Origin of the sequence: Frateuria hangzhouensis, assembly GCF_026410505.1 — a bacterium.
GTDB lineage: Bacteria > Pseudomonadota > Gammaproteobacteria > Xanthomonadales > Rhodanobacteraceae > Frateuria_A > Frateuria_A hangzhouensis.
The window spans coordinates 224,198-280,521 of sequence record NZ_JAPMIU010000005.1; the positions used below are offsets into that span (position 1 = coordinate 224,198).

Sequence of the window (56,324 nt, forward strand, 5' to 3'; positions counted from 1 at the left end):
CAGCTACATCCGCGAGACCGCGCGCGCGGGCCTGGCCGAGCGCCTGGCCACCAACCCGCTGGCACCCGGGCACAGCCTGGAGGACTACCAGGCGCGGCTAGAGCGCGAACTCGACGTCATCATCCGCATGGGCTTCCCCGGCTACTTCCTGATCGTGGCCGACTTCATCAATTGGGGTAAGCAGAACGGCATCCCGGTCGGGCCCGGCCGTGGCTCGGGCGCCGGTTCGCTGGTCGCCTGGGTGCTCAAGATCACCGACCTGGACCCCCTGCAGTTCGACCTGCTGTTCGAGCGATTCCTCAACCCCGAACGCGTGTCGATGCCCGACTTCGACATCGACTTCTGCATGGACCGCCGCGACGAGGTGATCGACTACGTCGCGCGCAAGTACGGCCGCGACCATGTCAGCCAGATCATCACCTACGGCTCGATGGCGGCCAAGGCGGTGCTGCGCGATTCCGGCCGCGTGCTCGGCATGGGCTACAACCAGGTCGACCGCATTGCCAAGCTGATCCCGCCGCGGCCGCTGGACCTCACGCTCTCCGACGCACTGGGCCGCTCGGATAAGTCGAAAAAGGAGCCCGACCGCGTCGTCAAGGAATTCTGCGAGCTCTACGAGCAGGACGAGGACGCACGCACGCTGGTGGATCTGGCGCTCAAGCTGGAGAACCTCACCCGCAACGCCGGCAAGCATGCCGGCGGCGTGGTGATCGGTCCCAGGCCGTTGACCGAATTCGCGCCGCTGTACTGCGAGCCCGGCGGCGGTGGCGTGGTGACGCAGTACGACAAGGACGACGTGGAGGCCGTCGGCCTGGTCAAGTTCGACTTCCTGGGCCTGCGCACGCTCACCATCATCGACTGGGCGGTCAAGGCGATCAACGCGCGCCGCGCGCAGACCGGCGAGGAACCACTGGACATCGGCGCCCTGCCGCTGGACGACGCGCCCACCTACGAACTGCTCAAGCGTGCGCAGACGGTGGCGGTGTTCCAGCTCGAATCCTCCGGCATGCAGCGCATGCTCAAGGACGCCAGGCCCGACCGCTTTGGCGACATCGTGGCGCTGGTGGCGTTGTACCGTCCCGGTCCGATGGACCTGATCCCCAGCTTCGTGGCCCGCAAGCACGGCCGCGAAGAGGTCGAATACCCCGACCCGCGCGTCGAGCCTGTCCTGAAAGAGACCTACGGCATCATGGTCTACCAGGAGCAGGTCATGCAGATGGCGCAGATCGTCGGCGGCTACACGCTCGGCGGCGCCGACCTGCTGCGCCGCGCGATGGGCAAGAAGAAAGTCGAGGAGATGGTCAAGCACCGCGCCATCTTCCGCGAGGGTGCGGCGAAGGACGGACTGTCGGGCGAGAAGGCCGACCAGATCTTCGACCTGATGGAGAAATTCGCCGGCTACGGCTTCAACAAGTCGCACGCGGCCGCCTACGCGCTGGTCTCCTACCAGACCGCCTGGCTGAAGACGCACTACCCGGCCGAGTTCATGGCCGCGACGATCTCCTCGGACATGGACAACACCGACAAGGCGGTGACGTTCCTGGACGAGTCGCGCGCGATCGGCCTGACCATCCTGCCGCCGGACGTGAACGCCTCGGATTTCATGTTCGTGGCGGTCGAGCCGAAGGTCATCCGATATGGATTGGGCGCGATCAAGGGCGTCGGCCAGGGCGCCTGCGAATCCATCGTGGAGGAGCGCCAGCGCGGCGGGCCGTACAGGGACCTGGCCGATTTCTGCCGCCGCGTCGACTCGTCCAAACTCAACCGCCGCGTGCTCGAGGCGCTGATCCTCTCGGGCAGCCTGGACGCGCTCGCCCCCACCCGCGCCAGCCTGATGCTGCAACTGCCCGATGCGATCAAGGCGGCCGAACAGCATCTGCGCGACAAGCAATCGGGCCAGAACGACATGTTCGGGGCGATGATGGAAAGCGTCGCGCCGGTGGTGCAGATCGAGCTGCCGACCGCACCGGAATGGCCGCTGGAGCAAAAGCTCCAGGGCGAGCGCGAGACGCTGGGCCACTATCTTTCCGGCCATCCGACCGATCCGTGGCGCGAGGAGCTGGCGCAACTGTCCACCTGCCCGCTGGGCGAGATCGGCGACCGCTACCAGCCACCGCGCCCACGCAAGAGCGACGGCGAGGAGAACCGCTTCCGCCGCGGCCCCGACACGCCCTGGACCGTTGCCGGCATGGTCACCGCCGTGCGCAAGCGCGGCGACAGCGATGCCTTCGTACGGCTGGAGGACGGCACCGGCACCATCGAGGTCAGCTTCTTCGGCGAGCTCTACCAGCAGGTCGCTCCACTGCTTACCCGCGACGAGATGCTCATCGTCGAGGGCGGCCTGCGCATCGACGACTTCTCCGGCGGCGGCTTCCAGCTGCGCGCCCGCGGCGCCATGACCCTCGCCGACGCGTGCCGCCACCATGCGCGGGCGCTGCGGGTGAAGCTCAACGGCATCGCCCCCGGTTTCGAGCAGGAACTCAAGCAGACGCTGGCCGGCTTCCGTGGCGGCCGCGCCACGGTGATCCTGTACGGCTACCACAACCGCACCGCCCAGGCCGACCTGGAGCTGGGAGAGGAATGGCGCGTCAACGCCATCCCCGACCTGCTGCGCGCCCTGCGCGGGCTGCCGTGGGTGGATGCGGCCAAGCTGAGGATCGTCAAGTCCGAAGCCTGATGAGCCCCTCTACCTCCGGGAAGAGGGGTCGGGAGAGGCTCAAGCTCAGGATCGTCAAGTCCGAAGCCTGATATGAGCCCTCTCGCTCCGGGAAAGGGGTTGGGCAGAGGGTTCGGTAACGCCGGATAGCACGCCCGCACCCTCTCCCGCCCTGCGGGCACCCTCTCCCGGAAGGAGAGGAAACAAACCGCCATACGCCACCGTTCCCGCCTTGACACCCACCCCGGCTATACTGGCCCGCTCAGCGTCACGAACGGCCCGCGAATGAACCCCAACTTCCTCGATTTCGAACAGCCGATCGCCGAACTGGAAGCGAAGGTCGAAGAATTGCGCCATGCCAGCCATGGCCAGGCGTTCAATATCGACGAGGAAGTCGCGCGCCTGCGCGAGAAGCTCAAGACCAAGACCGCCGAGATCTTCCGCAACCTCAATTCGTGGCAGATCACCCAGCTTTCGCGCCACCCGGCGCGGCCGTACACGAACGACTACATCGGCGTGATCTGCGAGGAGTTCCAGGAGCTGGCCGGCGACCGCGCCTACGCCGACGACGCCGCCATCGTCGGCGGTCTGGGCCGCATCAACGACCGGCCGGTGATGATCATCGGCCACCAGAAGGGCCGCGACACCAAGACCAAGGTGCGCCGCAACTTCGGCATGCCGCGCCCGGAGGGCTACCGCAAGGCGCTGCGCCTGATGAAGACGGCCGAGCGCTTCGGCCTGCCGCTGCTGACCTTCATCGACACTCCCGGCGCGTACCCCGGCGTGGGCGCCGAGGAGCGCGGCCAGAGCGAGGCGATCGCCCGCAACCTGCTGGAAATGGCCGACCTGAAGACCCCGATCATCTGCACCGTGATCGGCGAAGGCGGCTCCGGCGGCGCGCTGGCCATCGGCGTGGGCGACCGCGTCAACATGCTGCAGTACTCCACCTATTCGGTGATCTCGCCCGAAGGCTGTGCCTCGATCCTGTGGAAGAGCCAGGACAAGGCACGCGACGCCGCCGAGGCACTGGGCATGACCGCCCCGCGCCTGCTCGAACTGGGCCTGGTCGACAAGGTCGTGCGCGAGCCGCTGGGCGGCGCCCACCGCAACCCGCGCTCCATGGCCATCCGCCTGAAGGCGGTGCTGATGAACCAGCTCGACGAACTCGAGGCCATTCCCGAACCGGATCTGCTGGAACAGCGCTACCGGCGCCTGCGCAGCTACGGCGCTTACGCGGAATAAGCCGCATGACCGGCGTGCGCGGCCTCGCCCACGCGAACATCCGCGCGCCGGAGGCGGTGATCCAGCGCCTGCGCCGCTTCTACATCGACGTGGTAGGCCTGCGCGAAGGCCCGCGGCCGGCGTTCCGCTCGCACGGCCACTGGCTCTACGCCGGCGAGACCGACGTGCTGCACCTGACCGTCGCCGCGCCCGGCGACGCCGCGCCAGCTCCGACCGGCCACTTCAACCACCTGGCCTTCGCCTGCACCGATCTCGCCGCCGCCCGCGCACGCATGGACGCGGCCGGGCTGGCTTACGAAATCGACGAAGTGCCCGAACTTGGCCAGGTACAGCTCTTCCTGACCGATCCCTGCGGCCTGGACATCGAACTCAACTTCAGCCGCTGACCTGTCGGAGCGCACCTGTGCGCGAGCGGGGTGCCTGCGGCCGCGCGCAGGGCGCGCTCCTGCAGGGAACCTCGAATAGCTCCCTTCGCGCGACGCTTTTGTAGAAGCGCACTTGCGGGCGATGCCGTTACGCCTGATTGCACCGGCAAAAGCATCGCCCACAAGTGGGCTCTACAGTGGGTGCCGGAAGCTTTCGGGGCTTGTCGAGGTTCCCTCAGAAGAGCCTCGCCCGCCCGCGGTTTACTATCGGGGTCCATTCCCCCAGGGCATCGCCATGGCCGACCATGCCAAACTCGCCGTACTGATCGACGCCGACAACGCCCAGCCCGGGCTGGCCGAGGGTCTGCTCGCCGAAGTGGCCCGCTACGGCACCGCGCACGTCAAGCGCGCCTACGGCGACTGGACCGACAACCACCTGCGCGGCTGGAAGGAGCAATTGCTCGACTTCTCGATCCAGCCGATCCAGCAATTCGGCTACACCAAGGGCAAGAACGCCACCGATTCGGCGATGATCATCGACGCGATGGACCTGCTCTACACCGGGCGCTTCGACGGCTTCTGCATCGTCTCCAGTGACAGCGATTTCACCACGCTGGCCCGGCGCATCCGCGAATCCGGACTGACCGTTTACGGCTTCGGCGAACGCAAGACGCCGAGCCCGTTCGTGGCTGCCTGCGACAAGTTCATCTATACCGACGTGCTGGGCGAGGCGGACAGCGCCGGAGGGAAGTCCACCGAGCCCGCCGAGCGTCCGAGCACGCAGGATCTGCGCCAGGACACCCGGCTCGTCAACCTGCTGCGCAGCGCCATCGAGGATGCCGCCGACGACACCGGCTGGGCCGGCCTGGGGGCGGTCGGCAGCATGGTCAGCAAGCGCGCGCCGGAGTTCGACTCGCGCAACTGGGGCTACGGCAAGCTCAGCGGCCTGGTCGGCGCGATCGGGCTGTTCCAGACCGAGGAGCGCCAGCTCGGCAACGGCAAGCACCTCTACGTGCGCAACAAGAAGAAGCCGGCCAGCCGTGAGTAGCCCGCGCACGCTGCCCGACACGCTGCGCCAGGTCCTCGAAGACCATCCCGACGGCTCCCTTTGCGTGGCCTTCAGCGGCGGCCCGGACTCGTCCGCGCTGCTGCACGCCTTGGCGGCGGTGCACGGAGCGCACGAACGCGGCCTGCGTGCGCTGCACGTGGATCACGGGCTGCATCCGCACAGTGGCGCCTGGGCGGCGCAGGCCCAGGCCTTTTGCGTCTCGCTCGGCGTCGCCTGCGAAGTGCGCCGGGTCGAGGTCGCCCGCGACGGTGGCGAGGGACTCGAGGCGGCCGCGCGGCATGCCCGCTACGCCGTCTTCGCCGAGATCCTCCAGCCGGACGAATGGCTGCTGCTCGGGCACCACCGCGACGACCAGGCCGAAACGGTGCTGCTCAAGCTGCTGCGAGGCGCCGGCCCGCAGGGGCTGGGCGGCATGCGGGCGATCCGACCGCTCGGCCGCGGCCGGCTCTGGCGGCCGCTGCTGGAGCTGCCACGCGAAGTGTTGCGAGCCTACCTGCAACAGTATCGGTTGCGCTGCATCGAGGATCCTTCCAATCGCGACACCACCCTCGCGCGCAACCACCTGCGCCAGGAAGTCCTGCCGCGCCTGCGCCGGCACTGGCCGCATGCGGTCGATTCGATCCTGCACAGCGCGGCGCTCTGCCGCGCCGCGGACGACAGCCTGCGCGTACGCTGGCTGGAGGCGCTCGCGAGCCTGCACGAGCCGCGGACCGGCACCCTCGATGCACACGGCTGGCTCGCCCTCGAACCGGCCCTGCGCGAACCCCTGCTCGATCACTGGCTGCACGCCCGCGGCCTGCCCGCGCCCACCGCCGCGCAGCGCCGGCAGATCGAGCGCCAGTGCGGCGCCCGTGCGGGCCAGCAACCGTGCGTGCGCTGGCCGGGTGCCGAGCTGCACATCTGGAAGGGGCGACTGTGGGCGCATGCACCGCGGCCGCCGGTCGATCCGTGCTGGGAGGCCGCGTGGCACGGCGAGGCACTGGCCTTGCCCGATGGCGGCCAGCTCGTGCTCGATCCGGCCAGGCGCCTGCCCGCGCCGCTGAGCGTGCGCCTGCGCCGCGGTGGCGAACGCATCCGGCCCGCCGGCGATCGTCACACCCGCGAACTGCGCGACCTGTTCCAGCAAATCACCCTGCCGCCCTGGCAACGCGCGACCTGTCCGCTGCTTTATGCGGAAGGGGAACTGGTCGCGGTCGCCGATCTATGGCGGACGGCCCAGGGCGCGGCGCTTTTCGACGCCTTTGGCGCCCACCCGAATTGGAGTCCGGCCCGTTGAGCCCGGCCGGTCTGCACGAACGTCTCGCTCCGCCCGGATCCTCACCCGCCTGTCGACGCCCGCTCCCGGAGGAAGAGGGATTCGGGGCGTGGGCTCGAGGCCAGCGCTTCGACTTCGGCCCGCGGCCCGCGGCCTACGCTCAGCGCGAACGGGGTGATCGGGAGCGGGCGGGTAGCTGCGCTCAACCATTCACCCTGAGCCTGGGTGCGAAAGGCCGGAATCGAAGGGCCGCGCGCCTGCAAAACATTGATTCCGACACCTCGCTGCGCTAGCGTTGCGGCCCATGGCCAAACCCGCTCCCGCCCCCGCGGAAACCCCATCCGTCGCCGACTTCGAACACTCGCTGGACGAGCTCGAACAGTTGGTCGGGCGCATGGAAGGCGGGGAGCTGAGCCTGGACGAATCGCTGGCCTCCTTCGAGCGCGGCATCGGCCTCTACCGACACTGCCAGCAGGCCCTGGACCAGGCCGAACTGCGCGTGCGCCTGCTGCTCGATCCCGATGCGCCCGACAACGCCGAACCCTTCGAATCCCAACCCTGACGCGCCGCCCCAACTCGGCCCCCGGCTGCTCGCGGTAACCGCGCGCGCCGATGCCGCGCTGGCGCGCGTGCTGCCGTCCGAACAGCAGCCGCCGCTGGAGTTGCACCGGGCGATGCGCTACGCCGTGCTTGGTGGCGGCAAGCGCCTGCGCCCGCTGCTGGTCTACGCCGCCGGACACGCGCTCGGTTGCGATGGCGCCGAGCTGGATGCGCCGGCCTGCGCGGTCGAGCTGATCCACGCCTATTCGCTGGTCCACGACGACCTGCCGGCCATGGACGATGACGCGTTGCGCCGTGGCCGCCCGACCTGCCACGTGGTCTACGGCGAAGCGATGGCGATCCTCGCCGGCGATGCACTGCAGGCGCTCGCCTTCGAGATCCTGGCGCACGACCCGCACGCCGGCAACGATCCCGCGCGGGCGTTGCAGATGCTGCGCGTGCTCGGCCGCGCCTGCGGCGCCGAGGGCATGGCCGGCGGGCAGGCGCTGGACCTGGCCGCGGTGGGCCGCAAGCTGACGCTGGACGAGCTGGAACACATGCACGCCTGCAAGACCGGCGCGCTGATCCGCACCGCCGTGCACCTGGGAGCGCTTGCCGCCGGTGCCGACGCCGCCGCGATCGAGGCGCTGGACCGCTATGCCGCCGCGGTCGGCCTGGCCTTCCAGGTGCGCGACGACGTCCTGGACGTGGAAGGCGAATCGGCGGTGATCGGCAAGACCGCCGGCAAGGACGCGGCGGCCGACAAGCCGACCTTCTCCTCGATCATCGGCCTGGAGGCTTCGCGCATGCGGCTGACGGAACTTACCGCCACGGCGCTGGAGGCCATAGCTTCCTTTGGACCGCGCGCCGCGCTGCTGGAAGAGCTGGCGCTATACGCGGCCCACCGCGCGCATTGAAGATCCAATGGTGGGCTGAAGCCCACCCTACACCGGCCTCCCGTACGGTGGGCTTCAGCCCACCACCGGCCCCTGGAAGCAGAAGCGGGCCGAAGCCCGCCTCGCGTTTACTTGATCAACCGCAGTGTGAAGGGGTAGCGGTAACGCTCGCCCTCGTTCGCCTTCACCGCGGCAATGATCGTGAACACCAGCCAGGCGATGCCCACCAGGATGCCGATCGGCACGGTCAACAGCGCACCGAAGCCGAAGGTGACCAGCGTGAGCAGCAATAGCACCACGCCGACGATGGCCAGGGTGATGTTGAAGTTCAGCGCTTCCTTGGCCTGGTCGTCGACGAAGGGCATGGTGTCCTTCTTCAGCAACCAGATCACCAGCGGGCCGATGAAGCAGCCCAGGCCAGCGAAGGCGCCGGTGAGCAGCCCGCCCAACAGCGCCGACAGGTGCGCGAACAACGCCCACTGACGCTCTTCATGGCTGGGCATGCCGGCCGGGTCGAACGACTCGGGCGGCGGCACCGGCTCGCCCGGCGGCGGCGGAGGCGGGACGACGGAATCGGGTGGAACACTCATGCGTGTCTCCTGTGGCCTTCGGTGACGCCGGCGGCGCCCGTGCGGCGATGCTAGCAAAGCCGCCCGCCGATGCCATAGCCGGTTGGGCTACTGGCCGCCCACCGTCATCCGGTCCAGCAGGATCGAGCCGGTCAGGATCTGCGCGCGCCGGTCGACGTCGCTGCCCACCGCCAAGATGCCGGCGAACATGTCGCGCAGGTTGGCGGCAATGGTGATTTCCTCCACCGGATAGGCGATCTGCCCGTTCTCGACCCAGAAGCCGGCCGCGCCGCGCGAATAGTCGCCGGTCAGCGTGCTCACGCCCTGGCCCATCACCTCGGTAACCACCAGGCCGGTGCCCATGCGCTCGAGCAACGCGGCGAAGTCGTCCTGGCCAGGCTCGACCAGCAGGTTGTGGATGCCGCCGGCGTTGCCGGTCGAGGCCAGCCCCAGCTTGCGTGCCGAATAGCTGCCCAGGATGTAGCGGGCCAGCACGCCGTTCTCCACCAGTGCGCTGTCGGCGGTGGCCACGCCCTCGGCGTCGAATGCGCCCGAACCCATGCCTCGCGGCAGCAGCGGGCGTTCGACGATGTTCATCCATTCGGGCATCAAGCGTTTGCCGGCGTGGTCGAGCAGGAAGCTGGCGTGCCGGTACAGGGCACCGCCGCTCACCGCGCTGACCAGGTGGCCGATCAGGCCGCGCGCGAGTTCCGGCACGAACAGGACGGGGCACTGGCGCGTGCCCAGGCTGCGCGAGTTCAGCCGTGCCAGCGTACGCCCGGCCGCTTTGTCGCCCAGCGCTTGCGCGCTCATGAAGTCGCCCGCATCCCGCACGCTGTCGTACCAGTAGTCGCGCTGCATGCCGTCGCCTTCACCGGCGATCAGCGAGAGCGACAGCGCATGCCGCGTGGCGCGCTCGCGTCCGACGAAGCCGTGCGAGTTGGCGTACACCGAAAGTGTCTGGCCGGCCTGCACGGCGGCGCCATCGGAGTTGGTGATGCCCGCATGCGCACGGCCGGCGGCCTCGATCCGCTGGCCGAGCTCGATCGCCTCGGCCGTTTCGACGTGCCACGGATGCCACAGGTCGAGGTCGGGGAACTCGGTGGCCATCCGCGTCGGATCGGCCAGGCCGGCGGCCGGATCGGCCTCGGTGTAGCGCGCGATCGCGCAGGCCTGGTCGATCGTCGCCTGCACCGAGGCAGCGTTGAGGTCGGCGGTGCTGGCGGTGCCCTTGCGCTGGCCGAAGTACACGGTCAGGCCGAAGCCGCGGTCGCGCGTGTGCTCGACCGTCTCCACCTCGCCCAGCCGCACGTTCACGCTGAGCCCGCTGTCGACGCTCGCAGCCACTTCGGCCGCGCTGGCGCCGGCCGCGCGCGCGCGGCGGATTACGTCCTCGGCGAGCTCGGCCAGGCGGTCGAGTTCCTGTTGGCTGGAGTCGGCGGGCAAGACGGCTGCACTCACGGGGCGTTCCTTCAGGCAGGTAGAATGGGCGGCGAACACCGCACGACTTCCGGAGATGGGGTCGCCCCCGTCCAAAAAAAAGGAACGTGCCAAAGGAGCGCGCATGCCACCGGTCGCTGGCGTCTATCGTCATTACAAGGGTCAGCGCTACCAGGTACTGGGCGTGGCCCGCCACAGCGAAACGCTGGAAGAGCTGGTGGTCTACCGGGCGCTCTACGGCGAGCAAGGCCTGTGGGTGCGCCCGGCCGCCATGTTCGAGGAAACCGTCGCCGTCGATGGCCGCCCCGTACCCCGCTTTGCGCTGGAAGATGCCAGCCCCGACCCCTTGGAACGCCCGTGAGCCCCAGCCGCAGCCGCAACCAGACCGAACTCGACGAACAGGATTACGGCCCCAGCCGCACCCAGCAGCGCCGTGAGGCGCTTGCCGTGCTTGCGCTCGCCACCCAGCTGGTCGAACTGCCGCCCAGCCGGCTGGCGAAGCTCGACCTGCCCGAAGAGGTGCGCGATGAAATCGCCAACGTGCGCCGCATCGCCTCGCATATCGCACGCAAGCGCCAGTTGGCGTTCCTGGCCAAGAAGATGCGCCGCCATGAAGACGCGGTCTTCGACAGCGTGCGCGCCGAACTGGGCGAGAACCGCGAGCGCCAGCGGCAGGAAACCGCCGCCATGCATCGCCTGGAGGCGCTGCGCGAACGCCTGCTGGACGACGACGAAGCGGCCGCCACGCTGATCGCCGAACACCCTGCCATCGACCGCCAGCACCTGCGCTCGCTGATCCGCCAGGCGCGCAGCGAGCGGGCGGCGAACAAGCCGCCGCGGGCCTATCGGGAGATCTTCAAGCTGCTGAAGGATTTGCAGCAGGACGAGGGTGGGGACGACGACGCGCAGGGTTGAGTCGCCTGGGCGAACAAGAGCCTCCCCCTCTCCCCGCCCCTCTCCCCCGGCGGGGCCGGAGGAGAGGGAGCGGATTGCGCGAGCTTGCCGCCTTTGCTCCCTCTCCCCCGAGCCTGCTTGGGGGAGAGGGCTGGGGAGAGGGGGAGGCCCTTGCCTTGACCCTGCGCCCTGAAAGGGCGCGATGCCCCCGCTAGGGCATCAAAGCGAACGACGAGGCGAAATCAACAGATCACCGAACAGCAGCCCTGCCACCAGCGAAATCAGCAGCGTGATCAGCAGGACGAAACTGTCCATGCCCAGCGTGGTGTCACGCTCGAACAGGTAGGACACGCTCTGGAACCCCACGCTGCCGGGCACCAGCAGGATGATGCCCGGTTCGCGCACCACCGCGCCCGGCCGGCCCAGGTAGCGTGCGTATACATTGGCCAGGGCGCCCAGCAGCAGGCCCCCGAGGAACGCGCCGACCGGCGGCCCGGGCACCGCTTGTGACAGCAGGCCGCCCCAGCGCGTGGCCAGGTAACCGATGCTCACCGCGCCCGCCACCACGGCCCAATCGCGCCGTGCCGCGCGGAACAGGATGGCGAATCCCAATGCACCGATCAGCAGGGCCGGCCAGTCCGTCCAGCGCGGCAGCGGCGGCAACACATAGTTGACCGCGGTCACGCCGAACGCCGCGCAGACCTGGCTGGCCGCCACCGTGCCGAAGGTCAGCTTGAGCAGCGTGGCGATCGCGCCGCCCATGCGCGCCATGCCAGAGGTCAGGTGCTGGCTGGAAATCTCGCGCACCGCAGTGGTCAGCGACATGCCCGGCACCAGCACGATCAGCGCGGCCAGCACCACCGACCTGACCGCCAGCGGCACCACGAAAGCGCTGACCAGGATCGCGACCGCCGTGGCCACCAGCGCACTGATCGCCTCGCTGGCCACGGCCAGCCGTGGCCGCGTGGACGACAGCACGGTGATCAGGCCGATCACCAGGCCGATCGCGCCGGCCACCACCAGGTCGGCCCACGAGCTGTGCAGGAACAGCGCCGCCACGCAGGCGGCCGACAGCCCGTAGCTGCCGACCAGGCCGGCCTGCGCGCGCCGCGTTTCCGGCAGCCCCAGTGCGCGCAGCAGGCGAAAGCCTTCGCGCAGGCCCAGCTCGCCGGCGATGGCGCGATCGGCGATCGCGTCGGCCTCGCACAACCGCGCCAGGTTCACGTCGCCCGGCGGCAACCGCATCACCTGGGTGACCTGGGCCAGCCCTTCCTCGTCGCGACCGATCTCGGCAAAGGAGATGATGATCGCGGTGGGGCTGGACCAGACGTCGGCGATCACGTCCAGCTGCTGCGCCGCACCGGCAATGGCCATTTCCAGTCGCGGCGCCGACGTGCCCCATTGGTGCAACCGGCGCGCCAGCTCGACCAGAAAGGCAATGCGCGTATCGAACGGCGCCAGTGCTGCGCTGCCGGCGGCGCTCATGCGGCGGGCCGGACCTGCAATGTATTGCCCTCGACGCTGAGCACTTCGACGGTCGCGCCCAACGGCAGGTCCGGGCCATTGACCAGCCATTCGCCGTCACCCACGCGCGCCTTGCCGCGACCATGGACGATCGGCTCGATCAGCACGTAGCGCTGGCCGACCATCTGCGCGCCGCGGCGGTTGAGCCGCTCGCTGGCGGCGTCACCGCGGCGGAGTCTCGGACGCAGCCCGTAGGCGTAGATCACGCAGGACAGGAACGCCAGCACCGCAAAGGCGATCGCCTGCGCCAGCAGCGACATGCCGGGCATCAACCAGACCAGCACGCCGGTGGCGCCAGCCCCGATACCGATCCACAGCAGGAAGTAGCCCGGCAGGGCGACCTCCAGCGCGATCAGCAGCAGGGCCAGCAGCCACCACAGGTGATGGATTGCGAGGGTGGAGAACATGCGGGGCTCCCGTTCAGGCGACGATGGATGGCGGGCAGACGTTACAGGCTGATGACTGTCAGCTTCGAGCAGCGCCTCCCCCTTGGCCGGTTCAGGCCCGGTCTCAGCGCGGCGGCGGCACCGCCCTGCCCGCCCCCTGCTGCGAGAGCGACTCCTTCGCCAGCTCCGCGATGCCGGCCAGCGACCCGATGATGCCGGTCGCCTCCATCGGCAGCAGCAGCATTTTCTGGTTGGGCGAATGGGCGATTTCCTTCAGCGCCTCGACGTACTTGTTGGCGACGAAGTAGTTCAGCGCGTTGAGGTTGCCGCTGGCGATCGCGTCGGAGACCAGCCGGGTCGCCTCCGCCTCGGCCTCGGCCAGGCGGATGCGCGCCTCGGCCTCGCGGAACGCGGCCTCCTTCTTGCCCTCGGCGGCCAGGATCGCACTCTGCTTCTCGCCGTCGGCCTTGAGGATCGCCGCCTGCTTGAAGCCCTCGGCTTCCAGGATGTTGGAGCGCTTCTCGCGCTCGGCCTTCATCTGCTTGGCCATCGCATCGACCAGGTCGCGCGGCGGCGCGATGTCCTTGATCTCGATGCGATTGACCTTGACGCCCCACGGGTGCGTGGCCTCGTCGACCACGCGCAGCAGCTGCGCGTTGATGGTGTCGCGCTTGCTCAGGGATTCGTCCAGGTCCATCGAGCCCAGCACGGTGCGGATGTTGGTCATCACCAGCGCCAGCGAGGCCTGCTCCAGGTTGGCCACCTCGTAGGCGGCCTTGGCCGCGTCCAGCACCTGGTAGAACACCACGCCGTCGACGCGCACCACGGCGTTGTCCTTGGTGATGACGTCCTGAGAAGGCACGTCCAGCACCTGTTCCATCATGTTCATGCGGGCGCCGACCGCCTGGTAGAACGGAATCAGGAAATGCAGCCCGGGGCTGAGCGTGCGCGTGTAGCGGCCGAACGTCTCGACCGTCCATTCGTACCCCTGCGGCACGATCCGTACCAGCTTGGCGATCACGATGATCGCCAGCACGATGATGACGACACCGATCACGATGCTGCCCATGGCTCCCCCTCCTGTGGTTGAAGGACGAGTATAGGCGAGCGGACAGGCCGCCAGCCCCTGTAGGAGCGCCCTTGGGCGCTCCTACAGGGGATCTCGAAAAACTCCCGTCGACATGCGCTGCTTCGGCTCCCCCTGCTTGCAGGGGAGCGGTGCTTTTGGCTTTAAGATCAAAGCCTCACCCCCTCCCAACCTCCCCCTGCAAGCAGGGGGAGGAGCTCCATCGGCGGCCCCGCAGATCTCCGGACAGCAGTGCGCTTTGGCTGAGCAAAAAGAGGGTTGTTCGAGGTTCCCTTATAGGAGCGCGCCCTATGCGCGACCCCATGCGCGATCCAGCCGCGCGGTCACGCACAGGGTGCGCTCCTGCAGGGGATCTCGAAAACTCCCGTTGACAGGCGCCGCTTCGGCTCCCTCCCCTGCTTGCAGGGGAGGGCTGGGGAGGGGTGTTCTTGGCTTTAAGATCAAAGCCTCATCCCCTTCCAACCTCCCCCTGCAAGCAGGGGGAGGAGCTCAACCGGCGGCCCCGCAGATCTCCGGACTGCGGTGCGCTTTGGCTGAGCAAAAGAGGGTTATTCGAGGTCCCTTACAGGGGCCGGGCGGGCAGTAGCAGGCTCACGCGCAGGCCGCCTTCTTCGCGGTTGGCCAGCATGATGCGACCGCCGTGCGCCTCGGTGATCTCGCGCGCCAGCGCCAGCCCCAGCCCGGTACCGGCGCGCTTGGTCGAATAGAACGGCAGCAGCGCCTGCGCCAGCACCGTCTCGCTCATGCCCGGGCCGTGGTCGGCCACCTCGATGCGCCAGTCCTGGCCCACCTGCGCCAGCGACAGGGTCACGCCGTCCTCCGCGCCGCCGGCCTCGTGCGCGTTCTTGATCAGGTTGATCAGCACCTGCTCGATCTGCGCCTTGTCGAACCAGCCCGGCTCGGCTGGTACCTCTCCCACCAACTGGTAGCGGCAGTGCAGCGCCAGGCTGTCGAGGAAGGCCTGCCAGTCGATCGACTGCGGCTGCGGCGTGGGCAGCTTGGCAAAGCTGGCGTAGCCGGCAATGAAGCCGTGGAGGTGGCGCGCGCGCTCGCCGATGGTGGCGAACACGCCAGGCAGCCGCGCCATGTCGCCGCGCCGGGCCAGCTCGGCGCCGGAGTGCGCCAGCGAGGAGATCGGCGCCAGCGAGTTGTTGAGCTCGTGACTGATCACCCGGATCACCCGCTTCCAGGTCGCCACTTCCTGCCGCGACAGCTCGCGCGTCATGCGGCGCAACGAGAACAACCGGTGCGGCCGGCCCTGCAGGCGGAATACCCGCTGCGACAGGTGGAAAGTTTCCTCGGCGCCGTCCATCGGCACGGTGAGCAGGGCGTCCTCGCCGCTTTCCACCGCGTGGCGGAGTGCTTCAGGCACGTTGTCCAGCAGCTCGCCAAAGTCCAGGCCGTTAAGGCTGCGCCCTTCATTGAACAGGTGCCGCGCGGCGATGTTGGCGTAGGCGATGCGTCCCTGGGTGTTGGCCAGCACCAGCGCCACCGGCGTGTGCTGCACCACCGTGTCCAGCAGCAGCTCCCGCTGCACCAGGTGCTGGCGCTGTTCGCGCAGGGTGGCCCCCAGCGCGTTGTGCATGCGTACCAGCTCGCCCAGCTCGTCGCGGCGGTCGACCGCGATGGAAAAGCTGAAGTCGCCATCGCGATAACTGGCCACGGCACCTTCCAGCGCACGCAGCAGGCGGCGGATCGGTGCCATGACCTGTCCGCCCAGCCAGAACGCCAGCGGCAACAGCACCAGCAGGCTGGCCAGCAGGCCGCCGGATACGCCCGGCCAAGCCGGCAAATGGGCGCCCAGCCGCGGGTCATGGCGCAGCCACGACAGCAGCTGCGGCAGCGGCCACCGGGTGATCCCGGCGTAGACCAGCGCGCCGCTCAGGCTGGCCAGCATCAGTAACCCGGTCAGCCGGGCCTGCAGCGATCTCAGTTGCATGCTCGGTTCCGGCGCCGGGCCGACGGCTTCAGTGGCACGCAGGATCCATCGGCGTCTGCGGGCAGCTCACCGCGGGCCGGCCGTTGCTGTCCGCACCCATGGCGCCCACGGCCGCGTTGCCCGAATGCCGCTGCGCGGCATTGCCCGGCAACGGCCGATGATCGCGGCGCTCCTTGAACTTGAAGGGCGATTCGGACTTGCGTTCGGTCAGCGGACTGGCCGCATCGGCGCGATAGCTGGCGGTGGACGCCGGCGCCGGCGCGTTCCAGCTGTCGCTGGCGTGGGAAGCCGGCGGAACCGACTGGGCCTGTGCCGCTGCGGCGGCCAACAGGGAGGCAAGTACGATGGTGGCGATACGCATGGATCCTGCTCCTGGGTCGAACTGGCGTTGATCATCCCGCGCCCTTTCGATAGCGGCAACCGCCGAAACGCACGTTTGCAGGGTGGGCTTGCGCCCCACCAGCCACTGCGGGCCGCGACCCACAAGAGCGGATCGAAGCCCGCCTTGCGCCCTGCGCCGATGATCAGCCGGTGGCCAGCCCGTAGCGTTCCATTCGCCGGTACAGCGCCTGGCGCGACAGGCCCAGTGACTGCGCCGCGCGGCTGACCACGCCATCGGCGCGGTGCAGCGCGGTTTCCACCGCCTCGCGGCTGGGCTCGTCCAGGTTGCGGGCCACCGTGGGCGTATGCTGCGGCAGGTTGAGCAATGGCGGGGTGACCACGCCGTCGGTCGCCAGCAGCGCGGCGCGCTCGATCGCATTCTTCAGTTCACGCACGTTGCCGGGCCAGGGATAGCTGACCAGCGCCTCGCGCGCGACGTCACCCAGCTCGGCGCGACCATCGAGGAAGTGCTCGGCCAGCGGCACGATGTCGTCGGTGCGTTCGGACAGCGGCGGCAGGTTCACCTCGATCACGTTGAGGCGGTAGTACAGGTCTTCGCGGAAGGTGCCCGCGCGCACCATCGCCTTGAGATCGGCGTTGGTGGCCGACAGCACGCGCACCTTGACCTGCCGCGTGCGTCCGGAACCCAGCCGCTCGAACTGCCCGGTCTCCAGCACGCGCAACAGCTTGACCTGCCCGGGCAGCGGCAAATTGCCGATCTCGTCCAGGAACAGCGTGCCGCCATCGGCCAACTCGAAACGACCCTCGCGCGCCTTGTTGGCGCCGGTGTAGGCACCGGCGTCGGCGCCGAACAGCTCGGCCTCGATCAGCTCGCCCGGCAGCGCGCCGCAGTTGACCGCCACGAACGGCCCGTTCCGCACCGGCGAGTTCGCATGCACGATGCAGGCGATGCGCTCCTTGCCCGAGCCGTTGGGCCCGGTGATCAGCACCGGCACGTGCGATCGCGCCACCTGGCAGGCCAGCTCCAGCGTCTGCGCCATTGCGTCGGAGGCGAACACCAGGCTGTCCAGCTCGTAGGTCTGGCGCAGCACGTCGCGCCGCCGCCGGCGTTCGCGGCGGGTGCGGTTGACCTCGCGGGTGGACTCGGACAGCTCCAGCAGGTTCTCCACCGTGGCCAGCAGCTTGGTGTCGTCCCACGGCTTGGCCACGTAGTCGGCTGCGCCGGCCTTGACCAGCTCCACCGCGGTTTCCAGGTGGGTCCAGGCGGTCAGCAGGATCAGCGGCAGGTCGGTATGACGCTGGCGGATCGCGCGGAACAGCGCCACGCCCTCCTCGCCGGAGGTGGTGTCGGCGGTGAAGTTCATGTCCTGGATCACCACGTCGACCAGCTCGCGGTCGAGCATCGCCAGACCCTCTTCGGGCGTCATCGCGATCAGCGGGCGGATGTCGTGCAGCGAGAGCAGCAGCGACAGCGCCTCGCCCACCGCCGGGTTGTCGTCAATGATCAGGACGGTTCGCATCTTTTTCCTGCACATGTGGGCATGGATGCATTTCCACGCCAAAAGGTTGCCACAAACCTGCGTCGCGTCCGCGCCGCAGGCCGTAGCCTACCCGGCCCGCCCCGCTCCTGCTTCCGATCGCCGCCCGTCCGCTCGCCGTGCAGCCCGTCACACCGACCGCGTCGCCACCACCGGCGGCACGCGCGAGGCGCGCAGCGCCGGCGCCAGCACCGAGAGCTGGCCCAGCAGCCACAGCGCCAGCGCGCCGACCGGCAGGTAGGCCAGCGGCAGGCGCGGCAGTTCGTAGCGGCTCATCAGCAGCAGGTTCAGCGCCAACGCCAGCAGCATGCCCAGCAGCACGCCGCCGCCCACGATCAGGAAGTTTTCGGCCTGGAAGTAGCGCAGGATGTCCACCCGCGTGGCGCCGATGGCGCGGCGGATGCCGATCGTTCGCGTGCGCTGCTGTACCCAGAAGTTGGCGAGCCCCGAGATGCCCAGCACTGTGACGAACAGCAGGCCCAGCCCCGCAGCCACCAGCAGCCCGACCATGGTGCGGTCGCGCTGGAAGTAGTGCGCCCGCAGCTGCGCGAACGTCCGCTGGCCCGAGGCGGGAATGAGTCGTCTGGAGTCGAGCCGCTGCAGCGCGGCGGCCGCGGCGGCCAGCACCCGGCCGCGATGCTGCGGTGCGCTGCGCAGCAGGTAGGTCACGCTATCGCCGTCGGGCAGTTGCGGCCACAGCATCACCTCGTGGTCGCTGCCGTCGCCGCGCAGCAGCGGCCGCATGACGTCCCGCACGATGCCGACCACGCGGCTGCCTTGCTTGCCGGCGTAGACCATCCTGCCGAGCGCCTCCTGGCCGGGAAAGAGCCGGCGGGCCGCCGCTTGCGTGAGCATCACCGCCGACACGTCGCCGGTGACATACTCGCCGGCGGTGAAGTCGCGTCCGGCGATCAGCTGCAATCCAAGCGTCCGAACGAAGCCGGGACTGCCGGCGTAGGTGTCGATCGACAGGCACCCGGAGTGGTCCAGCGAGCTCGCGGCGATCGCCCGCTCGAGCGCTTCCTGGCTCGGGCAGGCACCATAGCTGTTGATGTTGCCGCTGAAGGGCAGCGACGGGCCGATCGCCACCGCCGAACGCACGCCCGGAAGTCTGCCCAGTGCATCGAGGTCGGCGAGATGGCGCGCCTGGTGGTTGTCGTCCTTGCCGATGCCTTCGACGCGGATCATCGACAACTCGTCCTCGGTCACGCCGCTGGGCGTGCCCATGCGCTGCAGGCGTTGGACCACCATGAAGGAGGCGTTGGCGACGATAGCCAGGGTGAACGCCACCTGCAGCACCAGCAACGTGGCGGTGAGTTTGTGGTGACGCAGGCTGGAGAAGATGGGGCGCAGTTGCATGGGCATGCTCCTCACAGGGCCTTGAGCTGCAGGGCCGGCGCCACGCGGCTGGCGCGCCAGGCCGGCAGCAACCCGGCCAGCACGCTGCCCAGCACCGCCAGCACCACGGTCAGCGCGAGCATGGAGAGGTCCATCCGGGCCACGGCGGCGTAGGCGTCGGGTCGGTGCCGTACGCTCCACAGCCCGGCCTGGGCGATTGCGATGCCGAGTGCCCCGCCAAGCGTGCCGATCAAGGCCGACTCGATGCCGAACTGCAGGAAGATGTCGCGCCGGCGCGCGCCCAGCGCCCGCCGCACGCTCACCTCGGCACTGCGGCGCAGGAACTTCGCCAGCAGCAGCGCGATGATGTTGGTCAGGCATACAGTCAGGAAGCCCAGCGCCAGCCACAATTGCAGGCGCACGTCGCCCGGCACTAGTTCCTCGTGCTGCAACCAGCCCATCAGCGAATAGAGCCTGGCGTTCTGCGCGGGCCGTTCGAACCGGCCCAGCCGTTGCTGCTGCGCCGAGTAGTCCACCAGGAACTGGCGGTAGGCGCGGACCTGGGCGGCGTCCTTCAGCTCCACCCACACCTGCAGCCAGGTCAGCCCAGGGCTGCGCTTGCCGTTTTCGCCCTCCTTCCAGCTGGCCTGGTTGCCGCTCACGCCCATGTCCAGGTCCACCGCCGTCGACAACGGCAGGAAGAAGCGGTCGGCCTCGCCGAAGCCGCCCTTGCTGGAGGCATCGGCATAGAACATCGGCTGCGGTGCCCAGTCGGCGGTGACGCCGATGACCTGGAATTCGCTGTCGTCGAGCCGCACCATCCGGCCCACCGCGTCGGCCTCGCCGAACAGCTTGTGCGCAAGCTCGTGGCTGAGCACCACCACCCGCGCATGCGCCTCGTCGTCCGCCGGCGACCAGCCATGCCCCTGCTCGAACGACAGTCCGAACAAACCGAAGAAGCCCGCTGTCGTGTAGTGACCCTGCAGGCGGAAGGGCATCTGGTCCGGATCGACCGGCCACACCAGCACGTTGCCGCCCGCCATCGCGGCGCCCCGCCCCGCACGCTCGAGCAGCGCCATGGCGTCGGGCCAGGTGAAGTTGTCGCTGGGATCACCCCAGTCGTTGTGCGCCGGATACGCCTTCGGCAGCGGATCGATGTGTGGGTAGTAAAGCTGCGCGCTCCGCTGCGGCAACGGGTCCTGCGCCATCACGTGCAGCACCGTCAGCATGGTCATGCTGGCACCGATGCCCAGGCCGATCGCCAGCACCATCAGGCCGGTGAGGACGGGGTTGCGCCTGAGGCTGCGCAGCGCCAGGTCGAGGTAGTAGGCGAACATTCCGTGTACTCCCAGGGAATCGAAAGCTGCGGATGAAACATTGGCCTGGTGGCATCCCGCTACCGGCCCTTCCCCCGGACATATGGGGAAGGTACCGACAGATGCCCCTGCGGCGCGCTCACACCGATCGCGTGGCGACCACCGGCGGCACCGCCGCCGCGCGCAGCGCGGGCGCCAGGACGGCCAGCTGGCCCAGCCCCCACAGCGCCAGCGCGCCGACCGGCAGGTAATACAACGGCAGGCGCGGCAGCTCGTAGTGGCTCATCAGCAGCAGGTTCAGGCCGAACGCCAGCACCATGCCCAGCGCGATGCCGAAGCTGACGATCAGGAAGTTCTCGGTCTGGAAATAGCGCAGGATGTCACCGCGCGTCGCGCCCAGCGCACGTCGCACGCCGATCTGCTTTTGCCGCTGCCCGACCCAGAAGCTGGCCAGGCCGACGATGCCCAGAGCGGTGACGCACAGCATGGTGGCGATCACTCCGATCAGCAGATCGATCATGATGCGATCGGCTTTGAAATAGCTCGCGCGCAAATCGACGAGGGTGCGGCTGTTCTCCTGATCCAGCACGACATCGGGAGCGATCTTCGCGACCGCGTTGCGCGCGTCGCGCAGCACCCGGGGCAAGTCCTGCGGCTTGGCCCGCAACAGATAGGTGCCGGCCAGCGAACCTCCCGGCAAGGTGGGCGTGAAGACCGTCCACTCCACTGCCTGCGAACCCCAGTCGCGCGGTCGCGCACGGGCAAAATGATCGACGACGCCGATGATCCGGAAATGCAGTTTGTCGCACCAGAATTCCTTGCCCAGCGGGCTCTCTCCGGGCCATGCGTGCTCGGCCAGCGATCGGCTCACCAGGACCTGGGCGTCCGCGGGAGCGAAGTTGGTTGCGGGACTGTAATCGCCCACCTTGGGCAATCGCCCGGCGACGAGTTCCAGGCCCAAAGCCTGGAACGTGCCCGGCCCGGCCAGCACGAAGTCGACGACACCGATCTTCCTCTTGAAACTGCCCTGGTCATGCGAAATTCCCGCAGCACCGGTCTGCGGCCCGAAGGGAACCTGGCTGATCAGGTTCACTGACTGCACGCCCGGTACCGCCCGCAGGCCGGCCAGCATCCGCGCGTTGAGGTCCTTGCCCTGGTCGGCTTCGAAGCCATGGACCATCACCATGGCCAAGGAACTTTCGTCGACGCCGCTGCGGGTCTGGATCAGCTCCCAGCGCTGGGCAACCAGGAAACAGGCGTTACACAGTACTGCGCAGGCCAGCGCCACCTCCAGCGAGATGAGGAGCGTGGCAAGGCGGTGGCGCCGCAGTGCGGCGAGTATGGGTCGAATCTGCATATACCTCTCCTTACAGCGCCTTGAGCTGCCAGCTGGGAACGACACGGCTCGCACGCAGCGCGGGAATCAGGCCCGCCAGAAGGCTCGCCGCCACCGCCAGGGCGAAGGTGGCCAAAAACATGGTGGTATCCAGGTGCGCCAGATGGGCGTAGTCCACCGGCTGCCGGCGAATGAGCCACAAGCCGGCCAGCGTCAGCAGCCAGCCAAGGATTCCGCCGAGCAAACCGATCAGCCCGGCTTCGACCAGGCATTGCGAAAAGATCGCGCGGCGGCTTGCACCGAGCGCGCGGCGCACGCCTATCTCGCCGCTGCGCCGGAGGAACTTGGCCAGCAACAGGCCCACCGCGTTGAACAGGCATATGACCAGGAACGCCGACGCCAGCCACGCCTGCAGGCGCACGTCGTCCGGAACCATGCCACGGGCAGTCAGCCACGTCATCAGGTCCCGCAGCCGTACGTGTTCCTTGCCGGTCGCGAACCGTCCCTGCGCCTTCTGCTGCTCCGCATAGCCGGCCAGGAAACGCCCGTAGGCCTGCACCTTCGCCGGGCTGTCCAGTTCCACCCAAAGCCACACCCACACGCAATCACTGTTGCGCAGATCGCCCACCTTTTCCGGCACATGCCAGCAGGTGTAGGCCTGGAAATTGCCCTGGTTGATGTCCAGGCTGCTGCCGAAAGGCGCGAAAACATCTTCGGTTCGACTGAAGTTCTGGCTCCACGGGTCATAGAAAAGCGGCGTGGGTCGCCATGGCTTGAGCACTCCGACGATCCGCACATCCGTATCGCGCACCCTCAAGGTGCGGCCGACGCTGTTGTCCCCGCCGAACAATTTGTCGTTGAGGTCGGCGGTGATCACTGCCACGCGCGCATGCCGCGCATCCTCCTGTGCACTCCAGCCAGCGCCGTACTGGAAAGGCACTTCGAACATCGGAAAGAAGTCCGCCGTCGTCGAAAGCATGCTCAGCATCAGTGGCGGCTGGCCGCTGTCCGGTACGCGCACCTTCACCGGGCTGCTCGTGACGATCGCCTGGCGATCGGCGCGTTGCGCACTCCACAAGTCGAGCGCCGAGCGATAGTCCATCGCCGGGTAGGGCTCGGTGTGTTCCGCAAGGGCGGGGTTTTCCGGATCAACCTGGGGGAAATACAGCACGCTGCTCTTGCCCGGTATCGGGTCCCCGGACAAAAGGTGCACGACCGTCAGCGTGGTCATGCTGGCGCCGATACCCACGGCGATGGCCAGCACCATCAGTGCGGTGAGGGCCTTGTTGCGCTTGAGGCTGCGCAGGGCGAGGTCGAGGTAATAGCCGAACATCAGTCACTCCATCGGATCATCGGGCGCCGGTGCGCCATCGCGTTCATGGGCGGCGCGCACCGTCCGGTGTGGCACCCTGGCCGCGCAGGAATCGCATGACGGCGTCGCTGCGGGCCTGGTTGAGCGGCGTGCGCCATTGGCCGTTGTCGGCCGTCACGCCCAGGTTCACATCCGCCCCGTGCGAGGCCAGGTAACGGACGGCCGCCGGCTGGTTCTTGCGGGCGGCCGTGATCAACGCCGTCTCGTCGCCGCGCACGACGTCGTCCACCAGGGCGCCGGCGGCGAGCAGGCGCGCCATGGTGTCGACGCTTCCGCTCGCGGCCGCGGCGATCAACGGATTGCCGTCGCCCGCGCAGGCCCGGTTGGCGTCGGCGCCCAGGCCGAGCAGCGCGTCCACCATCGTCGGGTCGGCCCGCTGCGCGGCCACGATCAATGCGGTGCCGTCGCCCGGCGCGCAGGCGTCGACGGCGAGGCCGACGCCGACCTGCTGTTTCACGATATCGACCCGGCCCTGCCGGACCGCATCGATCAGGCGCAGCGCGTCCCCGGGGTGGTTGGCGGCCGCGCTGATCGGCGACACGGCGGCAGGCGCAGGTGCGGGCATCGCCCATGCCCATGCACCGGAACAGGCCGCGGCCACGGCACAGGCCAGGGAAAGAGGGATGCTCACGGCCTTGCCGCGGGCGGGCCGGGAAGCCGGCAGGCGCGATGCCTGTCCGATGCTTGCATGGCTGTCGTTCTGGACGTTCATGGGCTTGCCTCCTTTGCGGTCGCGAGCGTGCGGTGGAACGACCCGTCGCCATCCTCCTCGCCGGTCAGGGCGGTGGACCGATGGCGAAGCGGCCTTCCTAGCGTGTGGTTTCACCCGGCGCGGCATCGCCGGCACGTTGCGCCAATGGCAGCGCGTCGGTCAGCAGATGCACCAGGAACCGGCCCGGTTGTTCCTGCATGACCATGTGCGCCGAGTCGGCGAAAACCACCAGGTGTTTCCAAGGCGCCTGCAGGTCGTCGAACCATTGTTCGGCCAGCACGTGGGAAGTGGTCTGGTCATGCGCGCCGACGAACAGCAAGACCGGGCAGCCAAATCGCGTGGTGTGGTCGAAATCCACCTTCAGCAAGGGCTGCAGCAGGTGGCGCAGCGAAAACATGCTGCCCTTGCCGATCGCGTCGAGATCGCGCTGGCTGTAGTCGGGAGAAAGCGATTCGGCGTCGGCATCGAACGCGAAGCTGTCGCGGCCGAAGGCGAGGCCGCCGTAGTAGGTTTCCCAGCGGCTGCGCACCGCGATGCGCTCGATAGTCATCGGTTCGTCGCCCGGGTAAGGCGCGATGCCTTCGAGCGCTGCGATCGCCTCGGCATTGTCGTGCGCCCTTGCCTGCTGGAGGGCGAAGGCGTAACCGAGCTCTTCATTCTTGCGCACGTTCACCACCTGACCAACGCCGATGTAGGCGTAGAACCAGTCCGGGTGGCGCTGCGCCAGGTTCACGCCCAGCACGGTGCCCCAGGAATGGCCGAGCAGGAAGATCTTCTGCTTGTCGTAACGCTGGCGCAGGTATTGCACCACCTGCGCGCCATCCTCGGTCATGCCCTCGATGGTCATGCCCGGCGCCATCTGTGCCTCGCTGTTGGCGGCGTAGGTCTTGCCCGTGCCGCGCTGATCCCACTGCACCACGGTGAAGTAGTCCTCCCACGGCGTCTGGTAGGTGTAGCCGATCGGCATGCTGGGCGACGCCGGGCCGCCGTGCAGTACCAGCAGGATCGGGTTGCGGCGGTCGTGCCCGCGGATCGAGAGCCACTGGTCGATGCCGCCGATGCGGACCTTGCGCAGCTCCTCGATGCCATGGGGCGAAACGATGCGGCGGCTCTGCGCGATGATGCCTGTCACTTCCTCGCGGGACAGGGTCTTGGCCGATTCACCGGCATCCGGCGCCGGCGCCTGGGCGGCCCATGCACCGGCAGCGAGGGCACCGGACAACACGAGGAGCAGGCGACAGCAGGACTTCGTCAACAACCGCATCAGGTATCTCCAACAACAAAGAAATGGGGGACGCGTCACACCGAACGCGTCGCCACCACGGGCGGCACCGCCGCCGCGCGCATGGCCGGACCGAGCACCGCCACCTGGCCGATCAGCCACAGCGCGATGGCCCCGACCGGGAAGTAGTACGCCGGCAGCCGCGGCAGTTCGTAATGCAGCATCAGGAACAGGTTGATGCCGTAGGCCAGCGCCATGCCCAGCGCGATGCCGATGGTGGCGAGCAGGAAGTTCTCGGTCTGGAAATAGCGCAGGATGCTGCCGCGGGTGGCGCCCAGCGCACGGCGTACGCCGATGGTGCGCCGACGCTGTGCGACCCAGAAGCTGCCCAGCCCGACGATGCCCAGACCAGTCACCACCAGCAACGCGATACACACGCCCAGCAGCAAGCCGGCCATGGCGCGGTCGTCCTGGAAGAACTCCGCGCGGATGTCGTCCAGCGTTTTCTTCTCCAGGATGATGCGGTGCGGGTCGGCCTTGCGCAGCGCCGCCACCGCGGCGGCCAGCACGCGGTCGCGGTCCTTGGGTGCGGTGCGCAGTACGTAGCGGCTGGCGTTGTCCGAATCCATCCGCAACGGGAACACCATCGACCACTGCGCGCTGGCATCACCGTTGAACAGCGACGGACGGATCAGTCCGGCCACCACCCCTACCACCCGCGCCGGATCGCCGCCGAGGTAAATGGTCTTGCCCAGCGCGGACTGCCCCGGCCACAGCTTCTGGCCGAGGTCGCGGGTGATGATCAAGGTGTTGATCTTCTTGGCCAGCTTCTCGTCGCGCGCCACCTCGCGCATGTCCAGGTATTCGCCCGGCTCGAAATCGCGGCCGGCCACGAGTTGCGCGCCGAAGGTATCGATCAGGTTCTCGCCGAAATACTGCGTGGCGTTCAGCGTTGCCTGCTTCTGCTCGGGATCGAGCTTGATGCTGGTGTTCCACGAGCTGTTGGTGAACGGCACCTGGTTGACCAGTGCCACCTCCTTCACGCCGGGGATCTGGCGCAGGCGCAGCAGATCCTCCTGCGCGTGTGCCTTGGCGTCGGCCGTTTTGCCGATGCCATAGGCCTGGATCTGCACCAGCTCGTGCTCGGCCACGCCGCTGAACATCTTCATGCGGTCCAGCCGCTGGCTGATCAGGAACACCGCATTGCAGACGATGGCGCAGGTCAGCGCGATCTCCAGCACCACCAGCAAAGCGGTGATCTTGTGCCGGCGCAACGTCGAAAGGATGGGCAGGATATCCATGTCAGTTGCTCTTCAGTTGCAGGGCGGGAGTGACCTGGCAGGCGCGCCAGGCGGGCAGCAGGCCAGCCAGCAGCGTGGCGCCCACCGCGAGCAGGAAGGTGGTCAGCAGCATCGGCAGGTCCAGGTGGGCGAGCGCGGCGTAGTCGGAGGGCTGCTTGCGCACCAGCCACAGGCCCAGCAGCGCCAGCAGCAGGCCGGCGATGCCACCGGTCAGGCCGATCACGCCGGACTCGACCAGCAGCTGCATGAATACCTCGCGCCGCGAGGCGCCCAGCGCACGGCGCACGCCCAACTCCGAACTGCGGCGAAGGAACTTGGCCAGCATCAGGCCCACCGTGTTGACCAGGCACACCAGCAGGAAGCCCAGCGCCAGCCAGGCCTGCAGCCGCACGTCCCCGGGCACCACCTTGTTGTAGTCCAGCCAGCCCATCACATCGGGCAGGCGCACGTTCGGCGGGCGCTGGAAGCGGCCCAGGGCCTTCTGTTCCTGCGAGTAGTGCACCAGGAACTGCTTGTAGGCGGCGGCCTTGGCCGGCGTGTCCAGCTGCACCCAGAACTGCAGCCATACGCAGGGCGCGGTGTCCATGTGGTCCGGGTCGGAGCCCTTGCCCCAGCAATCGGTCGAGCCGTTGCGGGCGAGCTTCATGTCCTTGGCCGTGGTCAGTGGCACGTATACGCCCTCGTCCTCAGCGTAATTGCCGCTGTTGAGGTCGTAGAAGTGAGGACTCATGCGCCACTGGTCGAGCACGCCGATGACGCGGAAGGCCACGTCGTTCATGCGCAGGGTCTGGCCCGTGCTGTCGCGGCCCTGGAACAGCTTGTCGTTGAGCTTGCGCGAGATCACCGCCACGCGCGCACTGCCCTCGTCATCGGCCGCGCTCCAGGCGCGGCCGTAAAGCATCGGCACGTCGAACATGGGAAAGAAATCGGCAGTGGTGTAGCGCGCGTTCTCGAAGAACGGCTCGATCGCCGACTGCGCCGGCTGCACCGGTACCGCGCCGCCGGTCATCAGCGCCTGCCGATCGGCCCGCTTGGCATGCAGCAGGTTCATGCCGTCGATCCAGGTCACCTGCGACGGCGGGTCGCCGCCGGGCTGGTAGCCGTCCATGTCCCGCGGATCGAGCTGCGGGTAATAAAGCTGCGCGCTCTTGCCGGGCAGCGGATCGCCGGACAGCACGTGCAGCACGGTCAGTGTGGTCATGCACGCGCCAATGCCCAGCGCGATCGCCAGCACCATCAGCGCGGTCAAGGCCTTGTTGCGGCTGAGGCTGCGCAGGGCCAGGTCGAGGTAGTAGGTGAACATCAGGCATGTTCCTCTGGGGGAATACGGAGCAGAAGCGAGGCGGTCACGCACTTCTCGTCGCCACCACCGGCGGCACTTCGGCAGCGCGCAGCGCCGGGCCGAGCACTGCCAGTTGCCCGAGCAGCCACAACGCCAGCGCGCCGGCCGGCAGGTAGCCGATCGGCAATCGCGGCAGTTCGTAATGCGCCATCAGGAACAGATTGAGGCCGTAGGCCAGCACCATGCCCAGCACGATGCCGGCGGTGGCCAGCAGGAAGTTTTCGGTCTGGAAGTAGCGCAGGATGTCGGCGCGGGTGGCGCCAAGCGCGCGGCGCACGCCGATCGTGCGGCGGCGCTGCGAGACCCAGAAGCTGGCCAGGCCGACGATGCCCAGCGCGGTGACCGTGAGCAGTGCGATGCAGACGCCGACCAGCGTGCCGGCCATCTCGCGGTCGCTGCGGAAAAACTCCTGCCGCACCTCCGCGAACGTGCGCTTGCGCGTCACCACGCGCTGCGGGTCGGCCTTGTGCAGGGCGGCCACCGCCGCGGCCAGCACGCGCTGGCGGTCCTGCGGACGGGTGCGCAGCAGATAGCTCTCGTCCTTGTCCGCACCCATGTGCAGCGGCAGGATCACCGCGTACTGCGCGGTCGCATCGCGATAAGCGTTGGGCCGCACCAGGGTGTCGAGCACGCCGACCACGCGCACGCCCGCCTTGTCGGTCAGGTAGACCATGCGGCCGAGTGGCTCCTGGCCCGGCCACAGGCGTTCGGCAAGCGCGCGCGTGATGACCGCGACCGTGGGCAGCCCCTCGGTCCTTCCCCTGTTCAGCGCGTCGACCGCCACGTCCGCATTGACGTAGTCCCCGGGGGCGAGCTTGCGTCCGGCCACCAGGCGCGTGCCCAGCGTCTGCGGCAGGTTCTCGCCCAGGTAGGTGGCCGCGTTGGCGACCGGGTCGTGCTGGCTCGGGTCGATGCGCAGATTGCTGTTGGAGGAGGAGCCGCCGAACGGCACCTGGTTGGTGATCGCCACCGACTGCACGCCGGGCACCTGGCGCAACAGGGCCATGTCCTCCTGCGCCCGCGCATAGCGGTCCTTGCCGGCCGCCAGGTCGCCGAGCTGGATCTGCACCAGCTCCTGTTCGGCCACGCCACTGGGCATGTTGACCCGGTCCAGCCGCTGGCCGATCAGGAACACCGCGTTGCATACGATGGCGCAGGTCAGCGCGATTTCCAGCACCAGCAACCAGGCCGTGGTGCGATGCCGGCGCAGGGTCGAGACGATGGGTCCGATGTCCGTGCTCATCGTCAGTTGCTCTTCAATTGCAGCGCGGGCGTCACCTGGCAGGCGCGCCAGGCAGGAAGCAGCCCGGCCACCAGCGTCGCGCCGATGGCCAGCAGGAAGGTCGCCAGCAGCATCTGCGGATCCAGTTGCGCCAGCCCGGCGTAGCTCGCCGCGCGCTGGCGAACGATCCACAATCCCAGCAGCGCGAGCAGCAGACCGCCGATCCCGCCGACCAGGCCGATCACCCCGGACTCGATCAGCAATTGCTCGAACACCGCTCGGCGCGATGCGCCCAGCGCACGGCGCACGCCCAGCTCGCCGGCACGGCGCATGAACTTGGCCAGCATCAGGCCGACCGTATTGACCAGGCACACCAGCAGGAAGCCGAACGCCAGCCCGGTCTGCAGGCGTACGTCGTCGGGCACCACGTGGTTGTAGTCCAGCCATTGCATCAGGCTGGGCAACCGTACGTTCGGCGCACGCTGGAAGCGTCCCAGCGTGCGTTGCTGTTGCGAGTAGCGGGCGAGGAAATCGCGGTAGGCGGACGCGCTTGCGCTGTCATTCAGTTGCACCCAGAACTGCAGCCAGACGCAGCTGTTCGACGGCAGGCCTGTGCCCACGCCGCCGCTGCCGTTGCCCCAGCAGTCGGTCGAGCCGTCGTGGTCCAGGCGCAGCGCCAGCGCGGTCTCGAGTGGCAGGAACACCTGCTCGGCCGAGTCGTAGGCGCCCATGTTCAAATCGTAAAAGTGCGGCGCGGGCCGCCAATCGTCGAGCACGCCGACGATGCGGAAGCTGGTGCCCGCCAGGCGCAGTTGCCGGCCCACGCTGTCCCTGCCGCCGAACAGCCGGTTGTTGAGCTCGTGCCCGATCACCACCTGGCGCGCCTTCGCCCCGTCGTCGGCGGCAGTCCAGCCGTGGCCATACCGGAAGGGCACGGCGAACATCGGGAAGAAGTCGGCGCTGGTGTAGCGCGCGTCCACGTAGAACGGATCGATCGCGGCCATGTCCGGCTGCACCGGCACCGAGCCGCCGGTCATCAGCGCCTGGCGATCGGCGTGCCGGGCATGCAGCAGGTTGCGGCCGTCGATCAGCGTCACCTGCCCGGGCGGGTCCTTGCCCGGCATCAACCCGCCGTTGTCGCGCGGGTCGACCTGCGGGTAATACAACTGCGCGCTGCGGCCCGGCAACGGATCACCGGACAGGACGTGGAACACGATCAACGTGGTCATGCTTGCACCGATGCCCAGCGCCACGGCCAGCACCATCAGCGCGGTGAGCGCCTTGTTGCGGCCGAGGCTGCGGAGGGCAAGCTGGAGATAGTAGGTAAACATGGCTTCCTTGCTCTCAGGCCGAGCGCGTGGCTTCCACCGGCGGCACCGCGGCGGCTCGATGGGCCGGGCCGAACACGGCCACCTGCCCCAGCAACCACAGCGTGATCGCCCCCGCAGGCAGGTAATACCAGGGCATGCGCGCCATCTCGTAGTGCTGCATCAGGTAAAGGTTGATGCCGAAGGCCAGCAGCATGCCCAGCAGCACGCCTGCGCCGCTCAGCAGGAAGTTCTCGGTGCGGAAGTAGCTCAGGATGTGCCCGCGTCGCGCTCCGACCGCACGGCGGATGCCGATCTGTCGGCGCCGCTGTGCCACCCAGAAGCTGGTCAGGCCGACGATGCCGAAAGCGGTGACCGCCAGCATCACCACGCACACCAGCACCAACATCCAGACCATGCTGGCGGCACCGGAGAAGTAATCGCCCCGGATGTCGACGAACGTCTTGCCTTCGGCGACGGCAGCGGGCTCCAGCCCGCTCAGCGCGTCCTCGGCCTGGCGCGCGATGCGCTCGCGATCAGCCGGCGCACCGCGCAGCACGTAGTAGCTGAGCTCGGCGGTCGGCTGCATCGGGAAGAACGCCGCGTCGTAGATCCCCGGCAGGCCCGCGCCCGCCTGCTTCGGACGCAGCACGTTCGCCACCACGCCCACGACCTGGTACCAGTACTGGTTCACGTACATCTTGCGGCCGAGCGGTGACTGCCCCGGCCACAGCCGTTCGGCCAGGCGCTGGTTGACGATGGCCACGTGCGTTTCCGGCATGAAGGACGAACCCATCGAGGCGCTGGCGTAGTCCTCGCCGGTGAACATGCGCCCCTGCGTCAGGCGCAGGCCCAGCGCGCGGCCGGCACCCTCGCCCATCAAGTAGACGTTGGAGTTGATGCTGCCCTTGTCGGTCGGCTTCATGTCCGGCCGGGTGGTGAAGTTGCTGTTCCAGCCATTGCCGGACAAAGGCACGGTGTTGAGGACCGCCACCTCCCGTACCCCGCGAATGCGGCGCAGTGCATCGAGGTTGCGCGGAATCTCGCTGGCGGCGCGGTCCGGGTCGGCGCCGGTGAGGGTGACCACGCTGAGGCCCTGCTCGTCGATCGCGTTGGGCAGGGCGATTTCACCCGCGCGTGCGCCGATCAGGAACACCGCGTTGCAGAGCACGGCACAGGCGAGCGCGATTTCCAGCACGATGAGCAGCGCCGGTATGCGGTGCTTGCGCAGGCTGGCCAGGATGGGACGGATTTCCATGCGTGACCTCAGGCGCTCTTCAGCTGCGGGGCGGGGGCAACCGCGCAAGCGCGCCACGCCGGCAGCAATCCCGCCACCAATGCCGACAGGAGCGCGACGATGAAGGTGAAGACGAACATCGAAAGGTCCAGGCGGGCCAGCTCGGCATACTCGGCCGGCTGGTGACGGATGCCCCACAGCCCGAGCTCGGCGAAGACCAGCCCGAGCAGGCCACCGGCCAGGCCCACGATCGCCGCTTCGACCATGAACTGCCCGAAAATCGCACCACGCGTGGCGCCCAGCGCGCGGCGCACGCCGATCTCGCGAGAGCGGCGCAGGCACTTGGCCAGCAGCAGGCCGATCGTGTTGGTCACGCATATCAGCAGGAAACCGAACGCAAGCCCGGCCTGCAGGCGCGCATCGTCCGGCACCACGTTCTCGTCGCGCAGCCATTGCATCAGGTCGGGCAGCGCCGTATCCGTACGATGGAAGCGGCCCCGCGCGATCTGCTCGCGCACGTAGCCGTCGAGGAAGCGCTTGTAGTTGGCTACCGCGGCGGCGTCGGGAAGCTCGACCCACAAGCCCAGCCACATGCATGGCGCGGTTTCCAGATGCTCGATGTCCGCCGCTTCCCAGCAGCTGACGCTGTAGGGATCGAGCTTTACCGCGCGCCCCGCGCGCAGGGGCAGGAAAACCCCGTCGCCGTCGCCGTAGCTGCGGCCCAGGTTGATCGCGTAGAAGCGTGGCTGCGGCGAGAAGCGGTCGAGGACGCCGACCACGCGGAAATCATGCCCATTGAGCCGCAACGTCCGGCCCACGCTGTTCGCGCCACCGAACAGCTTCTGGTTGAGGAAACCGGCGATGACCACGACTCGCGCGCCGGCCGCATCGTCGGCGGCGCTCCAGGCACCACCGTAGCGGAACGGCGCACCGACCATCGGCAGGAACTCGGCCGTGGTCATTACTGCGTCGCCGAAGAACGGCCGCCCGCCGGCGTCGCGCGGCTGGATCTTGGCCGACCCCAGCGCAACCAGCGCCTGGCGCTGCGCGCGGTGTGCCGCGAACAGCTCGTTGGCGTCGACCCATGTGAGGTTTTCCTGCGGCTTGCTTTCTCCCGGCACGTAGCCGTCCTTGGGATAGGGATCGATCTGCGGGTAGTACAGCTGCGCGCTGCGGCCCGGCAGCGGGTCGCCCGAGAGCAGCCGCAACACGGCCAGCGTGGTGATGCACGCGCCGATGCCCAGCGCCAGCGCCAGCACCATCAGCGTGGTGAGCACGCGGTTGCGGCCGAGGCTGCGCAGCGCAAGTTGGAGGTAATAGCCGAACATCCAGGGCTCCGTGACATACGCCCTCTCCCGGCGGGAGAAGGTGGGCAAAACTCATACGCTGCGAGTGGCCTCCACCGGCGGCACGCGCGACGCCTTCAACGCCGGCGCCAGCACCGCGCCCTGCCCCAGCAGCAGGAGCAGCAGCACGCCGCCCGCCAGGTACAGCGGCGACATCGGCTGCGAACCCAGCCGGATCACCAGCCACAGGTTCAGCGCCACCGCCAGCACCACGCCCAGCAGCAGGCCACCCAGCGTGATCAGCAGGTTCTCGGTGAGGAAGTAGCCCAGGATGTCGCGCTGGCGCGCGCCCAGCGCGCGGCGCACGCCGATCTGCTTGCGCCGCTGGCCGACCCAGAAGCTGGTCAGGCCGACGATGCCGGCGGCGGTGATCACCAGCAGCACGGCACTGATGATGCCCATCAGGATGGCCATGCCGTAGTCGGCGTCGTAGGCGCGCTGGCGCGCCTGCGCGAAGGTCATCACGCCACCGTCGGCGGGGATGATCCGCATCCGGCTCTGCGCGTAGAGCGCATCCTGCGCTTGCCGCATGGCATCGACGAGCTGGCCCGGTCGCGCCCGCACCAGGTAGAAGGTGCTGTCGCCGGTGAGCCGCGCCGGCACCAGCACCGCGTTGTAGGCATAGGGCTGGGCCCACAGCTCGGTCAGGTGCGACTGCAGCGTGCCGGTGATGCCGATGACCGTCGAGGGCGACTGGTCGTTGGATGTGTAGATCGTCTTGCCCAGCGCCGAGCCGTGCGGGAACAGCGTCCGGGCCAGCCCATCGCTGATGATGACCTGCCGCGCGTGGAGCGGATCGTTGCCGGTCTGGCTGCCGATTTCGTCCGCGCGGAAGTTGCGCCCGGCGGCCAGCCGCGTACCCAGCGTCGCCAGCGTGTGCTCGTCGGCGAAAAAGATCGCGCTGTCCGTGGTCATCTTGACCTGGTCGGGACTCATGCGCACGAAGTTGTCCCAGCCCGCGCCGTGCAGCGGGAAGCTGTTGGACGCGCTCGCATCCTGCACGCTGCCGAGCTGGCGGAGGGTCTGCAGGTCGGCACGCATGCGCGCGTCCGCCTCCGCCGGGGCGAGCTTCTGCGCCCAGTCGTTCTGGATCACGAACAGGTCCGACTCCTGCACGCCGCTGGGCCGGCCCACCCGATCCAGCCGTTGCTGGATGATGAACAGGGCGTTGCACACGATCGCCAGGGTCAGCGCGATCTGCAGCGCGATCAGGGCGGTGCCCCCCTTGTGGTGGCGCAGTGCGGCGAGGATGGGTTTGATGTCCATGGCCGCGCCTCAGTTCGATTTCAGCTGCCAGGCCGGCTGCACTTTCGCAGCCCGCCAGGTGGGATAGAACGCCGCCACCACAGTGGCCACGACCGCCACCAGCAGGGTGAGCGCCATCAGCGGCAAGTCCACCTGGGCCAGCCGCGCGATCCGCGGCGCGAACAGCAGTCCGACGCCGCCGACGCCCACCGCGGTGAGCAATACGCCGAGCACGCCGCCGGCGGCGCCTACCGTGCCGGCCTCGATCAGGAACTGGCGGTAGATCTCCCCGCGCGGTGCACCCAGCGCGCGGCGCACGCCGATCTCGGCGCTGCGGCGCATGAACTTGGCCAGCAGCAGGCCGATGGTGTTGACCAGGCAGATCACGAAGAAGCCGATCGACACGACCAGAGAGATGCGGCTTTCCGGCGGCACCACGTGTTCGAAGGCCAGCCAGTCGGTGACGTCGCGCAGACGCACGTTCGGCGGCCAGCGGAAACGGCCGGCGCGCTGCTGCTTCGCCGCGTAGCCTTCCAGGAAGGCACGGTAATCGGCCACCTGCGCCGGCGTGTCCAATTGCACCCATACCGGAATCCACGAGCACTCGCCGCGCAGCCAGCCCTCGCGCCCCGTTCCCACGCCGGTGTCCGGCGCGCCGCCACAGGTATTGCGCCCGGCCGTGTTGATCTGCAGGTCGTCGGCGCGGTTGAACGGGATGTACACCTGCATCGGGTCATCGAAAGCCGATCCGCCGAACAGGTCGAAGTAGCGCGGCTTGGGATCGAAATGGCGGGTCACGCCGACGACGCGGTAGATGTGGCCGCTGAGGTCGACCTCGCGTCCCACACTGTCGGCGCCGCCGAACAGTTGCTCGTTGAACTGGTGGCTCAGCACCACCACGCCGGCACGGCGCGTGTCGTCCTGGGCCGACCAGGCCGAACCGTATTCGAACGGCACGTCGAACATCCCGAAGAAATCCGCGGTGGTGGCGTAACCGATCGCCTTCAGCGGCAGGCTGCGGTTGCCGTCGGGCAGCACCGCCAGCGAGATCGGGTAGAACAGCGTCTGGTGCGGCGCCTTGTGCGCGCGGATCATCGCGTTGGCGTCGGTGTAGGTGAGCGCCTCCGGCGGTTCGCCGTCGTCGTTGTACTGCGGCCCGCGGTTGTCGATCAGCACGGTGAACAGCCGCCCGGACTTCTGCGGGATGGGGTTGCCCGACACCACGCGGAACACCGACCAGGTGATCATCGAGGCGGCCACGCCGAAGCCGATGGCGATGACCATCAGGGCGGTCAACACCGGATTGCGGCGCAAGCTGCGCATGCCGAGTTGGAAGTAATAGCCGAACATCAGTGCTCCGCGTCTGCTCCCCCTCCGCCACGGGGAGAGGGGTGGTGGCGGGGCGCGGCGGAGCTAGGGCTCCACGCTTCCCCACGCCGGATTTCCGCTTCGATGGAGTTCCGGGCGAGCTCCGCCCCTCACCCCAACCCCTCTCCCCCAGGGAGAGAGGGCTCGATCACACCGACCGCGTGGCCTCCACCGGCGGCACGCGCGAGGCCTTCATCGCCGGTGCCAGCACCGCGCCCTGCCCCAGCAGCAGCAGCGCGATCACACCGACCGCCACGTACGCCAGCGACAGCCGCTCCATCTCGAAATGACTGACCAGCCACAGGTTCATGCCGATGGCCAGCGCCGCGCCGACGATCACGCCGCCGGCGCCGATCAGCAGGTTCTCGGTGAGGAAGTAGCTGAGGATGTCGTGCCGGGTGGCGCCCAGCGCACGGCGCACGCCGATCTGCTTGCGCCGCTGGCCGACCCAGAAGCTGGTCAGGCCGACGATGCCCGCGGCGGTGATCGCCAGCAGCACGGCGCAGACCACGCCCATCAGGATGGCCATGCCGCGGTCGCTCTTGTAGGCCTGCTCGCGCACCTCGGCGAAGGTGCGCACGCCACGCTCCTCCGGGATCACGCGCATGCGGTTGGTCTTGAACAGCAGCGCCGGCACGGCCTTGGTCATGCGCGCCATTTCGCCCGGCCGGGTACGCACCAGGTAGTTGCCGAAATTGCCTTGCAGCAGGAACGGCAGCAGCACCGAGTTCTCCGCGAAGTTGGCTGCCCAGTTGCCGGTCCAGGGCACCTGCAGGCGTTCGACGATGCCGATGATGGTGGCCGGCTTGGTGCTGGACAGGTACACCGGCTTGCCCAGCGCATGGCCGTCGGGGTAGAGCTTGGTGGCCAGTGCCTGGCTCACGATCACCGGCACGTTCGTCTCGAAATCCCGCGGATCGACCCAGCGCACTTCCTCGGGACGGAAGTTGCGCCCGCCCACCAGCTTCAGCCCCATGGTCGACAGCGCGTGCTCGTCGGTGAAGTACAGCGTCGTTTGCGCCGTCGGACGCCGCACGTTGTCCTTGTCGCTGGGTTTGGTATCGGCACCGAGCGACCAGCCGCCGCCGCGCAGCGGGTAGGAGTTGATCATGGTGGCGTCCGCCACCCCGGCCTGCTGGCGCAGCGCGGCCAGGTCGGTCTCGGTCAGCGACTCGGTGGCCTTGCCATCGGCGCCGACCCAGCGATTGCTGACCGCCAGCAGGTTGCTCTCGGTCAGCCCGGTGGGCCGGGACAGGTGCTCTGTGCGCTGGCGGATGATGAACAGCGCGTTGCACACGATCGCCAGCGTCAGCGCGATCTGCAGCGCGATCAGCACGGTGCCGGCCTTGTGCCGCTTGAGCGCGGCGAGAATGGGCTTGATCTGCATCATCGTCGTCGTCTCGTCAGTTGGATTTCAGCTGCCACGCAGGCTGGACCTGCGCCGCCCGCCAGGTGGGATAGAACGCTGCCATCACGGTGGCGGCCACCGCCACGACCACGGTCAGCGTTACCAGCGAGACGTCCAGCGTGGCCAGCCGTGCGATCTGCTCGTCGAACACCCAGCCCACGCTCAGCATGCCCAGCCCGGTCAGCACCAGGCCGAGCACGCCGCCGGCCAGGCCCACGGTGGCCGCCTCGATCAGGAACTGCATGTAGACCTCGCGGCGCGAGGCGCCCAGGGCACGGCGCACGCCGATCTCCGGCGCACGTCGCATGAATTTGGCCAGCAGCAGGCCGATCGTGTTGACCAGGCAGATCAGCAGGAAACCCAGCGAGACCAGCAGCGAGATCTTCGATTCGGGGGGCACGACCTTGTTGAAATCCAGCCAGTCGGTGACGTCGCGCAGGGCCACGTTCGGCGCCCATTTGAAGCGGCCGGCGCGCTGCTGCTCGGCGGCATAGCCGGTCAGATAGCGCTTGTAGGCATCGGCGTCGGCCGTGGTGGGAAGCTCGGCCCAGTATTCGATCCAGATGCATTCCGAACGCAGCCAGTTGTCCCAGCCGTTGCCCGGGTCGGTATTGCAGTTGTTGTTGCCGGCGGTGGGCATCTGCAGGTCGATCGCGCGGGTGAACGGGATGAACAGGTCGATCGGGTCGCCGAACCCGCCGGTGTTGACCGGGTCGAAGTACAGCGGCTGCGGATCCCAGTCGTCGATCACGCCGGTGATGCGGTAGTCATGCCCGTCCAGGTTGATCGTCTTGCCGACGCTGTCGATGCCGTTGAACAGCTTGTCGTTGAGTTCCCTGCCGATCACCGCCACCGATGCGTGCGCGTCGTCCTGCGCCTGGCTCCAGGCGCCGCCATAGAGGAACGGAATGTCGAACATGGCAAAGGCATCGCCATACCATGCGTAGCTGTCGGCCGTGATCGGCAGGCGGTGTGCGTCGGCGGGAATGACCGACGGTGCGATGGGGTACAGCGCGGTCTGGCGCCTGGCCTTGTGCGCGCGGATGAACGCCATCGCGTCGGTGTAAGTGAGCGCCGGGCGCAGCTCGCCCTCGAGGTCCTGCGGCTTCCAGTTGGCGATCTGCACCGCGTAGAGCTGGTCGGATTTCTGCGGGATGGGGTTGTTGGCGGTGGCGCGGAATACCGAGTAGGTGATCATCGAGGCGGCCACGCCAAAACCGATCGCCATCACCATCAGCGCGGTCAGCAACGGGTTGCGGCGGAGACTGCGCAGGCCAAGCTGGAAATAGTAGGCGAACATGTCGGGGGTTTTCCGGATAGGTGGAGTTGCCGCACCTGCTCCCTCTCCCCCGGCCACGCCGGGGGAGAGGGCTGGACAGAGGAGGAGGCTCTTGCTGCGGCTCCCCACGGCTGGAGAGCAAACAAAAGGCCTCCCGCTCCCAACTCTCTTCCCCGGCAGGGCCGGGGAGAGAGCCATGAACGTCAGGCGTCGGCGACGCGCGCGTTCTGCGCGTGGAAGCGCGGCTCCTCGGACAAGTCCACCACCTGGCCATCGATGATGTGCACGTTGCGCTGGGCGCGGGCGGCCAGCTCCGGATCGTGGGTAACCATCACGATGGTGGCGCCCTCGCGGTGGATTTCCTCCAGCAGCTCCATCACGCCGCGGGCCATCTGGGTATCCAGGTTGCCGGTCGGCTCATCGGCCAGCAGCAGGCGCGGCGAGCCGGCCAGTGCGCGGGCGATCGCCACGCGCTGCTGCTGGCCGCCGGAGAGTTCGGCCGGGTAGTGCTTGGCGCGCGAGGCCAGGCCCACGCGCTCGAGCGCGTCCATGATGCGCTGCTTGCGCTCGGCGCCCTTCATGCCGCGGTAGCGCAGCGGCACCTCGACGTTGTCGTAGACGTTGAGGTCGGGAATCAGGTTGAACGCCTGGAAGATGAAGCCGATCTTCTCGTTGCGGATCTTCGAGCGCGCGTTGTCGTTCAACTGGCTCACTTCGATGCCGTCGAGGTGGTAGTGCCCCCCCGTGAAGGTCTCCAGCAGGCCGGCGATGGTCAGGAAGGTGGTCTTGCCCGAGCCGGACGGACCGGTGACGGCGACGAACTCGCCCTCTTTGACGTCGATGTTGAAATCGCGCAGGGCGTAGGTCTCCACCACTTCGGTGCGGTAGACCTTGGACAGGTGGGTCATTTTCAGCATGGTTACGTCCTTCGGTGGTGGTGTTTGTCTTTGGAGCCCTTCTCCCGCCGGGAGAGGGGTTGGGGAGAGGGTCCGGTCCTTGCCGGAAGCCCGCGCAAGCCTCGTACCCTCATCCGCCCCGGCGGGGCACCTTCTCCCGGAGGGAGAAGGGCAAAGCCTCAATCGCTGATGGCGACCCTGGCCGCGTCCTTGAAGTTGTCGGTGCCGGAGATCACGATCCGGTCGCCTTCCTTCAGGCCTTCCAGGATCTCGACCTTGTCGATGCTGCTGGCGCCCACGCGGATCGGCTTCTTCTGGGCGATGCCCTCGTGCACGACGTAGGCGAAGTTGCCGCCGGATTCGTCGACGAAGGAGCCGCGCTGCACGGTCAGCACGTTGTCGCGCTTGTCGAGCAGGATGCGCACGGACAGCCGCTGGTTCTGGCGCAGCTGCTTCGGCGTGGAGTGGTCGAAGCGCAGCCGCGCGGCCACCTCGCCGTTGACCACTTCGGGCGAGATCGCGCTGACCAGGCCCTTCCAGGTGTGGCCGTTGCCGGTGATCTCACCGGACATGCCGATGCCGAGGTCGCGCGCGAAGCTCTCCGGCACCTTCATCTCCACTTCCAGCGCGGAGAGGTCGATCACGCTCAGCAGCTGCGCGTCCTTGGCCACCGTGGCGCGCTCGGCGATGAACAACTGGCCGACCTGGCCATCGACCGGCGACTTCACGTTGAGGTCGTCGACCTGGCGCTGCAGATCCTTGACCAGCAGTTGCTGGCGCTCGTGGGCGAGCTTCTTGGCCTTGATGTCGAAGTTCAGGCTGGCGTTGTCCATGCCCAGGTCCGACTTGGCGTGCTGGGTGGTCAGCTTGGCCTTCTGCAGGGTGTCCTTGGCGCGGTCCACGTCCATGCCGGAGACGGCGCCGAGCTTGAACGCCTTCTCGTTGCGGGCCAGGTCGCGCTCGGCCGCCTGCTGGTCGATCAGCGCGTTGTCGTAGGCCTTCTGCAGCGCCGAGCGCTGCTTGCGCGCCTCGATCTGCGCGCGCTGGTATTCCACTTCCATCGCGTCGGCGTTGGATTCTTCCTGCAGCAGCTTGTTGGTCAGCTCGGGGCTGTCGATGACGGCCAGTACCTGGCCCTTCTTCACCGTGTCGCCCGCATGCACCTTCAGCGTGACCGCGCCGCCGGAGGTGGCGTAAAGGGTCGGGCTGACCGCCGCCACCACCCGCCCCTCAGCCGCGATGTCGCGCACGAACAACCCGCGCTCGACGGTGGCGAAGGACAGCCGCGAGGCGCTGACCGAGGCGTCGGCCGAGAACAGCCGCATTGCCGTGGGCAGCGCAAAGGCCAGCACGGCCAGCACCGCCACGCCGATGCCGGCGAAAAGCAGTTGACGCTTGCGGTTGGGTTTGACCTCGACCAGGCGGTCTTGCGCGGAGGTGTCGCGGATCATCGGGCTGTCCTGACAAAGTGACTGTGGCTGGTTGAGCAATCGTCGTGCCAAGTCGGGTCAGGGGCGCGCAGGCGTTGGGGCTGGCGACTTTGCGCCGAGCCACGGCGGACGTGTCCGCTGTCCGCGGACACCGGGGCGGACAGGCGGACAAGCGCCGGACGATCCCGGCCGGACGATCAGGGAACCGGCAAGACCACGGCTTCGTCGCGCACGATCTCGCCGGCCACGCGCAGATCCAGCCGGTTTGTGGCGCAGGGCGACAGGTCGAGTACGTCCAGGCCGGCGAGTCGCCGCTGGCGGAATCGCGCCAAGCGCGCGCCCGAAGCCCTGAAGGCGGGCCTCGCGGCCGCCCCGCCGCGATGGCCGACGGCAGTGCGCAACATCGCGTCCCAGGCGCAGTAGTCTGTGCCGGGCAGCAGGTAGATACGCGCGCATATGTGGCTGTTCGCGTCGATCACGTCGGCCCATTCGCGCGGGCCGTCCGGGGTCACCAGGCTCACCGCGTGCAGCCGCTGGCTGCGGTGCAGCGGCGCCAGGTCCGCCTGTTCCACCAGCAAGCCGGCGGCGTGGACCGCCCCACCCGGACCGTGCGCCGGCAGGTAGAGCACGCCGCCCAGCTGCGGCAGCCAGCGCGCCAGCGCCCGCGGGGGCATCGTCAGGATATAGGCCTGTGCCGGCGCCACGCAGCGCCGGCATCCACCGAATAGCGGGAAGCGACCGAACACGGGAAATCTCCTGGAAAAGGAGCCCGGCTGGCTGATGGCTGGCTTGGGCAGGGAGCGGGAATGGCGGCGAGGGAGCTTGCCCGCGGAGCGTCGGCATCGTCTCCGCAGGCGGGGGCACGATCGAGCAGGTCGCGCCTCTTGCGCCATCTCCGGCTACGAACCTTCGTCCGGTACGCGGGGAAAGTACCGACAGGGCGGCGCTCTGCCCTACTTCGTCAGGATCAATTTGCCGTTGCGCGTAAGACGCAAGTGGTACTCGCCGCCGTGATGCTGGATCACCAGCTCGCGCGCCCCGTCCGGCAGCAACTGGCCGGAGGAGATGCGCCTGATCGCGGCCCCGGTGCGTGCGCGGGCAAGGCCCGGCGTCTGGGCACCCGGGGAAAGTTGGGGAAGGTTGCTCGACATGGCTCGGCTCCGATCGCAGACGCACAGATAATAATAATTCTCATTTACACGTCAAGCCCTTGTTTTGCCGTCACCCTACCGCCTGTTCGATCCGCGCTTTCAGTGCTTCATCCAGCCGCGGCAGCAGTTCCAGCGCCGCCAGGTTCTGCTCCAGTTGCTCGCGTCGGCTCGCCCCCAGAAGCACAGTGGAAACGTTCGGGTTGGCCAGGCACCAGGCCAGCGCCAACTGGGCCTGGCTCGCGCCGAGCTCCCGCGCGATCGGCGCCAGGTGGCGCACCCGCTCCACCCGCTCGCGACCCGAACCCAGCACCGTCTCGCGCAACCATTCATAGCCCGGCTGTGCCAGCCGCGAGTCGTCCGGGATGCCCTCGTTGTAGCGGCCGGCCAGCAGCCCGGAGGCCAGCGGCGACCAGATGGTGGTGCCCAGTCCCAGGCTCTCGTACAGCGGCGCGTACTCGCGCTCCACCCGCTCGCGATGCAGCAGATTGTATTGCGGCTGCTCGGCCACCGGTGCGTAGCAGTGGTTCTCGCGCGCGATGCGGTGCGCCTGGACGATTGCCCCGGCCGGCCATTCGCTGGTGCCCCAGTACAGCACCTTGCCCTGGCGCACCAGCGTATCCATCGCCGCGACGGTCTCCTCGATCGACGTGTCGGGATCGGGCCGGTGGCAGAAGTACAGGTCCAAGTGATCGACCCGCAACCGTTCCAGCGCCTGATGGCAGGCCTCGATCACGTGCTTGCGCGACAGGCCGCGCTGGGTCGGTTTCGGGTGCTCCACTGCGCCGAAGAACACCTTGCTGGACACGCAGTAGCTGTCGCGCGGAAAGCGCAGGTCGGCCAGCACGTCCCCCATCAACCGCTCCGCCTCGCCAGCGTTATAGGTCTCGGCGTTGTCGAAGAAGTTGACGCCGCGGTCGTACGCCAGCGCCAGCAACTCCCGCGCCTGCGAGCGTCCCACCTGCCGGCCGAAGGTCACCCACGCGCCAAAGGACATCGCGGACAGTTGCAGGCCGGTGCGGCCCAGGCGGCGGTAGAGCATGGTCTTCTCCGGGAAGATGCGGTTTGCCAAGCCTATCCGGCCAAGCTTCAACGGTCGGCGAAGCTGCCCCTCAACGGGCGGGCACGTGCTGCCCGCCATCCTCCCGCGCGATGGCCACCGCCTGCTGGATGGCATCGATCACCACCTGGGGATGGTCGTACTGGATGTAGTGGCCCGAATCGGGAACGATCACGTTGACGCCGCGGGTGGACATGGCTGCGACCTGCAGATGCAAGGCTTCCCACAGCAAGGTGCGCTCGTTGCGCTCCTGTTGAGTCTCGTCCTTGGCTTTCGGATAGGGCGAATGGGTCAGCACGATGATCGGGATGTCGCCGAAATGCCGGCGGGTCTTCCGCGTTTGCTCCGCGCTCGCGTGAAAGATCGCGCGCCGCTCGGACGCGGCGGCGGCCTGCCAGCGGAGGCTGGACCCGTAACGTGCCTGGGCGGCGTTGATCGCCGGACTGAAACGCGGGTCAGGATCGCCGACGCACTTGGCGTACTCGGGCGTGCCCTGCACCAGTCCGCTCCGCGCGGCGCCCACACATGCCTCGTACTCGTCCAGCCACGCATCCCATTTGGCCTGCTGGCCCGGCGCGCCGATCGCCCAGCCACGTACCGACTGGTCCTCGTGCGAGCCCTCGACCGAAACCATGCCGACCACCTCCTTCGGATAGCGGTCGGCGAAAACGCGGATGTACATGCCGGCGGCCGAGTGGCCCACGAGCACATAAGGCGGAGCTACGTCCGCGGCCTTGAGCAGCGCGTGCAGGTCGCCCGCAATGTTATCGGCGGTGCTGGGCGCGGAGGCGCCGTCGCTGAAGCCGAGCCCGGCGCGATCGTACGAACACACCCGCGTGCGCGCGGCAAGCCGCGGCTGCACCAGCGCCCAGGAAATCGTGGAATCGCCCATGCCTGCATCGAGGATCACCGTAGGCGAACCGGTGCCAAGGCAATAGATGTTCATGCGCCTGCCATGGCCGACCTCCACCAGTCGTTGCGGCCGGGTGTACACCGGATCGTCGATCAGTGGCTTGCCCGACGCCTGCGCCGCGCAGGGCAGCGCCAGCGCTGCTCCCACCGCAAGGCCCGCGAGCCTGGCGAAATAGTTCATGGATCCCCCTGTTTGCGCCGGCTGGCGCGCATCGTTCAGTGCATGAGCGCCAACGCTACGGCCAACACGATCGCCGCGTAAATCCCGGCGACCACGTCGTCGATCATCACGCCCAGGCCGCCCTTCATATGGCCGTCCAGCCAGCCGATCGGCCAGGGTTTCCACACGTCGAACAGGCGGAACAGCGCAAAGCCGAGCGCGATCATCCACCACGGCCCCGGCAGGACGAGCAGCGGCAGCAGCGCCAGCCACTGGCCGACGAATTCGTCCCAGACCAGGCTGCGGTGGTCGTCCACGCCCAGCGCGCGGCCGGCGATGTTGCAGGCCCACACGCCCAGCGCGAAGGCCAGCACCAGCACCGGCACGTAAAGCGGCAGGGCCAGTTGGCGCAGCGCCAGCCAGGGCAGGATCGCCGCCAGCGAGCCGAAGGTGCCCTGCGCCACCGGTGCCAGGCCCGAGCCCAGGCCGCAGGCGAGCCAGCCGGCGGGCGAGGCCAGCAGGCGACGGCGCTGGTCGGGGGTGAGCTTTTTCCGGTCGATCTCGATCATGGAGGTTCCGCAGACGGTGGCGTGCTATGCCCGGAAATGATCCCAGCCGCCGCCCGTGCTGGCCAGCGGCGCACCGCCGGCCGCACAGATGCCGGCGCCCTCGACGATCATCCCGATGCGCGTGGCGCGGACGCCGACGGTCGCCAGCGCCGCCTGCATGGCGCCCACGGCGTCGCCGGGTACGGTGAAGCAGAGCTCGTAGTCGTCGCCGCCGGCCAGCGCGAGTTCGCGCGCCGCGGCGTTGCCGAACACGCCGCGCAAGGCGGGCGAGAGCGGCAGCGTGTCGGGATCGAGTTCGGCCCCCACGCCGCTGGCGGCGCAGATGTGTCCCAGGTCGGCCAGCAGGCCGTCGGAAACATCGATGCACGCACTGGCATGGCCGCGCAGCGCCAGGCCGGCGCGCACGCGCGGCGTCGGGCGGTCCAGCCGCGCGCGCAGGTCGCGATGGGCCTCGTCACCGGGATCGAACGGCACCACGCCCTGTGCCAGCCGCAAGCCTCCTGCGGCGCTGCCCAGGGTGCCGGTGACGAACACCGCATCGCCCGCGCGGGCGCCGCCCCGGATCAGCGCCTGCCCCGCCGGAACGAAGCCATGCACGGCGACGCTGAGGCAAAAGGGGCCGCGCGTGGTGTCGCCACCGACCAGCGCCACGTCGTGCTCCCGCGCCAGTTGCGCGAAACCGTCGACCAGGCCATCCACGCGCACCGGATCGGCTTGCGGCAGCGTCAGCGCAAGCAGCGCCCAGGCGGGTGCGGCCCCCATCGCGGCCAGGTCGGACAGGTTGACCGCCAGTGCCTTCCAGCCGATATCGCGCGGAGAGGTTCCCAGCGGGAAGTGCACGCCCTCGACCAGCGTGTCGATCGCCACCGCCAGTTCCTGGCCGGTCGGCACCGCCAGCACCGCGGCGTCGTCGCCGATGCCCAGCCGCACATCCTCGCGCGCCAGTGTGGTGCGTTCGCGGATGCGGTCGATCAGGCGGAATTCCATGGTGGGCCGGCGGGCGGAAGCAACGTGCAAGCAGAGCATCCGCGCGCGCGCGAAGCAAGCCCGGAACAACGGGAACCCCTGCCGAAGGGCATGCCGCTTCGCACCGCGCGCTGGCTAGAATCGGCACCGTCCACGGGAGAATTCCATGCGCCATGCCCTGCCACGCCGCACCGCTTCCTTTCCCCGCGCATCCGCCGCGCTGCTCGCACTGACCCTGGCCGCCCTTGCGGCGCCGGTGGCGGCCGCCGACGTACCGGCCAACGCCGCCGCGTTGCAGCCGGTGCATGCGTTCTTCGACGCGATGTCCCGCTACGACCAGGCGGCCATGCGAGCGCAGGTGCTGCCGGAGGGCACCGCCACGCTGATGCGCGAGGGCAAGCCGGTGCAGCTCACCCTGGGCGACTTCGTCGACCACGTGAAGCCGGGCAAGCAGTCGATCGAGGAGCGCATCGGCACGCCGCAGGTGCTGGTCGACCAGGACCTGGCGGTGGTGTGGGCGCCCTACACGTTCCTGCTCGACGGCAAGCCGCATCACTGCGGCACCGACGTGTTCAACCTGGTGCGCGTGGATGGGCACTGGCGCATCGCGGCCATTGCCGACAACAGCCGCAAGTGCGAGCCATAGCCTTGGCGTAGGGTGGGCTTCGGCCCACCGCTTCGATCGCCATCAGAGCCGGTGGGCTGAAGCCCACCCTACATCCACGCGACGGACTAGCGCGTGCCCTTCTCCGCCGCGCGCAGCTCGCCGGCGAGTTTGTCGAGCACGCCGTTGACGTAGCTGTGGCCATGGTCGGCGCCGAAGCGCTTGGTCACTTCGATCGCCTCGTTGATGACCACGCGGTAGGGCACGTCGGGGCGGAATTTCAGCTCGTAGGCGGCCAGCCGCAGCGCCGCGCGCTCGATCGGATCGATCTGCGCGACCTCGCGGTCGACGTAGGGCTTGAGCGCGGCATCGAGCGTGTCGACGTGGGTTTCCACGCCGCGCAGCAGGTCCTCGAAATATTCCAGGTCGGCCACTTCCATGTCCTGCTCGTGGCGGAACTGGTCGATCACGGCCTTCATGTGGCTGCCGGACAACTGCCAGGCGTACAGCGCCTGCAGCGCGCGGCGGCGGGCGCGCGAGCGGGCGGCCAGGTCGATGCCCTGCGGAGCGCTCATCACAGTTTCCCGTACAGGTTGGCCATTTCCAGCGCGGCCAGCGCCGCGTCGGCGCCCTTGTTGCCGGCCTTGGTGCCGGCCCGCTCGATCGCCTGTTCGATGCTGTCGGTGGTGAGCACGCCGAAGGCCACCGGCACGCCGGAGCTGTAGGCCGCCTGTGCCAGGCCCTTGGCGCATTCGCCGGCGACATAGTCGAAATGCGGCGTGGCGCCGCGGATCACCGCGCCCAGCGCGATCACCGCCGCGTAGCTGCCCGAGTTGGCGAGCTTGTGCGCGGCCAGCGCGATCTCCCAGGCGCCCGGCACGCGGACCAGGTCGATCGCCTCGTCCTTGACGCCGTGGCGCACCAGCGCGTCGCGCGCGCCGGCCACCAGTGGCTCGACGACGAAGCCGTTGAAGCGGCCGGCGACGATGGCGAAGCGGCCCGTGGGCGTGGCGAAGTCGCCTTCGATGGTCTTCATTGCGAATCCTTGGGCAGACGAGAAGCCCTTGCGGGGCCGGGTATTTTACGGGTTTGGCCGCGATCCTGCTCAGATGTGCGCCCTCCCCTGCCATGCAGGGGAGGGTTGGGGAGCGGTGCTCTTTGACTGCGGGAAAAGCTACCCCCTTCCAACCTCCCCCTGCGCGCAGGGGGAGGAGCCAAGGTATGGGTAGTCCGTGTATTCAAGCCGCGCCTCGCCTGCACCGACGCGCAGCCGCGCCTGGCCGCCGAAAGGCAGCGTCAGCTGGCGCGCGGCATGGCCGTGCGGCAGGCCGTGGATCACCGGGACGCCGGCCACCCGCGCGAGTTGCGCGAACGCGGCGGCCAGGTCGTAACCGTTGTCGCGCGGGCCCGCGCGGCAGGCATGGAAGTCGCCCAGCACCAGCGCTCGCTGGCGGCCGAGCACGCCCGACAGCAGCAATTGGTAGAACAGCCGCTCGATGCGGAACGGCGGTTCGGCCAGGTCCTCGACAAACAGGATGCCGCTGTCGATCACCGGGAAATAGGGCGTGCCCAGCAGGCTGCACAGCACCGCCAGGTTACCGCCCCACAGCGTGCCCTGCACATCCAGCCCGGCGTCGGCCGCAACCGGCCAGGTGACAAGGCTGCTGTCGGAGGACAGCGTGCTCCAGAAGTGCTCCCAGGTGAACGTCGGCGCCGGCTCACCGCCCAGGTCCGCCAGCAGCGGGCCGGCGAAACTGCGCACGCCGCTCCTGGCGTACAGCGCCAACTGCAGCGCCGTGAAATCGCTATGCCCGACCAGCGCGAGGCTGGAGCCGGCCAGGCGCTCGCCCAGCGCGCTGTAATCGAGCTGGCCGAGCAGCCGCGCGGCGCCATAGCCGCCGCGGGTGACCAGGGCGATGTCCGGCAGTTCGTCGAGTGTGGCGAGCGCGTTGATGTCGCCCGCGCGCTCGACATCGCTGCCGGCGAAGCGCAGGTCGGCGCGCTCCAGCACCTCCTGTCCCTCGACCGTGCAACCGGCCTCGCGCAGGCGTGCCACGCCGCGCGCCATGACGGCGGAGTCATGCGCGTAGCCGGAGGGGGCGATCAGGCGGATGCGGGCGTGAGGCATGGGCTCGATGGCGGTGGGGTGCGGGTCATCCTAAGGCATGTGGGCGGCAGAGGCCCTTCGACTTCGGCCTGCGGCCTACGCTCAGGGCGAACGGCTCTCCTGGGTGGTGGAGAACGGACGTTTCGAGAACCGTTCGCCCTGAGCGTAGGCCCGAAGGGCCGAAGTCGAAGGGCCGCGCCCTCACACGTACTCGACCACTTCCAGATCGAAGCCGGCCAGGCCCACCAGCTTGCGCGGCGTCCCCATCACGCACAGCCGGTGCACGCCCAGGTCGGTGAGGACCTGCGCGCCCAGGCCGAGCTGGCGCCACTCCTGCTGCTGCGCATCCTCCGGTTCAAGCGCCACCGGCTCGCGCTTGAGCCGCGCCAGCAGCGCTTCGGTGGTGTCCTCGCCGGAGAGCACCAGCAGCACGCCGCGGCCTTCGTCGGCGATGCGCCGCAGGGCGCTGGTGACGGTCAGGCCGAGATCCTCGCGGGTCAGGTGCAGCACGTCCGACAATGTGTTGCGCACGTGCACGCGGGTCAGCACGGGCGCGCCGTCGTCGACGGTGCCGCGCACCAGTGCGTAATGCAGCCCGTGGCGGATGGCATCACGGTACGCGACCAGGCGGAATGGGCCGAACTCGGTATCGACGTCCTCCTGATGGACCCGCTGGATGGTCTTTTCGGTCTCCAGCCGGTAGCGGATCAGGTCGGCGATGGTGCCGATCTTCAGGCCGTGCTTCTGCGCGAACAGTTCCAGTTCCGGACGGCGCGCCATCGAGCCGTCCTCGTGCAGGATCTCGATCAGCACAGCGGCCGGCTCCAGCCCCGCCAGCGCGGCCAGGTCGCAGCCGGCCTCGGTATGCCCGGCACGGGTGAGCACGCCGCCGGGCTGCGCGGTGAGCGGGAAAATGTGGCCCGGCTGCGACAGATCCTGCGGCCTGGCATCGGACTTGACCGCCACCTGGATGGTGCGCGCGCGATCGTGCGCGGAGATGCCGGTGGTGACCCCCTCGGCCGCCTCGATCGAGACGGTGAAGTTGGTGTGGTACGGCGAGGTGTTGTCGCTGACCATGGGCCTCAGGCCCAACTGGCGCGTGCGCTGCTCGGTCAGGGTCAGGCACAGCAGGCCACGGGCCTCGCGGACCATGAAGTTGACGTCCTCCGGCCGCACCATCTGCGCGGCCATGACGATGTCGCCCTCGTTCTCGCGGTCCTCGTCGTCGAGGATCACGACCATGCGGCCGGCGCGGAGGTCTTCGAGGATGTCGGGAATCGTGTTGAAGGGCATGGAAATACCTTGAAGATGGATTGTTGCCGGTCCCACTGGCTTGCAGTGGGAGGAGCAGAAGATCAGGCGAAGCCGTGCTGCTTGAGGAACGCCTCGTCCAGCCGCGGCGCCTGGCCGCTGCCGATCAGGCGCTCGACGTAGCGTGCGATCACGTCCACCTCGATATTCACCGCATCCCCCGCGTGCCTGGCGTGGAAGGCCGTGTGCTCCACCGTGTGCGGGATCAGGTTGACCCCGAAGCGCGTACCGGCCACCTCGTTGACGGTCAGGCTGGTGCCGTCGATGCAGATCGATCCCTTGGCCGCGATGTAGCGCGCCAGCTCCGCCGAGACCTCGAAGGTCCAGCGCTGCGAGCGCGCGTCGGGGGTGATGGAAGCCACTTTGCCCACGCCATCGACATGCCCGGACACCAGGTGCCCGCCCAGCCGCTCGGCCAGCCGCAGCGCCTTCTCCAGATTGACCGGGTCGCCGGACTTGAGCTGGCCCAGCGTGGTGAGCGAGAGCGTCTCGTTGGAGACGTCCGCGGCGAAACCGTGCTCGCCGAGCGTGATCGCGGTGAGGCACACGCCGGATACGGCGATGGAGTCGCCCAGTTGCACATCGGACAGGTCGAGCTCCGCGGTATCGACGTGCAGGCGCACGTCGCCGCCGCGCGATTCGAGCCGCGCGATGCGGCCCACGGTCTGGATGATGCCGGTGAACATCAGCGCGCCTCCCGGCCGGAGGCGGCGAAACAAATGGATCGGGACATGAAACGTTCTCCGTGAAAGCAAAGCGAGAACGCCCCAAGGCATGAGGCCCACGCACGGCCAGGCGACCATGCATGCGACCGTCTTCTTTCATCCGGACTGTGACCGTCGGCTCCGGCATCGGACCGGATCTGCTGACCTTCCGCCCGAGGGTGGAAGCGCTCGCGGGCTCGTTCCTTGCGGAACCTACCGCCGGTGGGGAATTGCACCCCGCCCTGAAGACGCTGGTTGCCGGCCAAGGCCGGCCGGCGAAGTCTAGCACCGGCCGGTTCGGCAGCGCCCGATCCTTGTAGGAGCGCACCTTGCGCGCGACCGCGCGGTAGGTCTTTGCATGGCGGTCGCGCACAAGGTGCGCTCCTACAGCTCCGGTCGCAGCCGCAGGCGGATGTCCTCGCCGACCATGCGCCGGTCCAGCGTGCGCAGCCGCCAGCGGTCGGCCATGCAGGCCAGCGGCGGCAGGGCGAGCAGCGGGCGGGCCATGTCACCGAGCAGAACCGGGGCGATGTAGAGCAGCAGTTCGTCCGCCAGGCCGGCGGACAGCAGCGCACCGCAGAGCGTGGGGCCGGCTTCCACGTGCAACTCGTTGATCTGGCGGCGGGCCAGTTCGGCGAGGGCGGCGTGCAGGTCGAGGTGGCCGGATGGTTCGGGCAGCGCCACGCGGTCGACGGCCCTCAGGTGCGCGGGCACGGAGGCGTTGGCCGCATGCATCAGCAGCGTGGGTGCGTCCGAGTCGAGCACGTGGCTGGTGGCGGGAGTGCGGAGCTGGCGGTCGAGGATGGCGCGCAGCGGTTTCGCGGGGGGGAAGGCCTCCCCCTCTTCCCCGGCGGGGCCGGGAAGGAGGGAGCTGTCCCCGTCTTCCAGGGGTCGCACGGTGAGACGGGGGTTGTCGGCCAGCACGGTGCCGCTGCCGGTGAGGATCGCCGAGCTGCGCGCGCGCCAGCGTTGCACGTCGGCGCGGGCCGCTTCACCGGTGATCCATTTCGACTCGCCGTTGGCCAGCGCGGTGCGTCCGTCCAGGCTCATTGCGAGCTTCACGCGCACCCACGGGCGGCCGCTCTCGATGCGGCTGAAGAAGCCGATGTTGAGTTCGCGCGCCGGCTCGCGCAGCAGGCCGGTCTCCACCACGATGCCGGCGGCACGCAGCTTCGCGATGCCGTTGCCGGCGACCTGCGGGAACGGGTCCTCCGCCGCGATCACCACCCGCGCCACGCCGGCGGCGACCAGCGCGTCGGCGCACGGCGGCGTTCGGCCGAAGTGCGCGCAGGGCTCCAGCGTCACGTAGGCGGTGGCACCGCGTGCCGCCTCGCCGGCTTCGCGCAGGGCGAACACTTCCGCGTGCGGCTGCCCTGCGCGCGCATGGAAACCGGCGCCCACTACCCGCTCGCCGTGCGCGATCACGCAACCCACGCGCGGGTTCGGCTGCGTCGTATACAGGCCGCGCTCGGCAAGCCGGAGCGCATGCGGCATGTGCAGATGATCGATGCTGGAGAACGCTTCCGTCATGGCGTCACTGTCGTAGGGTGGGCTTCAGCCCACCGGCACCGATGGTGGGCTGAAGCCCACCCTACCCGGTTAGCGGCTATTTGGTCGGCCGCTTGTTGCCGCCCAGCAGAGGCAATTGCAGGCCATCGAGGCCCGGCAGATCGCGCTCGAGCTTCTCGATCTCCTCGCGGAAGGCCTGCACGTCCTCGAACTTGCGGTAGACCGAGGCGAAACGCACGTAGGCCACCTGGTCGAGCTTCTTCAGCTCGCGCATCACCAGCTCGCCGACCTGGCGCGAGGGCACTTCACGTTCGCCGCTGCGGCGCAGGTCGTTGATGATCTCGCGCACCGCGGTGTCGACGTCGCTGCTCGCGACGGGGCGCTTCTGCAACGCGCGGTCGAAGCTGGTCCTGAGCTTGCGCTCGTCGAACACCTCGCGCCGCTCGCCGCTCTTGACGATCGCCGGCAGCTTCAGCTCCGCCGTCTCGTAGGTGTTGAAGCGCTCGCCGCACTGCGGGCACTCGCGACGACGGCGCACGGTGGCGCCGTCCTCGGTCAGCCGCGAGTCGATCACGCGGGTGTCTTCGTGTTGGCAGAAGGGGCAATGCATCCGCTACGGATCAACCGTAGACCGGAAACTTCTTGCACTGCGCCTCGACCTTCGCGCGCACCGCGGCGATCACCGCCTCGTCGCCGGGCGCGTCGAGCACGTCGCACAGCCAGTTGGCCAGGTCCACGCAGTCAGCTTCCTTGTAGCCGCGGGTGGTGACGGCGGGCGTGCCCACGCGCAGGCCCGAAGTGACAAAGGGCTTCTGCGGATCGTTCGGCACGGCGTTCTTGTTGACCGTGATGTGCGCCTTGCCCAGCGCCGCTTCGGCGTTCTTGCCGGTGACGCCCTTGCCGATCATGTCGACCAGCATCAGGTGGTTCTCGGTGCCGCCGGAGACGATCTTGTAGCCGCGCTCGATGATGGTCTTCGCCATCGCCTGCGCGTTCCTGACCACCTGCGCCTGGTAGGCCTTGAAGTCCGGCTCCAGCGCTTCCTTGAAGGCCACGGCCTTGGCAGCGATGACGTGCATCAGCGGGCCGCCCTGGATACCCGGGAAGACGATCGACTGCAGCTTCTTCTCGATTTCCTCGCCCGCCTCGCCCATCGCGTCGCGGCTGGCCACGATGATGCCGCCGCGCGGCCCGCGCAGGGTCTTGTGGGTGGTGGAGGTGACCACGTGCGCGTGTGGCAGCGGGCTGGGATACACGCCGGCGGCGACCAGGCCGGCGACGTGCGCCATGTCGACGAAGAAGATCGCGCCGACCGAATCGGCGATCTGGCGCATGCGCTTCCAGTCGACCACCTGCGAATAGGCCGAGAAGCCGCCGATCAGCATCTTCGGCTTGTGCTCGGTGGCCAGGCGCTGGACTTCGTCGTAGTCGATCAGGCCCTTGTCGTCCACACCGTACTGCACGGCGTTGAACAGCTTGCCGGAGATGTTCACCTTGGCGCCGTGGGTGAGATGGCCGCCGTGGGCCAGCGACATGCCCAGGATCGTGTCGCCCGGCTGCAGCAGCGCCAGGTACACCGCCTGGTTGGCCTGCGAGCCCGAGTGCGGCTGCACGTTGGCGTAGGTGGCGCCGAACAGCTGCTTGACGCGCTCGATGGCCAGGCGCTCGGCCACGTCCACGTACTCGCAGCCACCGTAGTAGCGCTTGCCCGGATAGCCTTCGGCGTACTTGTTGGTCAGCACCGAGCCCTGCGCCTCCATCACGCGCGGGCTGGCGTAGTTCTCCGAGGCGATCAGCTCGACGTGGTCTTCCTGGCGGCGGGCTTCGTCGGCGATGGCCTTGGCCAGCTCAGGGTCGAAACCTTCGATCGTGCAATCGGTCGGGAACATGCGTCGCCTCGGCGGGTGGGAGTGGGGTGCTAGCCGGAAAGTGTAGCCCCGCCGGGGGCTTGCGGCCACCATCCGGGCCGCGGCGGTGCAGCGCCCAGACCATCACGTAGCTGATCACCATCAGCAGCAACCACGAGCCGAGCTTGCCCAGCGGGACCATCGACCAACCGTCGCGCTGCGCCGGGTAGAGCCAGGCGCGGCTGAAGGTGCCCACGTTCTCGGCCAGCCAGATGAACAGCGCCACCAGCACGAAACCGGACAGCAGCGGCATGCGCCGGTGTACGCGGCGGATGCGGAAATGCACCCACGCCGGCCCGAACAGCCAGGCCAGCGCGGCGAACAGCAGCAGCCGCGCATCCGGCAGAAAATGGTGACTGAAGAAGTTAAGGTAGATCGCCAGCGCCAGCGCCAGCACCGAAGCGGGCGCGAACCGCGGATGCCCGCTGAAGCGGAACTCGAACAGCCGCCAGGCCCGCGCGATGTAGCTGCCCACCGCGGCATACATGAACCCGGTGAACAGCGGCACCCCGCCCAGCCGCAACAGGCTTTCCAGCCGGCATGCCAGCAAGCCGAGCTGGATGCCGAGCGCCGCCAGGACGAGAAAGTCGTAGCGCGCCAGCGGCAGGTCGGCCGGATACCAGCGCCACGTGGCCAGCAGCAGCGCCACCATCAGCCCGCCGAACAGGCACGCCGAGGCCTGCTTCAGCCCAAAACACAGGAATTCGTAAGCGAACACCGCGCCGCGCCCGCGCCGCCGGGCCAGCCGCCCCACCCTGCGGTCCAGCCCGCGCCAGGCGCCGTCCGGGTTACCGATCGCATCCATGGCCACCTCCCTCGCAAAACCTGAAGGAGCGTGGTCGCCCCAGCGGTGCGCGGCATGGCGGGGAACGGCCCGATCGGCGATAATTGGCGGTCATTTCCCCGCCTTTTCCCCTCGGACCGCCCGCGCGGCCCGCGGATGCCCTCAAGGGAGTCCAAGCATGCAGTACATCTACACCATGAACGGGGTGAGCAAGATCGTTCCCCCGAAGCGCCAGATCATCAAGGACATCTCGCTGAGCTTCTTCCCCGGCGCCAAGATCGGCCTGCTGGGCCTGAACGGCGCGGGCAAATCCACGGTGCTCAGGATCATGGCCGGCGTGGACACCGACTTCCAGGGCGAGGCCCGTCCGCAGCCGGGCATCAAGGTCGGCTATCTGGCGCAGGAGCCGCAGCTGGATCCGGAAAAGACCGTGCGCGAAGTGGTCGAGGAAGGCGTTTCGGAGATCCTCGACGCGCAGAAGCGGCTGGAGGAGGTCTACGCCGCCTACGCCGAGGAAGGCGCCGATTTCGACAAGCTCGCCAAGGAACAGGAGCAGCTGGAAAACCTGCTGGCCGCCAACGACGCCCACGCGCTGGAGCGCCAGCTGGAAGTGGCCGCCGACGCGCTGCGCCTGCCGCCGTGGGACGTGCCGGTCGGTCCGCTCTCCGGCGGCGAGAAGCGCCGTGTGGCGCTGTGCCGCCTGCTGCTGTCCAAGCCCGACATGCTGCTGCTGGACGAGCCCACCAACCACCTGGACGCCGAGTCGGTCGAGTGGCTGGAGCACTTCCTGCAGGACTACCCCGGCACCGTGGTGGCGGTCACCCATGACCGCTACTTCCTGGACAACGCCGCCGAGTGGATCCTCGAGCTCGACCGTGGTCGCGGCATCCCGTGGAAGGGCAACTACACCGAGTGGCTGGAGCAGAAGGACCAGCGCCTGAAGCAGGAAGCGCAGCAGGAGAAGTCGCGCCAGAAGGCGATCGAAAAGGAGCTGGAGTGGATCCGCTCGGCCGCCAAGGGCCGCCAGTCCAAGGGCAAGGCGCGCCTGAACCGGTTCGAGGAGTTGAACTCGGTCGAGTACCAGCGCCGCAACGAAACCAACGAGATCTTCATTCCGCCGGGCGAGCGCCTGGGCAACGAAGTAATCGAGTTCAAGAACGTCTCCAAGGCCTTCGGCGACCGGCTGCTGATCGACGACCTGTCGTTCAAGATCCCGGCCGGAGCGATCGTGGGCGTGATGGGCCCCAACGGCGCGGGCAAGTCCACGCTGATGAAGATGATCATGGGCAAGGAGCAGCCGGACTCCGGCGAGGTCAAGCTGGGCCATACCGTCAAGCTCGCCTACGTCGACCAGTCGCGCGACGCGCTCGACTCGGGCAACAACGTCTGGCAGGAAGTCTCCGGCGGCTCGGACATCCTCACCATCGGCAACTTCGAGATTCAGTCGCGCGCCTACATCGGCCGCTTCAACTTCAAGGGCACCGACCAGCAGAAGATCGTCGGCAACCTGTCCGGCGGCGAGCGCGGCCGCCTGCACATGGCCAAGACCCTGCTGCAGGGCGGCAACGTGCTACTGCTCGACGAACCGTCCAACGACCTGGACGTGGAAACCCTGCGTGCGCTGGAAGACGCCCTGCTCGAATTCCCCGGCAGCGCCGTCGTCATTTCGCATGACCGCTGGTTCCTGGACCGCATCGCCACCCACATCATCGCCTTCGAGGGCGACTCTCACGTGGAGTTTTTCCCCGGCAACTACAACGAGTACGAAGCCGACAAGAAGCGCCGCCTGGGCGACGACGCCGGTCCCAAGCGCGTGAAGTACAAAAAGCTGGCCTGATCGCCGGCTTCAACTCCCTCTTCCCCGGCAGCGTCGGGGGAGAGGTTGGAGAGAGGGGGAGGCCATTGATTTGCTCCCCTCTTCCCTCCAGGAGAGAGGCCGGAGTGAGGTGCCGCCCTTGTCTTGCTCCCTCTCCCCTCCGGGGAGAGGGCCGGGGTGAGGGGCCGCCCTAGCCTCGAACGAACATCGAGCGTCGAATACATCCACACCACGAGGAAGCCCCATGCACTTCATGCAGTCCCTGCACCAGGCATGGCAACGCAACCACTCCCTCGTCTGCGTCGGCCTCGACCCAGAACCGGCCAAATTCCCCGACCATCTGCGCGA

At 68.5% G+C, this 56,324-nt stretch carries 53 protein-coding genes and 1 riboswitch (2 of these 54 running past the window's edge); of the genes, 12 read left to right on the plus strand and 41 right to left on the minus strand.

The features are described from left to right. The 7 genes from dnaE to OSC30_RS07735 form a co-directional block, all read left to right on the plus strand. On the plus strand, positions 1-2,677 hold the 3' portion of the coding sequence (gene dnaE, locus OSC30_RS07705) for a DNA polymerase III subunit alpha (protein WP_267171263.1). The gene continues 863 nt to the left of window position 1, outside the view; only the last 2,677 of its 3,540 coding nucleotides appear in the window; its start codon lies off the left edge, out of view; its stop codon occupies positions 2,675-2,677. 264 nt (positions 2,678-2,941) lie between these two features. Further along, positions 2,942-3,898, plus strand: coding sequence for an acetyl-CoA carboxylase carboxyltransferase subunit alpha (locus OSC30_RS07710; RefSeq protein ID WP_267171264.1), 957 nt, complete (start codon positions 2,942-2,944; stop codon positions 3,896-3,898). Positions 3,899-3,903: 5 nt separating this feature from the next. Further along, positions 3,904-4,284 carry a VOC family protein gene (locus OSC30_RS07715; protein WP_267171265.1) on the plus strand — a complete coding sequence of 127 codons (381 nt, stop codon included), beginning with the start codon at positions 3,904-3,906 and terminating at the stop codon, positions 4,282-4,284. 274 nt (positions 4,285-4,558) lie between these two features. After that, complete coding sequence (locus OSC30_RS07720) at positions 4,559-5,311, plus strand: NYN domain-containing protein (protein ID WP_267171266.1); 753 nt, start codon at positions 4,559-4,561, stop codon at positions 5,309-5,311. Next, entirely contained in the window at positions 5,304-6,608 is a 1,305-nt protein-coding gene (gene tilS, locus OSC30_RS07725) for a tRNA lysidine(34) synthetase TilS (RefSeq protein WP_323374201.1), read from the plus strand. The genes OSC30_RS07720 and tilS overlap by 8 nt, the downstream gene beginning before the upstream one ends. 283 nt (positions 6,609-6,891) lie before the next feature. Next, positions 6,892-7,149, plus strand: a complete 258-nt coding sequence (locus tag OSC30_RS07730; protein WP_267171267.1) for an exodeoxyribonuclease VII small subunit — start codon at positions 6,892-6,894, stop codon at positions 7,147-7,149. Further along, positions 7,109-8,044, plus strand: coding sequence for a polyprenyl synthetase family protein (locus OSC30_RS07735; RefSeq protein WP_267171268.1), 936 nt, complete (start codon positions 7,109-7,111; stop codon positions 8,042-8,044). Before OSC30_RS07730 ends, OSC30_RS07735 begins: the two co-directional genes overlap by 41 nt. Positions 8,045-8,151: 107 nt before the next feature. Here the strand turns inward: OSC30_RS07735 and OSC30_RS07740 are convergent, their stop codons facing one another. After that, entirely contained in the window at positions 8,152-8,613 is a 462-nt protein-coding gene (locus OSC30_RS07740; RefSeq protein ID WP_267171269.1) for a DUF4870 domain-containing protein, read from the minus strand. Positions 8,614-8,700: 87 nt separating this feature from the next. Then, positions 8,701-10,053, minus strand: a complete 1,353-nt coding sequence (pmbA, locus tag OSC30_RS07745) for a metalloprotease PmbA (RefSeq protein ID WP_267171270.1) — start codon at positions 10,051-10,053, stop codon at positions 8,701-8,703. A 103-nt stretch (positions 10,054-10,156) separates the two neighbouring features. Here pmbA and OSC30_RS07750 point away from each other — a divergent pair, with 103 nt between their 5' ends. Both OSC30_RS07750 and yjgA read left to right on the plus strand, forming a co-directional pair. Next, positions 10,157-10,393 (plus strand): DUF1653 domain-containing protein, encoded by a 237-nt coding sequence (locus tag OSC30_RS07750; RefSeq protein WP_267171271.1) that lies wholly within the window; start codon positions 10,157-10,159, stop codon positions 10,391-10,393. Beyond that, positions 10,390-10,947 carry a ribosome biogenesis factor YjgA gene (gene yjgA, locus OSC30_RS07755; RefSeq protein WP_267171272.1) on the plus strand — a complete coding sequence of 186 codons (558 nt, stop codon included), beginning with the start codon at positions 10,390-10,392 and terminating at the stop codon, positions 10,945-10,947. The genes OSC30_RS07750 and yjgA overlap by 4 nt, the downstream gene beginning before the upstream one ends. A gap of 198 nt (positions 10,948-11,145) precedes the next feature. Here yjgA and OSC30_RS07760 read toward each other — a convergent pair whose 3' ends face one another. The 30 genes from OSC30_RS07760 to thiL form a co-directional block, all read right to left on the minus strand. Beyond that, on the minus strand, positions 11,146-12,411 hold the full coding sequence (locus OSC30_RS07760) for a threonine/serine exporter family protein (RefSeq protein WP_267171273.1): 1,266 nt from the start codon (positions 12,409-12,411) through the stop codon (positions 11,146-11,148). Further along, the gene (locus OSC30_RS07765) at positions 12,408-12,857 is read right to left on the minus strand and encodes an NfeD family protein (RefSeq protein ID WP_267171274.1); all 450 of its coding nucleotides are present in this window, start codon (positions 12,855-12,857) and stop codon (positions 12,408-12,410) included. The genes OSC30_RS07760 and OSC30_RS07765 overlap by 4 nt, the downstream gene beginning before the upstream one ends. Positions 12,858-12,960: 103 nt before the next feature. After that, positions 12,961-13,905 carry an SPFH domain-containing protein gene (locus OSC30_RS07770; protein ID WP_267171275.1) on the minus strand — a complete coding sequence of 315 codons (945 nt, stop codon included), beginning with the start codon at positions 13,903-13,905 and terminating at the stop codon, positions 12,961-12,963. A 580-nt stretch (positions 13,906-14,485) separates the two neighbouring features. Further along, entirely contained in the window at positions 14,486-15,862 is a 1,377-nt protein-coding gene (locus tag OSC30_RS07775; protein WP_267171276.1) for a sensor histidine kinase, read from the minus strand. 28 nt (positions 15,863-15,890) lie between these two features. Beyond that, positions 15,891-16,223 carry a hypothetical protein gene (locus OSC30_RS07780; protein WP_267171277.1) on the minus strand — a complete coding sequence of 111 codons (333 nt, stop codon included), beginning with the start codon at positions 16,221-16,223 and terminating at the stop codon, positions 15,891-15,893. A gap of 163 nt (positions 16,224-16,386) precedes the next feature. After that, entirely contained in the window at positions 16,387-17,724 is a 1,338-nt protein-coding gene (locus OSC30_RS07785; RefSeq protein WP_267171278.1) for a sigma-54-dependent transcriptional regulator, read from the minus strand. A 147-nt stretch (positions 17,725-17,871) separates the two neighbouring features. After that, the gene (locus OSC30_RS07790) at positions 17,872-19,101 is read right to left on the minus strand and encodes an ABC transporter permease (RefSeq protein WP_267171279.1); all 1,230 of its coding nucleotides are present in this window, start codon (positions 19,099-19,101) and stop codon (positions 17,872-17,874) included. A gap of 11 nt (positions 19,102-19,112) precedes the next feature. Continuing rightward, positions 19,113-20,417, minus strand: coding sequence for an ABC transporter permease (locus OSC30_RS07795; RefSeq protein ID WP_267171280.1), 1,305 nt, complete (start codon positions 20,415-20,417; stop codon positions 19,113-19,115). Between the two features lie 118 nt (positions 20,418-20,535). Then, entirely contained in the window at positions 20,536-21,753 is a 1,218-nt protein-coding gene (locus OSC30_RS07800; RefSeq protein ID WP_267171281.1) for an ABC transporter permease, read from the minus strand. A 10-nt stretch (positions 21,754-21,763) separates the two neighbouring features. Beyond that, complete coding sequence (locus tag OSC30_RS07805) at positions 21,764-23,065, minus strand: ABC transporter permease (RefSeq protein ID WP_267171282.1); 1,302 nt, start codon at positions 23,063-23,065, stop codon at positions 21,764-21,766. A 43-nt stretch (positions 23,066-23,108) separates the two neighbouring features. Further along, positions 23,109-23,816, minus strand: coding sequence for an ankyrin repeat domain-containing protein (locus OSC30_RS07810; protein ID WP_267171283.1), 708 nt, complete (start codon positions 23,814-23,816; stop codon positions 23,109-23,111). A 97-nt stretch (positions 23,817-23,913) separates the two neighbouring features. Continuing rightward, complete coding sequence (locus tag OSC30_RS07815) at positions 23,914-25,080, minus strand: alpha/beta fold hydrolase (protein WP_267171284.1); 1,167 nt, start codon at positions 25,078-25,080, stop codon at positions 23,914-23,916. A gap of 35 nt (positions 25,081-25,115) precedes the next feature. After that, positions 25,116-26,339: an ABC transporter permease gene (locus OSC30_RS07820; protein ID WP_267171285.1), complete on the minus strand. Its 1,224-nt coding sequence runs from the start codon at positions 26,337-26,339 to the stop codon at positions 25,116-25,118. A gap of 1 nt (position 26,340) precedes the next feature. Then, a complete protein-coding gene (locus OSC30_RS07825; RefSeq protein ID WP_267171286.1) occupies positions 26,341-27,642 on the minus strand; it encodes an ABC transporter permease in 1,302 nt (433 codons plus the stop codon). Between the two features lie 43 nt (positions 27,643-27,685). Beyond that, positions 27,686-28,924, minus strand: a complete 1,239-nt coding sequence (locus OSC30_RS07830; RefSeq protein ID WP_267171287.1) for an ABC transporter permease — start codon at positions 28,922-28,924, stop codon at positions 27,686-27,688. 2 nt (positions 28,925-28,926) lie between these two features. Continuing rightward, entirely contained in the window at positions 28,927-30,234 is a 1,308-nt protein-coding gene (locus OSC30_RS07835) for an ABC transporter permease (RefSeq protein WP_267171288.1), read from the minus strand. A 13-nt stretch (positions 30,235-30,247) separates the two neighbouring features. After that, a complete protein-coding gene (locus OSC30_RS07840) occupies positions 30,248-31,468 on the minus strand; it encodes an ABC transporter permease (RefSeq protein ID WP_267171289.1) in 1,221 nt (406 codons plus the stop codon). 8 nt (positions 31,469-31,476) lie between these two features. Beyond that, positions 31,477-32,775, minus strand: a complete 1,299-nt coding sequence (locus OSC30_RS07845; protein WP_267171290.1) for an ABC transporter permease — start codon at positions 32,773-32,775, stop codon at positions 31,477-31,479. A gap of 51 nt (positions 32,776-32,826) precedes the next feature. Next, complete coding sequence (locus tag OSC30_RS07850; protein ID WP_267171291.1) at positions 32,827-34,059, minus strand: ABC transporter permease; 1,233 nt, start codon at positions 34,057-34,059, stop codon at positions 32,827-32,829. Between the two features lie 9 nt (positions 34,060-34,068). Further along, complete coding sequence (locus OSC30_RS07855; RefSeq protein WP_267171292.1) at positions 34,069-35,388, minus strand: ABC transporter permease; 1,320 nt, start codon at positions 35,386-35,388, stop codon at positions 34,069-34,071. 166 nt (positions 35,389-35,554) lie between these two features. Continuing rightward, positions 35,555-36,793 carry an ABC transporter permease gene (locus OSC30_RS07860; protein ID WP_267171321.1) on the minus strand — a complete coding sequence of 413 codons (1,239 nt, stop codon included), beginning with the start codon at positions 36,791-36,793 and terminating at the stop codon, positions 35,555-35,557. Between the two features lie 16 nt (positions 36,794-36,809). Further along, entirely contained in the window at positions 36,810-38,114 is a 1,305-nt protein-coding gene (locus OSC30_RS07865; protein ID WP_267171293.1) for an ABC transporter permease, read from the minus strand. A 182-nt stretch (positions 38,115-38,296) separates the two neighbouring features. Then, positions 38,297-39,010: an ABC transporter ATP-binding protein gene (locus tag OSC30_RS07870; protein WP_267171294.1), complete on the minus strand. Its 714-nt coding sequence runs from the start codon at positions 39,008-39,010 to the stop codon at positions 38,297-38,299. A gap of 158 nt (positions 39,011-39,168) precedes the next feature. After that, the gene (locus OSC30_RS07875; RefSeq protein ID WP_267171295.1) at positions 39,169-40,440 is read right to left on the minus strand and encodes an efflux RND transporter periplasmic adaptor subunit; all 1,272 of its coding nucleotides are present in this window, start codon (positions 40,438-40,440) and stop codon (positions 39,169-39,171) included. A 176-nt stretch (positions 40,441-40,616) separates the two neighbouring features. Further along, entirely contained in the window at positions 40,617-41,165 is a 549-nt protein-coding gene (locus OSC30_RS07880) for a hypothetical protein (protein WP_267171296.1), read from the minus strand. 207 nt (positions 41,166-41,372) lie between these two features. Next, positions 41,373-41,570 (minus strand): hemin uptake protein HemP, encoded by a 198-nt coding sequence (hemP, locus tag OSC30_RS07885; RefSeq protein ID WP_267171297.1) that lies wholly within the window; start codon positions 41,568-41,570, stop codon positions 41,373-41,375. 70 nt (positions 41,571-41,640) lie between these two features. Continuing rightward, positions 41,641-42,609 (minus strand): potassium channel beta subunit family protein, encoded by a 969-nt coding sequence (locus tag OSC30_RS07890; protein WP_267171322.1) that lies wholly within the window; start codon positions 42,607-42,609, stop codon positions 41,641-41,643. 70 nt (positions 42,610-42,679) lie between these two features. Beyond that, complete coding sequence (locus OSC30_RS07895) at positions 42,680-43,720, minus strand: alpha/beta hydrolase (RefSeq protein ID WP_267171298.1); 1,041 nt, start codon at positions 43,718-43,720, stop codon at positions 42,680-42,682. Between the two features lie 35 nt (positions 43,721-43,755). Next, the gene (locus tag OSC30_RS07900; protein WP_267171299.1) at positions 43,756-44,268 is read right to left on the minus strand and encodes a phosphatidylglycerophosphatase A family protein; all 513 of its coding nucleotides are present in this window, start codon (positions 44,266-44,268) and stop codon (positions 43,756-43,758) included. Positions 44,269-44,292: 24 nt separating this feature from the next. After that, positions 44,293-45,255, minus strand: a complete 963-nt coding sequence (gene thiL / locus OSC30_RS07905; RefSeq protein ID WP_267171323.1) for a thiamine-phosphate kinase — start codon at positions 45,253-45,255, stop codon at positions 44,293-44,295. 145 nt (positions 45,256-45,400) lie between these two features. On the opposite strand from thiL, the gene OSC30_RS07910 reads away from it, so the two are divergent. Next, on the plus strand, positions 45,401-45,880 hold the full coding sequence (locus tag OSC30_RS07910; RefSeq protein WP_267171300.1) for a nuclear transport factor 2 family protein: 480 nt from the start codon (positions 45,401-45,403) through the stop codon (positions 45,878-45,880). Positions 45,881-45,966: 86 nt separating this feature from the next. Here the strand turns inward: OSC30_RS07910 and nusB are convergent, their stop codons facing one another. From nusB to OSC30_RS07955, 9 genes are all read right to left on the minus strand, one after another. Next, on the minus strand, positions 45,967-46,413 hold the full coding sequence (gene nusB / locus OSC30_RS07915) for a transcription antitermination factor NusB (RefSeq protein WP_267171301.1): 447 nt from the start codon (positions 46,411-46,413) through the stop codon (positions 45,967-45,969). Continuing rightward, complete coding sequence (ribH, locus tag OSC30_RS07920; RefSeq protein ID WP_267171302.1) at positions 46,413-46,874, minus strand: 6,7-dimethyl-8-ribityllumazine synthase; 462 nt, start codon at positions 46,872-46,874, stop codon at positions 46,413-46,415. The genes nusB and ribH overlap by 1 nt, the downstream gene beginning before the upstream one ends. Before the next feature lie 138 nt (positions 46,875-47,012). Continuing rightward, a complete protein-coding gene (locus tag OSC30_RS07925; RefSeq protein WP_267171303.1) occupies positions 47,013-47,966 on the minus strand; it encodes an LD-carboxypeptidase in 954 nt (317 codons plus the stop codon). A 180-nt stretch (positions 47,967-48,146) separates the two neighbouring features. Beyond that, entirely contained in the window at positions 48,147-49,238 is a 1,092-nt protein-coding gene (ribB, locus tag OSC30_RS07930) for a 3,4-dihydroxy-2-butanone-4-phosphate synthase (protein ID WP_267171304.1), read from the minus strand. A 62-nt stretch (positions 49,239-49,300) separates the two neighbouring features. Next, positions 49,301-49,942, minus strand: coding sequence for a riboflavin synthase (locus OSC30_RS07935; protein ID WP_267171305.1), 642 nt, complete (start codon positions 49,940-49,942; stop codon positions 49,301-49,303). A gap of 123 nt (positions 49,943-50,065) precedes the next feature. Next, positions 50,066-50,214, minus strand: a riboswitch (FMN riboswitch). Positions 50,215-50,344: 130 nt separating this feature from the next. Continuing rightward, positions 50,345-51,490 (minus strand): bifunctional diaminohydroxyphosphoribosylaminopyrimidine deaminase/5-amino-6-(5-phosphoribosylamino)uracil reductase RibD, encoded by a 1,146-nt coding sequence (gene ribD, locus OSC30_RS07940; protein WP_267171306.1) that lies wholly within the window; start codon positions 51,488-51,490, stop codon positions 50,345-50,347. Positions 51,491-51,566: 76 nt separating this feature from the next. Beyond that, the gene (nrdR, locus tag OSC30_RS07945; RefSeq protein WP_267171307.1) at positions 51,567-52,079 is read right to left on the minus strand and encodes a transcriptional regulator NrdR; all 513 of its coding nucleotides are present in this window, start codon (positions 52,077-52,079) and stop codon (positions 51,567-51,569) included. A 10-nt stretch (positions 52,080-52,089) separates the two neighbouring features. Beyond that, positions 52,090-53,358 carry a serine hydroxymethyltransferase gene (glyA, locus tag OSC30_RS07950; RefSeq protein ID WP_267171308.1) on the minus strand — a complete coding sequence of 423 codons (1,269 nt, stop codon included), beginning with the start codon at positions 53,356-53,358 and terminating at the stop codon, positions 52,090-52,092. Continuing rightward, entirely contained in the window at positions 53,318-54,181 is an 864-nt protein-coding gene (locus OSC30_RS07955; RefSeq protein WP_267171309.1) for a DUF817 domain-containing protein, read from the minus strand. The genes glyA and OSC30_RS07955 overlap by 41 nt, the downstream gene beginning before the upstream one ends. A 157-nt stretch (positions 54,182-54,338) precedes the next feature. Here OSC30_RS07955 and ettA point away from each other — a divergent pair, with 157 nt between their 5' ends. Further along, positions 54,339-55,997, plus strand: a complete 1,659-nt coding sequence (gene ettA / locus OSC30_RS07960) for an energy-dependent translational throttle protein EttA (RefSeq protein WP_267171310.1) — start codon at positions 54,339-54,341, stop codon at positions 55,995-55,997. A gap of 223 nt (positions 55,998-56,220) precedes the next feature. Next, positions 56,221-56,324, plus strand: the 5' portion of a protein-coding gene (gene pyrF, locus OSC30_RS07965; protein ID WP_267171311.1) for an orotidine-5'-phosphate decarboxylase. The gene runs 751 nt beyond the window's last position; the window shows 104 of its 855 coding nt (coding positions 1-104); the start codon lies at positions 56,221-56,223; its stop codon lies beyond the right edge, outside the window.

What these genes read in the sequence shown, in the direction of transcription:
- OSC30_RS07710 (WP_267171264.1), top strand. Translation starts at nt 2,942, where the DNA reads ATGAACCCCAACTTCCTCGATTTCGAACAGCCGATCGCCGAACTGGAA.
- OSC30_RS07715 (WP_267171265.1), top strand. Translation starts at nt 3,904, where the DNA reads ATGACCGGCGTGCGCGGCCTCGCCCACGCGAACATCCGCGCGCCGGAG.
- OSC30_RS07720 (WP_267171266.1), top strand. Translation starts at nt 4,559, where the DNA reads ATGGCCGACCATGCCAAACTCGCCGTACTGATCGACGCCGACAACGCC.
- OSC30_RS07730 (WP_267171267.1), top strand. Translation starts at nt 6,892, where the DNA reads ATGGCCAAACCCGCTCCCGCCCCCGCGGAAACCCCATCCGTCGCCGAC.
- OSC30_RS07735 (WP_267171268.1), top strand. Translation starts at nt 7,109, where the DNA reads ATGCGCCCGACAACGCCGAACCCTTCGAATCCCAACCCTGACGCGCCG.
- OSC30_RS07740 (WP_267171269.1), bottom strand. Translation starts at nt 8,613, where the DNA reads ATGAGTGTTCCACCCGATTCCGTCGTCCCGCCTCCGCCGCCGCCGGGC.
- OSC30_RS07750 (WP_267171271.1), top strand. Translation starts at nt 10,157, where the DNA reads ATGCCACCGGTCGCTGGCGTCTATCGTCATTACAAGGGTCAGCGCTAC.
- OSC30_RS07760 (WP_267171273.1), bottom strand. Translation starts at nt 12,411, where the DNA reads ATGAGCGCCGCCGGCAGCGCAGCACTGGCGCCGTTCGATACGCGCATT.
- OSC30_RS07765 (WP_267171274.1), bottom strand. Translation starts at nt 12,857, where the DNA reads ATGTTCTCCACCCTCGCAATCCATCACCTGTGGTGGCTGCTGGCCCTG.
- OSC30_RS07770 (WP_267171275.1), bottom strand. Translation starts at nt 13,905, where the DNA reads ATGGGCAGCATCGTGATCGGTGTCGTCATCATCGTGCTGGCGATCATC.
- OSC30_RS07775 (WP_267171276.1), bottom strand. Translation starts at nt 15,862, where the DNA reads ATGCAACTGAGATCGCTGCAGGCCCGGCTGACCGGGTTACTGATGCTG.
- OSC30_RS07780 (WP_267171277.1), bottom strand. Translation starts at nt 16,223, where the DNA reads ATGCGTATCGCCACCATCGTACTTGCCTCCCTGTTGGCCGCCGCAGCG.
- OSC30_RS07785 (WP_267171278.1), bottom strand. Translation starts at nt 17,724, where the DNA reads ATGCGAACCGTCCTGATCATTGACGACAACCCGGCGGTGGGCGAGGCG.
- OSC30_RS07790 (WP_267171279.1), bottom strand. Translation starts at nt 19,101, where the DNA reads ATGCAACTGCGCCCCATCTTCTCCAGCCTGCGTCACCACAAACTCACC.
- OSC30_RS07795 (WP_267171280.1), bottom strand. Translation starts at nt 20,417, where the DNA reads ATGTTCGCCTACTACCTCGACCTGGCGCTGCGCAGCCTCAGGCGCAAC.
- OSC30_RS07800 (WP_267171281.1), bottom strand. Translation starts at nt 21,753, where the DNA reads ATGCAGATTCGACCCATACTCGCCGCACTGCGGCGCCACCGCCTTGCC.
- OSC30_RS07805 (WP_267171282.1), bottom strand. Translation starts at nt 23,065, where the DNA reads ATGTTCGGCTATTACCTCGACCTCGCCCTGCGCAGCCTCAAGCGCAAC.
- OSC30_RS07810 (WP_267171283.1), bottom strand. Translation starts at nt 23,816, where the DNA reads ATGAACGTCCAGAACGACAGCCATGCAAGCATCGGACAGGCATCGCGC.
- OSC30_RS07815 (WP_267171284.1), bottom strand. Translation starts at nt 25,080, where the DNA reads ATGCGGTTGTTGACGAAGTCCTGCTGTCGCCTGCTCCTCGTGTTGTCC.
- OSC30_RS07820 (WP_267171285.1), bottom strand. Translation starts at nt 26,339, where the DNA reads ATGGATATCCTGCCCATCCTTTCGACGTTGCGCCGGCACAAGATCACC.
- OSC30_RS07825 (WP_267171286.1), bottom strand. Translation starts at nt 27,642, where the DNA reads ATGTTCACCTACTACCTCGACCTGGCCCTGCGCAGCCTCAGCCGCAAC.
- OSC30_RS07830 (WP_267171287.1), bottom strand. Translation starts at nt 28,924, where the DNA reads ATGAGCACGGACATCGGACCCATCGTCTCGACCCTGCGCCGGCATCGC.
- OSC30_RS07835 (WP_267171288.1), bottom strand. Translation starts at nt 30,234, where the DNA reads ATGTTTACCTACTATCTCCAGCTTGCCCTCCGCAGCCTCGGCCGCAAC.
- OSC30_RS07840 (WP_267171289.1), bottom strand. Translation starts at nt 31,468, where the DNA reads ATGGAAATCCGTCCCATCCTGGCCAGCCTGCGCAAGCACCGCATACCG.
- OSC30_RS07845 (WP_267171290.1), bottom strand. Translation starts at nt 32,775, where the DNA reads ATGTTCGGCTATTACCTCCAACTTGCGCTGCGCAGCCTCGGCCGCAAC.
- OSC30_RS07850 (WP_267171291.1), bottom strand. Translation starts at nt 34,059, where the DNA reads ATGGACATCAAACCCATCCTCGCCGCACTGCGCCACCACAAGGGGGGC.
- OSC30_RS07855 (WP_267171292.1), bottom strand. Translation starts at nt 35,388, where the DNA reads ATGTTCGGCTATTACTTCCAACTCGGCATGCGCAGCTTGCGCCGCAAT.
- OSC30_RS07860 (WP_267171321.1), bottom strand. Translation starts at nt 36,793, where the DNA reads ATGCAGATCAAGCCCATTCTCGCCGCGCTCAAGCGGCACAAGGCCGGC.
- OSC30_RS07865 (WP_267171293.1), bottom strand. Translation starts at nt 38,114, where the DNA reads ATGTTCGCCTACTATTTCCAGCTTGGCCTGCGCAGTCTCCGCCGCAAC.
- OSC30_RS07870 (WP_267171294.1), bottom strand. Translation starts at nt 39,010, where the DNA reads ATGCTGAAAATGACCCACCTGTCCAAGGTCTACCGCACCGAAGTGGTG.
- OSC30_RS07875 (WP_267171295.1), bottom strand. Translation starts at nt 40,440, where the DNA reads ATGATCCGCGACACCTCCGCGCAAGACCGCCTGGTCGAGGTCAAACCC.
- hemP (WP_267171297.1), bottom strand. Translation starts at nt 41,570, where the DNA reads ATGTCGAGCAACCTTCCCCAACTTTCCCCGGGTGCCCAGACGCCGGGC.
- OSC30_RS07890 (WP_267171322.1), bottom strand. Translation starts at nt 42,609, where the DNA reads ATGCTCTACCGCCGCCTGGGCCGCACCGGCCTGCAACTGTCCGCGATG.
- OSC30_RS07895 (WP_267171298.1), bottom strand. Translation starts at nt 43,720, where the DNA reads ATGAACTATTTCGCCAGGCTCGCGGGCCTTGCGGTGGGAGCAGCGCTG.
- OSC30_RS07900 (WP_267171299.1), bottom strand. Translation starts at nt 44,268, where the DNA reads ATGATCGAGATCGACCGGAAAAAGCTCACCCCCGACCAGCGCCGTCGC.
- thiL (WP_267171323.1), bottom strand. Translation starts at nt 45,255, where the DNA reads ATGGAATTCCGCCTGATCGACCGCATCCGCGAACGCACCACACTGGCG.
- OSC30_RS07910 (WP_267171300.1), top strand. Translation starts at nt 45,401, where the DNA reads ATGCGCCATGCCCTGCCACGCCGCACCGCTTCCTTTCCCCGCGCATCC.
- nusB (WP_267171301.1), bottom strand. Translation starts at nt 46,413, where the DNA reads ATGAGCGCTCCGCAGGGCATCGACCTGGCCGCCCGCTCGCGCGCCCGC.
- ribH (WP_267171302.1), bottom strand. Translation starts at nt 46,874, where the DNA reads ATGAAGACCATCGAAGGCGACTTCGCCACGCCCACGGGCCGCTTCGCC.
- OSC30_RS07925 (WP_267171303.1), bottom strand. Translation starts at nt 47,966, where the DNA reads ATGCCTCACGCCCGCATCCGCCTGATCGCCCCCTCCGGCTACGCGCAT.
- ribB (WP_267171304.1), bottom strand. Translation starts at nt 49,238, where the DNA reads ATGCCCTTCAACACGATTCCCGACATCCTCGAAGACCTCCGCGCCGGC.
- OSC30_RS07935 (WP_267171305.1), bottom strand. Translation starts at nt 49,942, where the DNA reads ATGTTCACCGGCATCATCCAGACCGTGGGCCGCATCGCGCGGCTCGAA.
- ribD (WP_267171306.1), bottom strand. Translation starts at nt 51,490, where the DNA reads ATGACGGAAGCGTTCTCCAGCATCGATCATCTGCACATGCCGCATGCG.
- nrdR (WP_267171307.1), bottom strand. Translation starts at nt 52,079, where the DNA reads ATGCATTGCCCCTTCTGCCAACACGAAGACACCCGCGTGATCGACTCG.
- glyA (WP_267171308.1), bottom strand. Translation starts at nt 53,358, where the DNA reads ATGTTCCCGACCGATTGCACGATCGAAGGTTTCGACCCTGAGCTGGCC.
- OSC30_RS07955 (WP_267171309.1), bottom strand. Translation starts at nt 54,181, where the DNA reads ATGGATGCGATCGGTAACCCGGACGGCGCCTGGCGCGGGCTGGACCGC.
- ettA (WP_267171310.1), top strand. Translation starts at nt 54,339, where the DNA reads ATGCAGTACATCTACACCATGAACGGGGTGAGCAAGATCGTTCCCCCG.